Genomic DNA, 56,819 nt, shown 5'->3' on the forward strand with positions numbered 1-56,819 from the left:
GGCGCGCGCCCTACGCGGCGCGGATGCGGTCCAGCGCCCGCTGCAGGTCGTCGGGGTACTCCGCCGAGTACGACACCCACGACCCCGTGCGCGGGTGCTCGAACCCGAGCCGGACGGCGTCGAGCCACTGCCGCGTGAGCCCGAGCTCCTCGGCGAGCACCGGGTCGGCCCCGTACATCGTGTCGCCCACGAGCGGGTGCCGGGTCGCCGCCATGTGCACCCGGATCTGGTGCGTCCGACCGGTCTCGAGGTGCACCTCGAGCAGGGTCGCGGAGCGGAACGCCTCGAGGGTCTCGTAGTGCGTCACGCTCGGCTTGCCGTCGGCCGTGACCGCGAACTTCCAGTCGCTCGAGGGGTGTCGACCGATGGGCGCGTCGATCGTGCCGGAAGTGGGGTCGGGGTGCCCCTGCGCGAGGGCGTGGTAGACCTTCTCGACCGTGCGCTCCTTGAACGCGCGCTTGAGGTGCGTGTACGCCAGCTCGGTCTTCGCCACGACCATCAACCCCGAGGTGCCGACGTCCAGCCGGTGCACGATGCCCGCGCGTTCGGCGGCGCCGGAGGTGGCGATCGTGAAGCCGGCCGCGGCGAGGCCACCGGGGACCGTGGGGCCGTCCCAGCCGGGCGAGGGGTGTGCGGCGACGCCGATCGGCTTGTCCACCACGACGATGTCGTCGTCGTCGTGCACGACCGTCATGCCGGGGACCTCGACCGGGATGATCCGGGGGGCTTCCTTCGGCGTCCACTCGACCTGCAGCCAGGAGTCGGCGTGCAACCGGTCGGACTTGTCCACCGTGACCCCGTCGACGGTCACGCCGCCGGCCGAGACGACCTCGGCAGCGAAGGAACGGCTGAACCCGAGGAGCTTCGCGATGGCGGCGTCGACACGCTCACCGGCGAGCCCGTCCGGCACCGGCAGGGAACGGCTCTCGGTCACGTCGCGTCGTGCCCGAGGGTGTCCCGCCCGTCACGCGGTGCGCGCGGGTCCTCGACCAGGGGCCGGGAGGCGCGGTGCTCGTCCGCCTCGGAGGCGTCCGACTGCGCAGGCGCCGCGTCCACCGCGCGCTGCTGCTTCGCGGAGAGCGCGCGGGTGCCGTCGAGGTTCACCCCGAGGATCACCAGCAGGACGAAGACCACCATGCTGATGCAGATGAACGAGTCGGCGATGTTGTAGATCGCGGGCATCATCCACGGGGTCGAGATGAAGTCCACCACGTGGCCGCGACCGAAGCCGGGCTCACGGAAGAGCCGGTCGAGCAGGTTGCCGAGCGCCCCGCCGAGGAGCATGCCGAGCACGAGCGCCCACCACATCGAGCGGATCCGCCGGGCGAACACGATGATCGCGACCACGACGGCCGTCGAGACGATCGAGAACACCCACGTCATGTTCACTGCGAACGAGAACGCGGCGCCGGGGTTCCGGACGTAGAGCAGCTGCAGGGCGTTCCCGAGGACCGGGACGACGGTGCCGTACGGCAGGTTGGCGACGACGAGCGCCTTCACGCCCTGGTCGAGCGCCACCACGACGACAGCGGCGAAGGCCAGTGCCGCGATCGCGCGGACACTGACCTTCGCTCGTGATGCTGGTCGCGACAACGTCAGTTGCCGAAGCCCTGCGCCGATGCCGGCGCCGGGGTGAGCCCGGACTGCTCGGTGCCCGAGCCGTCCAGCTCGTTGAGCTGACCCTGGATGTAGCTCTTGAGCTGTGCACGGTAGTCGCGCTCGAACGTGCGGAGCTCGTCGATCTTGCCCTCGAGCTGGCGCTGCTCCTGCTCGAGCACCGCGACACGCTGACGGTTCGTGTTCTCGGTGTCGGCGATGATCTGGCGCTGCTTGGCCTCGGCCTCGGAGACGAGGCGGGCGGCCTGCGCGGTGCCCTCGGCGATGAGCGCGTCGCGCTTCTCGACGCCTTCGCGGACGTGCTCCTCGTGGAGACGACGTGCGAGCGTCAGGAGGTTCGTGGTGCCCTCGGTGTCCTCGTCGGCCGGGACCGTGGTGGCCGGCGCGGCGGCGGCGACCGGAGCGGGCTCCGGCGCGGCTGCCACGGGGGCGGGCTCCGGCTCGGGCTCGGGGGTCGGAGCGGACTGCTCGGCCTCGGCCGGCTTCGGCGCGGACTCGGCCGTCTGCAGGCGCTGGCGGAGCTCGTCGTTCTCGGCCGTCAGGCGACGGAGCTCGACGACGACCTCGTCGAGGAAGTCGTCGACCTCGTCCTGGTCGTAGCCCTCGCGGAACTTCGTCGGCTGGAACCGCTTGTTGACTACGTCTTCCGGCGTCAAAGCCATTGCCGTCACCTCAATAGAACTGCTGAACGTGTGGAACCGTCTCGGTGCGACCGAATCTACCAGTCGCGCCGAACGGTGCGGATGCCACGCCGGGGCGAGCATCGGATCCCGACCACCGTACACCGATGGTGGCCGTGAACCGTGACCACGCACTGGGCGTGGCGCGTGTCGTGTCCTCTTAGTTGGCGAACACGGGGATGAGCAGGGCGATCACGAACCGGATGATGATCGCCAGGAGGAGCACGATCGTCCAGCCGAAGTCGAGCGCCACGGGGCCCATGCGCATCGGCGGGAGGACCCGGCGGACCGCCCGGATCGGCGGGTCCGTCACGGTGTAGACCACGTCGGCGACGACAAGGAGTGCTCCGCGCGGCCGCCAGGACCGGTTGAACTGCTGGACGATGTCGAGGACGAACCGCCCCCACAGCACGAGGATGTACAGCAGGAGGAGGTAGTACAGGATCGTGAGGATCGCGGTCACGATGGGGCTCGCTCAGCTCGGGTGCGGACCGTCATGCGACGAGCCGCACGGGGCGGGTGGGCCTGAGGAACTCAGGACTGGGCGAAGAAGGACGCCTCGATGTCGGACTCTACCTCAGGCGCCTCACCGCTCACCGCGACGTGCGCCGGCGACAGCAGGAACACCTTGTTGGTGACGCGCTCGATCTTGCCGTAGAGGCCGAGCGACAGCCCGGAGGCGAAGTCGATCATGCGGCGGGCGTCGGCCTCGGTCATCTGCGAGAGGTTGATGATGACGGGGATGCCGTCGCGGAAGCTCTCGGCGATGGACTGGGCGTCCTTGTACTCGCGGGGGTGGACGGTGAGGATCTCGTTCATTTCCTGGACCGGTGCTGCCTTCTGTGCGGACGTGTGCGAGCGGCGGAGCGGGGTGACCTGGGCGCCGCGCTGGTGGGTGTGCGCCTTGGGCTCGGCGGCGACGGGCGCCACCGGTGCCGCGGCGGGCGCGGGGGTCTCGTCGGCGACCGGAGCGGGCGCGGGGGCAGGGGCCGGAGCGGACTGCTGCCGCGCGGGCTGCTGCTGCGGCTGCTCGTCCTCGTACTCGAGTTCCTCGTCGGCGAGGCCCAGGTAGACCATCGTCTTCTTCAGCGGGTTGGCCATGGTTCCTCCGGAGGTCGGTGCTCGTGGATGCCCTTGCAACGAGGCTAGGGCGCGACCGGCCGATTTCCCGTGATTGCGGTCCCGATCCGCAGGTGTGTCGCGCCCTCGAGCACGGCGTCGGCGTAGTCACCGCTCATCCCGGCCGAGATGTCCGTCGCGGCGGGGGCGAGGGACACCACGCGCTCGGAGACCCCACGGAGCCGGGCGAAGGCCGCGCGCGGCTCCTCGTCGAGCGGTGCGACGGCCATCACCCCGCGGAGCCGGATCGTGCCGGTCGCGAGCACCCGCGACACCATGGCCTCGACGGCGTCGGGTCGGACGCCACCGCGGTCGGGGTCGTCGGTCAGGTTGACCTGCACGAAGCCGTCGATCACCGGCGGTTCGGGTTCGGCTTCGGTCGGCGCGAACGCGTCCACCACGGACTCGCGGTCGAGCGACTGCACGACGTGTGCGTACCGCCGGACCTGTCGGGCCTTCTTCGACTGCAGCTGTCCGACGAAGTGCCAGGTCAGCGGGAGGTCGGCGAGCTCGGCGGCCTTCGCCTGCGCCTCCTGGTGCCGGTTCTCCCCCACGTCGGTGACGCCGAGCGCGGCGAGGTCGCGGACGAGCGACGCCGGGTGGAACTTCGTGACGACGACGAGCGTGAGCTCGTCGGCCGAGCGCCCTGCGGCGCGCGCCGCATCGGAGATGCCGCTCCTGACGGACGCGAGACGCGCCTCCAGTCCGTCGTCTGCTGACGGGGACGGGAGGCGCGGGTCGTCTGACAACGCTCGTTACTTCAGGAAGTCGGGGACGTCGAGCTCGTCGTCATCGTCGTCGAACGCCGGGTCGGCGGCACGCTGCGCGGGCGCCTCGTGCTCCTGCGACGCCCACGACGGAGCCGACGAGGACGAGTCCTCGATCGCGCCGGTCGCACCGGCGGACGCCACGGGGACCGTCGCGCCGGCCTCGGGGTCGACCCAGCTGGAGCGGCGCTCCTTCTGCTGCGAGGTGGGCTCGCCGCCGTCGAAGCCCGCGGCGATGACGGTCACGCGGACCTCGTCGCCGAGCGTGTCGTCGATGACGGCACCGAAGATGATGTTCGCCTCGGGGTGGACTGCCTCTTGCACGAGACGGGCCGCGTCGTTGATCTCGAAGATGCCGAGGTTCGAACCACCCTGGATCGAGAGCAGCACGCCGTGCGCACCGTCGATCGAGGCCTCGAGCAGCGGGCTCGCGACGGCCAGTTCGGCCGCCTTGATCGCCCGGTCGGCACCCCGCGAGGAACCGATGCCCATGAGCGCGGAACCCGCACCCTGCATGACGGACTTCACGTCGGCGAAGTCGAGGTTGATCAGGCCGGGCGTGGTGATGAGGTCGGTGATGCCCTGGACGCCGGCGAGGAGCACCTGGTCGGCCGTGGCGAACGCCTCGACCATCGAGATGCCGCGGTCGCTGATCTCGAGCAGGCGGTCGTTCGGCACGACGATGAGCGTGTCGACCTCGTCCTTGAGGCCGGCGACACCGTTCTCGGCCTGCGACTGACGACGCTTGCCCTCGAAGCTGAACGGCTTGGTGACGACGCCGATGGTGAGCGCGCCGATCGACTTCGCGATGCGGGCGACCACGGGCGCACCACCCGTGCCGGTCCCACCGCCCTCACCGGCGGTGACGAAGACCATGTCGGCACCGGCGAGGGCCTCTTCGATCTCCTCGGCGTGGTCCTCGGCGGCACGACGACCGACCTCGGGGTCCGCTCCGGCGCCGAGGCCGCGGGTGATCTCGCGGCCCACGTCGAGCTTGACGTCGGCGTCGCTCAGGAGCAGCGCCTGCGCGTCGGTGTTGATCGCGATGAACTCCACCCCGCGGAGGCCGAGCTCGATCATCCGGTTGACGGCGTTCACGCCGCCGCCGCCGACGCCGACGACCTTGATGACGGCGAGGTAGTTGTGGTTCGTGGTCACGTCAGTCAGGCCTCCGGTCGAACCCTCAACCTCTACTTGAAGTTCAGGGGCATTGCTGGTAGATGTGGTGCTGGCTTCGACGCTACGGGTGCGCTCCGGGCACTGTCGCCCCGCCACGCCGCGTGTCGCGCGATTCCGCGTCGACTTCCGCTACTTCTTCGCGCGGATGATGCCGTTGTCCGGAGCGCTGACGTCGTACTCGACGACGACGCCGGGGTTCCGCGCCGCGTGGTCCTTCACGAGGGCCGCGAGCAGGGCCGCCTTCGCGTCCGACTGCTCCGGGTTCCCCCAGACGACGCTCGAGCCGTCCTTGAGGGTGAGCGTGACGTCGTCGGCGGTCGAGCCCTTCACGCTCGTCACCTGCTGACGGACGGTCGACGGGAGCGCGAGCACGACCTCGGTCATCGTGCGGAACTCGGACGAGCCGAGCTTCGCGTTGCCGATGTCGGCGACGGGCATGTTCGCGGGCTGCTTCGGTGACGACTGCACGACGATGCCGGCCGGGTCGACCAGGTCGAAGGACTTCCCCGACCGCACCGCGACGACCGGGGTGCGCTCGGTCACGGTGACCACGAGGGTGTGCGGCGGGGCTTCCTCCGTCACGTAGCTCTCGATGAGCGGGAAGCCGGCGATGTCCTTCTTGATGGCGTCGAAGTCGAGCCGGGCCAGCGGGGTGCCGATCTGGTCGGAGAGCGCCTGGCGGAGCTGGGTCTCGTCGACGCGGTTCGTCCCCTTGACCTCGATGGTCTGGAGCGCCATCAACGGCGAGAACACCGCGACGAGGATCGAGATCCCGAAGACGAGGACGATGCTCGCGGCGGTGATCCAGGCGGCGCGGCGGTGCCGGCTGCGACGGGTGAAGCGGCGGACCTCGGCGCGCTCGAGGAGGCGACGACGGCGCTTGGCCACCCGGGCCTCCCGCGCGGTCTCGGCAGCGCGGACGCCGGCGCCGATCGGGCGCTCGTGGCCGTCCTCGCCCGGGCCGTGCAGGTCGGTGAGGTGGGCGAGCCGCTCGGCGTCGCGGCGCTCGGTCTCCTGCCGCTCCCGGGCGAGGCGCTCGGCCTCGGGGTCGTGGTGGTCCTCGTCGGGCGTGTACTCGCGCAGCCGGCCGGCGACGGACGACAGTCCGGCGCCGAGGCGACGGCCGGCGGCGCCGGCGAGGGCACCGGCGCGGTCGCGAGCCGACCCGTTCGACGGGTCGGCGGCGGTGGGGTCGGCCGTCTCGACGATCGGTTCCTCGGTGGCGGGCTCGAGCCGCGCCTCCTGGACCTCCGGCTCGGGCTCGCGGGACGGACGCCGCGGGATCAGCGGGGCACGACGCTGCCGGGGCGCGCCCGCGCCGTCGGCAGGTGCGTCCGGACGGGCCGGCCGCTCGTCGAACCCCTCTGGACGCTTCACCGGGACAGCGCCCCGTCGTCGTGGAGGGCGCTGAGCACCTGCGGGATGATGCGGTACACATCGCCGCAGCTCAGGGTCATGATGATGTCGCCGTCGCGCGCGACCGCGGCCGCACGCGCCGAGGCCTCGTCCCAGTCGGGCAGGAACTCGACGCGGGACTGGTCGGCGAAGCGCTCCTGGACGAGGGCGCCGGTGACGCCGGGCTCCGGGTCCTCGCGGGCGCCGTAGACGTCGAGGACGACGGTGTGGTCGGCGAGCTCCTCGTAGACCTTGGCGAAGTCACCGGCCATCAGGCGCGTCCGCGAGTACAGGTGCGGCTGGTGGATCGCGATGATCCGGCCGTCGCCCACGACGTTCCGTGCGGCCTTGAGCGCCGCCGCCACCTCGGTCGGGTGGTGCGCGTAGTCGTCGTAGACCGAGACGCCGCGCTCGACGCCGTGCAGCTCGAAGCGTCGCTGAGTTCCGCCGAAGGCCTCGATGCCACGGATCGCGTCCTCGGCGGCGACGCCGAGTCCGGTCAGGACGGCGAAGGCGCCGACGGCGTTGATCGCGTTGTGGCGGCCGGGGACCCGGAGCGTCAGGTGGTGCGCCTCGCCCGCGGCGCGGAAGTCGACCTCGACCCCGGCGGACTCGGTGATCCCCTCGATCCGGACGTCGGCGTCGACGGCCTCGCCGAAGGTGACGATCTCGGGCGCGTCCTCGCGGGCGCGGATCCCAGCCGTGACCGCCTTCGCGCCGGCGTCGTCGCTCGAGATCACGACGCGCTCGCTCGCCTTGGCGGCGAACTCGACGAAGGCCTCGGTGAAGGCCTCCTCGCTGCCGTAGTGGTCGAGGTGGTCGGCGTCGACGTTCGTGATGAGGGCGACCGCGACGTCGTAGAGCAGGAACGATCCGTCGGACTCGTCGGCCTCGACGACGAACAGGTCGCTCGAGCCGGGCGCCGAGCTCGTGCCGAGGGACTGGATGACCCCACCGTTGACGAAGCTCGGGTCCAGCCCGAGCTCGACGAGCGCGGTGACGATCATGCCGGTCGAGGTGGTCTTGCCGTGTGCGCCGGCGACCGCGACGAGGCGGTGCTCGGCGATGAGGGCGGCGAGGGCCTGCGACCGGTGCAGGACCGGCAGGCCGCGGCGCTGGGCCTCGAGGAGTTCCGGGTTGTCCGGCCAGAGCGCGCTCGTGACGACGATGGTGTCCGCGTCGCCGACGTTCGCGGCGTCGTGGCCGATGTGCACCTCGGCACCGAGGTCGCGCATGGTGCCCGTGGTGGCGGTCTCGCGGGAGTCGCTGCCGGTCACGCGGTGGCCGGCGGCGAGGAAGAGCCGGGCGATGCCGCTCATGCCGGAGCCGCCGATGCCGACGAAGTGGACCGTGCCGAGGTCGTCGGGGATCGGCTGCGTCAGGTCCGGCTTGATGGTCATCGTTCCTCCGTGGTGCTGTCGTGCGCGTCGCGCTTCGCATCGGTCGCGCGCTTCGCGGCGTCGAGGACGAGGTCCGTCATGCGGTCGGCGCCGTCGCGGTGTCCGACGCTGCCGGCACGCACGGTCATGTCGGCGATGCGGGCACGGTCCTGCAGGGTGTTCAGCAGCTGGAACGTCACCCAGTCCTCGTCGAATTCCGCGTCGGCCACGAGGACCGCTCCCCCGGCGTCGACGACGTCCTTCGCGTTGTGCCGCTGCTCGCCGTTGCCGACAGGGTACGGCACGAGGACGCTCGGCAGCCCGACGGCGGTCAGCTCGCAGACCATGCCGGCGCCGGCGCGCGAGACCACGAAGTCGCTCGCGGCGTACGCCAGGTCCATCCGGTCGCAGTAGGGCAGCACGTGGTAGCCGTCGAGGTCGCTCGGGCCGATGTCGGACTTCCCGCCGACGACGTGCAGGACCTGCCAGCCGGCACCGACGATCGTCGCGGCGCTCCGGTTCACGGTGCGGTTGATGCTCCGCGCGCCGGAGGACCCGCCCGTGACGAGCAGGACCGGTCGGGCGGGGTCGAGGCCGAACTCGGCGAGGCCGTCGGCGCGGCTCGCACGACGGTCGAGCGACTCGATCTCGCGCCGGAGCGGCATGCCGACGACCCGGCCGTGGCGGAGCCGCGTGTTCGAGAAGGTCACGCCCACGTGGTCGGTGAGGAACGCTGCCAGGCGGTTCGCCAGGCCGGGCTTGGCGTTCTGCTCGTGCACGACGATCGGGGTGCCGGTACGGCGTGCGGCGATGTACGCCGGTGCGGCCGCGTAGCCCCCGACACCGAGGACGACGTCGACCTCGCGCTCGCGGATGATCTGCTCGACCCGACGGACGGCGCCGAGGAACCCGCCGGGGAAGCGGAGGGCGGCGGCGTTCGGCTTGCGCGGGAACGGCAGGCGCGGGATCGTCAGCAGCTCGTAGCCGCGCATCGGGACGAGCCGGGACTCGAGGCCCTCCGCGGTGCCGAGGACGAGGACCTCGGCGTCGGGCTCGCGCTCGGTCAGCCGGTCGGCGACCGCGAGCAGCGGGTTCACGTGGCCGGCGGTGCCGCCGCCCGCGAAGAGGTACGTGTTCACCGGAGGGTTCCGTTCGTGGTGGTGCGGCCGACGCTGTTCCTGCCCGTGAGGTCGCTCTTGCCCGGGAGGTCGCGCGCGAAGGACAGGACGACGCCGATGGCGACGAGGGTCATGATCAGCGCGGAGCCACCGGCCGAGATGAGTGGGAGAGGGACGCCGAGGACCGGCAGGAGGCCGAGGACCACGGCGATGTTGACGAGCGCCTGGCCGATGATCCACGCGAGCACGCCACCGGTGACGGTCTTCACGAAGGGGTCGTTCGACTGGCGGATGATCTTGATCATGCCGACCGCGAGGACCACGAACAGGGCGAGCACGACGACGGCGCCGACGAGCCCGAGCTCCTCGCCGATGATCGCGAAGATGTAGTCGTTGTCGGCCTCGGGGAGCCACGACCACTTCGCCTTGGAGTTGCCGAGACCCACCCCGAAGACGCCGCCGGAGGCCAGCGCCCACATGCCGTGGGTCGGCTGCCAGCAGAGGTCCTGGTACTGGCTCGTGTCGGTGCAGCCGGAGAGCCAAGCGCTGATGCGGTGCGACCGGGAGCTCGACGCCATCGTGACGAACGGCAGCAGCACGGCCAGGCCGAGCACCCCGACGAGCAGGTGCTTCGCCCGGGCGCCGCCGACGTAGAGCGCGCCGAACACCAGGATGAGCATGATCATCGCGGTGCCCTGGTCGCCGCCGACGAGGACGAGGCCGATCGACCCGAGCGACGCGATGCCGATCGGGATGAAGACCTCTTTCCAGTCGTCGAGCTTCTCCCGCTTGACGTACATGATCGCGCCGATGCCCAGCACGAGCGCGAGCTTGAGGATCTCGGACGGCTGCGCGGTGAACGACCCGAGGCGGATCCAGTTCCGGTTGCCCTGGATCGAGTAGCCGAGCGGGGTCAGGACGACGAGCGCCTGCACGACGAGGCCGACCCCGACGATCCACATCGCCCACTTCCGCCAGAACCGCGCGGGCAGGCGGGAGGCGATGAGCATGAGCGGGACACCGAGCACGGCGTAGAGGCCCTGGCGGGAGGCCGCGCCGAAGAAGTCGTGCGTCGCGGCGTACTGCTCCACGCTCGACGAGGACAGCACCATGACCACGCCGAAGACGACGAGGAAGAGCGTGACGCCCAGGATCGTGTAGAAGGTGCTCGACTCGGCGACGAAGACGTTCTTGACGGCGACGACCGCCCCGTTGTGGCGGCGTGCGGGTGCGTGCGGTCGGCCGGGGGCCGCTCCGCCGCTACGGCCGCTCGGGAGATCCGTCGTCGCCATCGGCGTTTCCTCCCAGGTGCTCGTGGACCGCCGCCGCGAATCGACGCCCCCGGTCCGCGTAGGAGCCGAACTGGTCGAACGACGCCGCAGCCGGGGCGAGGAGGACCGTGTCGCCCGGCCTCGCGACCGATGCGGCATGCCGGACCGCCTCGGGCATGACCTGATCAGTGTCCGCTGCCTCGACCTGCAGCACCGGCACCCCGGGCGCGTGTCGCGCGAATGCCTCGAGCACGGGACCGCGATCGGTCCCGATCACGACGACGCCGCGGACGTCCGGCCCGAAGCGCTCGACGAGTCCGTCGATGTCGACGCCCTTGAACAGGCCCCCGACGATCCAGACCACCTTGTCGAACGCCGCGAGCGACGCCGTGGCTGCGTGCGGGTTCGTCGCCTTCGAGTCGTCCACCCAGGTGACGCCCTCGGCGGAGGCCACCAGCTCGGTGCGGTGGTGGTCGGCGCGGAAGCCCTGCACGGCGGTGCGGATCGCGCTCGGCTGCACGGAGGCCGCACGGGCGAGTGCGGCCGCGGCGAGGACGTTCATCGTCATGTGCGGGCTGGCGAGCCCGGCGGCCTCGAGGTCGGCGACGGTCGCGAGCTCGAGCGCGCTGTTCCGTCGGTCGTCGGTGAAGGCCCGGTCGCAGAGGACGTCCTCGACCACCCCGACGTCGCCGGGCGCGGGGATCCCCGGGCCGAAGCCCACGGCACGGCACCCCTCGACGACGTCGGCGTCCTCGACCATGTGCCGGGTGACGTCGTCCGTGGTGTTGTACACGCAGGCGAGGACCGTGCGCTCGTAGACCTTGGCCTTCGCGGCCCGGTAGGCCTCGGCGGAGCCGTGCCACTCGAGGTGGTCGTCCGCGATGTTCAGGCAGGCGCTGGCGAGGGGCACCACGGCACCGTCGCCGGTCGTCGGCATGTAGTGCAGCTGGTGGCTGGAGAGTTCGACGACGAGGACGTCGTAGCCGTCAGGATCGCGCACGACGTCGAGGACGGGCACGCCGATGTTGCCGCACGCCACCGCGCGGAGCCCGCCGGCCTCGAACATCGCGGTCGCGAGCTGCGTCGTGGTGGTCTTGCCGTTCGTGCCCGTGATGGTCACCCAGGGCGCAGCGATGGGGCCGCGCACGACCTTGTCACGGACACGCCAGGCGAGCTCGATGTCACCCCACACGACGCTGTTCGCCACGGCCCACTGCACGGTCGCGTTGTGCGGCGGCAGGCCCGGCGACACGACGACGACGTCCGGCGCCTGGGCCTCGAGGGCGGCGGGGACCGAGTCGAGGGGCACCTGCACGAACTGCGCACCGATCACGTCGAGCAGCTCCACGCTGTCCGACGGGGCGTCGGTCGAGTAGACCGTCACCGCGCTGCCGAGCTCGACGAGGGTGTCGGCGACCGAGAACCCGGTGGCGCCGAGGCCGAGCACGGCGACGTTCAGCCCCGTCCAGCCCTCGGCGTACCAGCTGTCCAGGGACTCCAGGCGGGACGAGGACACGGCGTCAACCAACTCGTGCGATCCATTCGAGGTAGAAGAGTCCGACACCCGCGGCGACGCAGAGTCCCGCGATGATCCAGAACCGGACGACGACGGTCACCTCGGCCCACCCCTTCAACTCGAAGTGGTGGTGCAGCGGACTCATCCGGAAGATGCGCTTGCCGTGCGTGATCTTGAAGTACGCCCGCTGCAGGATGACCGAACCGGTGACGATAAAGAACAGGCCACCGATGAGGATGAGCAGGAGCTCCGTGCGGCTGAGGATCGCGAGGCCGGCCAGTGCGCCGCCGAGCCCGAGCGAACCGGTGTCGCCGAGGAAGATCTGCGCCGGCGACGTGTTGTACCAGAGGAAGCCGATCAGGCCGCCGCAGACCGCTGCCGCCACGACCGCGAGGTCCAGCGGGTTGGTCACGGTGTAGCAGGCGTGCTCGGTGCTGGCGTCGAGCCGGGCACCGCCGCAGATCTGGTTCGACTGCCAGAAGCCGATGATCACGTACGAGCCGATGGCCAGGATGCTCGAGCCGGTCGCGAGACCGTCGAGCCCGTCCGCCACGTTCACGCCGTTCGACGTCGAGACCGTCAGCAGGACGATCCACGCCAGGAACAGCACGGTGCCGATCACGGTACCGAGCGCCATGAAGTCGAGCCACGGGATGTCCCGGATGGCCGACACCATCGTCGACGCCGGCGGCTTGCCGTTGCCGGACGGGACGACGAGCGCCACGGTCGCGAAGATGACGCCGACGATGACCTGCCCGAGGACCTTCGCCCAGCCGCCGAGCCCGAGACTGCGCTGACGACGGACCTTGAGGAAGTCGTCGATGAACCCGACGAACCCGAGGCCGACCATGAGGAACAGCACGAGCAGGCCGGACAGCGTGACCGAGTCTCGGCCGACCAGGTGTCCGACGAAGTAGCCGAGCACCGCGCCGATGATGAGGACGATGCCGCCCATCGTCGCCGTGCCGCGCTTGGTGTGGTGCGACTGCGGGCCGTCGTCGCGGATGAACTGTCCCCAGCCGAGGCGGTGGAACAGCTTGATGAACAGCGGCGTGAGCAGCAGTGTGAACACCAGCGACACGGCGCCGGCGATCAGGAGGGCGATCATTCGGTGACACCTCCGAGGCGGTCGCCGAGGAATCGCAGTTCGGCGGACTTCGAGGACTTGACGAGGACGACGTCGCCGGGGCGGAGCATGTCCTGCAGTGAGTGGACGGCGTCGTCGACGTCCTCGATGAACACGGACTCGCCGTCCCACGATCCCTCGAGGGTGGCGGCCTGGTGGATGGGCATCGCGCCGCGGCCGACGACCACGAGCTGTCCGATGCCGAGACGGACGACGAGCCGACCGATGCGGTCGTGCTCCTCCGTCGAGAACTCGCCGAGCTCGGCCATCTCGCCGAGCACGGCGACGGTCCGCTCCCCCGGGCGCACGATCTGCGCCAGGGTCCGCAGCGCCGCTGCGGTCGAGTCGGGCGACGCGTTGTAGGCGTCGTTGATCACGGTGACGCCGTCGGGGCCGCCGGGGAGGAGCTCCATGCGCCAGCGCTCGGCGCGCGTCATCGACGCGAGCGCGGCGGCGCCGGCGGCGAGCGGGACGCCCCACAGGTGGGCGACCGTGAGCGCGGCGGACGCGTTCATGGCGTGGTGCTCACCCAGGATCGCGAGCTGCACGTCGACGCGATCCGTGCCTCCTGGCCGTCCGTCCGCAGACGGGTCGCCTTCCTGGCGGACGGGAGGCGCGGTGAGCGTGAAACGGGTGCCGTTGCGGTCCGTCTCGATGCCGGTGATGCGGTAGTCGGCGTCGTCGGACGTGCCGAAGCCGACGACGTGGGCGGCCGTCAGGGCGCGCATCGACGCGACACGGTCGTCGTCGACGTTGAGGAGCGCAGTCGCGCTCCCGGGCAGGTCGGTGACCATCTCGGACTTGGCGCGCTGGGTCGCCTCGATCCCGCCGAACTCGCCGGCGTGCGCGAGGCCCACCTTGAGGACGACGCCGACGTCCGGCTCGGCGATCGCGACGAGCTTGGCGATGTGGCCGATGCCGCTCGCGCCCATCTCGACGACCAGGTACCGGGTGTCCTCGGTGATGCGGAGCATCGAGATCGGCGCACCGACGTGGTTGTTGAACGACCCCTCGGGCGCGACGGTCTCGCCGTGCTGCTCGAGGATCGTGCGGAGCATGTTCTTCGTGCTCGTCTTGCCGTTCGAGCCGGTGATCCCGACGACCTTGAGCGGCGCCGGGCGTCCGTCGGCGTCGACGCGGTCGGCGGTCGCCATCCGGACGCGCGTGACGACCTCGTGCGCGAGCGCGGCGAGGGCGTCGTAGCCATCCGTCACGACGATCTGCGGTGCCGTGGTCTCGACGCGCTCGGGCGTGATGACGAGCGCGGCGCCGGCCTCGGTCGCCGCGGGGACGAAGCGTCGTCCGTCAGTGACCTCGCCCGGGAGTGCGAAGAACACGCTGCCCGGCGTCACGAGGCGGGAGTCGGTCTCGACGGTGCCGTCGACGACCAGGTCGCCCTGGTCGGCGACGTCGGTCGCCTGGGCACCCGGGATCAGCTCGCCGTCGACCGCTGTCGCGATCTCGGCGAGGGTCATGGCGATCATCGGAGTTCCTCGGTGGGGCCGGAGTTCGGTTCCCAACCGGCCTCGCGGAGGGCCTGGCGGGCTTCGTCGCGTGCCGAGTACGGCGTGCGGACGCCCTGGATGTCGCGGTAGTCCTGGTGGCCGGGGCCGGCCCAGAGGATCGAGTCCCCCTCGCCGACGAGGCCCACCGCGGTGCGGATCGCGGCCTCGGGCGGGCTGACCTCGTGGAGCTCGTGCTCGGGGAACGCCTCGCGCGCGGCGTCGACGAGGGTCTTCCGGATCGATGCGGCGTCCTCGAAGCGCGGGTGGTGGTCGGTGACGACGAGGATGTCGCTCCCCGCAGCAGCCACGCGGGCCATGTCGCCGCGCTTGGTCTTGTCGCGGTCGCCGTCGGCGCCGAAGAGCATGAGGACCTTGCCGGGGGTGAACTGCCGGACGGCCGCGAGGGTGTTCTCGAAGGCGTCGGCGCTGTGGCCGAAGTCGACGTAGACGCTCGGGCCGCGGTCGCCCGAGACGCGCTCGGTCCGGCCGGGCAGGTAGCACTCGATGGCGCTCGTCCGCTCGCCGCGCTGCTCGCGCTCGTCCTCGTCCGGGTAGCGGCGGTGGTTCGTCTCGAGCGCGTGCGCGATGGCGCCGAGCTCGAACCCGCCCTCGACCAGCATCACGATCGCCAGCGCGGCGTTCGCGGCCATGTGCCAGCCGATCAGCGGCACACGGGTGGTGAGCGCACGGCCCTCGGGACCGGTCAGTCGGAACTCGGTGTAGGCGGCGTGCGCCTCGACGATGTCGACGTGCCACTCGGCCTCGACGTCGGGGTGGACCGTGATGGTCGTGACCGGGATCCGGGAGTCCTGCACCACGCGGTGGCCCCAGTCCGTGTCCAGCGAGACGACGCCGCGACGGGCGTGTTCGGGCTGGAACAGCGGGAGCTTCGCCTGGTAGTACTCCTCCATGTCGGCGTAGTCGTCGAGGTGGTCGTGCGACAGGTTCGTGAACGCCGCGACGTCGAAGACGATGCCGTCGACGCGGTGGCGGCTGAGGGCCTGGGCGCTCACCTCGACGGCGACCGCGCGGACCTCGCTCTCGCGCATCCGGGCGAGCAGGGCGTGCATCTCGCTCGCCTCGGGCGTGGTGAGGCGGCTCGTGACGCTGAGCGCGCCGATGTGCCGCTCGGCGGTGGAGCTGAGGCCCGTGACGAGGCCGAGCTGCTTGAGGATCCCCTCGAGGATGTAGGACGTGCTCGTCTTGCCGTTCGTGCCGGTGACGGCGAACAGCTGCGGCAGGTCGGTGGCCTCGTCCGGGTGGGTGCGGTACACCCACGCCGACACGTCGCCGAGGGCCGCACGGGGGTCGTCGACGACGAGCACCGGCAGACCGGCCGCCTGGGCGTGCTCCACGCCGGCGTCGTCGGTCAGGACCGCGACCGCGCCGCGCTCGGCGGCCTCGGCGGAGAACTCCGCGCCGTGCCGGTTCGCACCGTGCACGCCGACGAAGAGGTCACCCGGCTGCACCTCGGCGGCGCTCAGGGTGACGCCGGTCGTCTCGACGGCGTCGACCGAGCCGACGACTCGCAGACCGAACGCGTTCGCGAGTTCGGCCACGGCCCTCGGGGTCGGGTGTTCGGGTCGGAGGACCGGGGGGATCCGTGCGGACAAGTGCTCCTTCTTCCTCACCACGTGGTCGGGTAGGTCTTCGCCGGCGTCGTGGAGGGGGCTACTCGGTACTTCTCGAGCACCTGGGACATGAGAGTTCGGAACGCCGGAGCCGCTCCGCTGGACCACTTGTTGGCCTGCGGCTTCGTGAACGTCACCGTGACAACATACTGGGGGTCCTCGGCGGGTGCCATTCCGGCCACCGAGGTGATGCGCTGGCCGCCGTAGCCCTTCGACCCCTCGGCGACCTCGGCGGTACCGGTCTTCGCGGCGATGTTGTAGCCGGAGATCGGCTTCATCCCCACGAGGGTGCCGCCGGTGACCACGCTCTGCAGCATGTCCGTGACCTGCGTCGCGGCGTTCGCGGACACGACGCGCGTCGGCTGCACGTCGGGCGCGTCGATCGTCTTGCCGTCGGCGGTCTCGCAGCCCTTGACGAGGTGCAGCGGGATCCGGACGCCGTCGTTCGCCAGGGTCTGGAAGATGCTCGCGACCTGGATCGCGGTCGTCGAGATGCCCTGGCCGAACATCGAGTTGATGTTCGTCTGCTGGTCCCAGTTCGGGCTCGTGCCGTAGTCCATCGACGGTTGGCCCGGGTAGTCGATCGCCGACTCGGGCTCGAACAGGCCGAACTTCTGCATGTAGTCGTACCGCTGCTGGGCGGTCAGTCGCTCGCCGAGCTCGGTGATCCCGACGTTCGAGGAGTTCTGGAGGATCCCCGTGAGCGTGAGGTTCTCGGTGTCGTGGAACTCGGAGTCGTGGATCGACCCGCCCCACGGGAACGAGCGCGTGTACGGCACGACGGCCTGGTCGGTCGGACTCGACTTGCCCTGGTCGATGAGGGCGGCGGCGATGGCGGCCTTGATCGTTGACCCGGGCTCGTACGTGGCCGTGAGGGCCCGGGAGCCGAACGCGCCCTTGTCGGTCGTGCCGTCGACGTTGTTCGGGTCGACCGTCGGGTAGTCCGCGACGGCCAGGAGTTCGCCGGTCTTCACGCTCGTGACGGTCGCCGTCGCCGACTCGGCCTGCAGGGACTTCGCAGCGGACGCGATCGTCTGCTCGGCCATGTACTGCAGGTCGCTGTCGATCGTGGTCTCGACGGTCCCGCCGTCCTTGGCTTCCTTCGTGGTCACGGTGCTGCCCGGGAGCTGGACACCGTCGGACCCGCGCTCGTACGTCTCGGAGCCGTTCGACCCGGCCAGGCACTTGTCGTAGGCGTACTCGAGGCCGGCCTGGGCGCCGTCGGTGCCCATGAAGCCGGTGATGTTGCCGGCCGTCGCACCCGTCGGGTACACCCGTGACGCCTGCTGCTCCTTGTAGATCCAGGGGATGTCGAGCGCGGTCACCGCCTCGTAGTGCTTCACGTCGAGGCCCTTGACGAGGTAGGCGAAGTCGGACCGCGGGTTGGCCGCGATGTTCTTCTGCATGGTGGCGACGTCACCGCCCGACGCCTTCGCCAGTGCCGTCAGTGCCTGGTCGACCGAGACGTCCTTCACCCGCGTGCCGCCGAGCTTGCCCTCGAACTTCTTGACCAGCCGTGGCGCGGTCGTGATGTTGTACCGGGTGACGCTGTCGGCGAGCTCGGTCCCGTTGCGGTCCACGATCGACCCGCGGGTGCCGTAGATCGTGACGGGGATGCTCCGCTTCTCCTTCGACAGCTCGTTGAGCGCGGCGGCCTGGACCACCTGGATGTCGACGAGGCGGATCACGAAGACCGCCACGAGGGCGATCACGGCGATCATCACGACGCTGTAGCGGAGTCGTCGGCTGCGGATCGTCTTCGTCACGCGGTGCGGTCCTTCCCGGGGTGGAGCGGTCGTGCGGCAGGGCCCCCGGCCCGCAGGTCACCGCGTGGACGGGGCCTGGAGCTGGTTCGGGTCGGACTCTACGTCGGCCGTCGAGGAAGCCCCGGCCGACGCGCTGGCGCCTGCGGTCTTCCCAGCGTCCGCCGCGGCGGCGTCGCTGCCCGCCGTGGGCCCGCTCTCCTTGCTGGTGGAGGTGTCGCCCTGCTTCGCGGCGAGCGGCACCTCGTCCAGCAGCGAGTTCGGGACCTGGTTCGAGGTCGCCGCCGTGGCCTGGTCCGCGACCGCCGGGGTCGGCGTGCCGTACACCCGGCCGGTCTTCGGGTCGAGGTACACCGGCGTCGAGTTCGCGATCATGCCGAGTGCCTGCGCGTTGCGGGCCAGGTTCTGCGGCGAGTCGAGGACCCGCAGCTCCTCGGACAGCGACTGCTGCGTGCGGGAGAGGTTCGTCTGCTCCGCGCTGAGGGAGTTCAGCGTGTACGCGCCCTGGCTGAGCACCATGCTGATGCCGAGCTGCGCGAGGAGCAGGATGCCGAGGGCGGCCACCGCCACCACGGCGTACGCGATGCGCGGGCGGGCACGGCGCTGGGCCTTCGTCGGGGTGACCTCGACGAGCTCCGGCCGGTTCTGCCGCGTCGGACGCGGGGCGCGGGACGGGACGACGGCGGGGTCGACGAGTGCGAGGTTCGTGCTCATGTCACTTCCGGATCCGCTCGGCCGCGCGCAGGCGCACGGGCGTTGCTCGTGGGTTGGCGGCGCGTTCGGCCTCGTCGGCCTGCTCGGCGCCCTTGACGACCAGTTCGTACGTCGGCCGGTGCTCGGGCAGTTCGACCGGCAGGCCGGCGGGTGCGCTCGACTTCGTCCGTGCGGTCAGCGCCCGCTTGACGATGCGGTCCTCGAGCGACTGGTACGACTCGACGACGATGCGGCCACCGACCGCGATGGCGTCGAGCGCTGCCGGGATCGCCCGTTCGAGGACGCTCAGTTCGGCGTTCACCTCGATGCGCAGCGCCTGGAACACGCGCTTCGCGGGGTGTCCCTGGCGCTGGATGGCCACCGGGGTCGCGTCGTGCAGGACCTGCACGAGGTCGCCGGACATCTCGAACGGGGCGGTCACCCGTCGCTCGACGATCGCCCGGGCGTAGCGACCGGCGAGCTTCTCCTCGCCGTAGCGCTGGAAGATCCGGCGCAGCTCGCCCTCGTCGTAGGTGGCGAGGACGTCGGCGGCGGTCTGCCCCTCGGTCCGGTCCATCCGCATGTCGAGCGGTGCGTCCTGGCTGTACGCGAAGCCACGCTCGGCCCGGTCGAGCTGCAGGGAGCTGACACCGAGGTCGAACAGGACGCCGTCGACCTCGTCGAAGCCCTCGCCCTCGATCGCGTCGACGATGCCGTCGTAGACCGTGTGCACCAGGCGGACGCGGTCACCGAAGCGGGCGAGCCGCTCCCCCGCGATGCCGAGCGCGTCGGTGTCGCGGTCGAGGCCGATGAGCGTCAGCTCCGGGAAGCGCTCGAGCAGCCCCTCGGAGTGGCCGCCCATGCCGAGCGTCGCGTCGACCACGACCTTGCCCGGCCCCTCGAGGGTGGGCGTGAAGAGGTCGACGATGCGCTCGAGCATCACCGGGGTGTGGGGGAAGCGCTGTGCGCCCGTCTCGTTCTCGGCCATGTGCAGCCCCTCGTCCTCCGGGCCGCGGGTCCGGATCCCCATCCATGCGACCTGACACCGGGGAAGGGGTGTCAGGGATGCACGGCTGGGAGTCCCGATCCACGGATCAGAAGATCCCCGGGATCACCTCCTCGTCGTTGTCGGCGAAGCCCTCTTCGACTTCTGCGTAGTAGGCCTCCCACGCGGGGGTCGACCAGATCTCGGCACGGTCACCGGAGCCGATGACCGTCAGGTCCCGCTCGAGCCCCGCGTACTCGCGGAGGTTCTGCGGGATGGTGACGCGGTTCTGCTTGTCGGGCTGTTCCGCGCTCGCTCCGGAGAGGAACAGGCGCATGTAGTCCCGGGTGCGCTTCGAGGTCATCGGTGCGGTGCGGATGCGCTCGTGCAGTTGCTCGAACGTGTCCGCGCTGAAGACGACGACGCAGCGCTCCTGCCCGCGGGTCATCACGAGGCCCCCGGACAGTTCGTCCCGGAACTTGGCGGGGAGGATCACGCGACCCTTCTCGTCGAGCTTCGGGGCATGGGTACCGAGCAGCACGTCGGGCCTCCCCTCCGCTCCACCGGACCGTTGTGTCCCCCACTTTACTCCACTCCCCTCCCCACGGTGCGGAAATCATTCCCGAAATCGCCGTCGTGCCCTGTTTTGGGGTCGATGGAGGCTCAGTTCCGGCGCGCTCGAGCGCGGAGAGGCCCGAATCCACGGGGATCGAGGACCCGGTGGAGGGATGTGGAGCGCGTGGAGGGAAGTGGAGGACTTCCACAGCTCCGGGGCGCACTCCCGCGGCGCGGCGGCGGCTCCCGTGGCCCGTGCCGGTCGTCGAGCGGGCGGAACCGGTTGCTCGGCGGCGCCGAGCGGGCCGTTTCGCGCCCGCTCGGCGACTGGCCGGCGGCGTGTTGCGCCCGTTGAGCCGGCACCTGCGGGACGGGAGGCGCGGTGCGGCGCCGACCCGCGCCTCCCGTCCGATGGCACGCACCGCCTCGCCCCAGCGGTCACGACCCGCCGCGCGCGGACCTCCGAGCGGGCGCGATCGGCCGCCGCGCGGGCTCGAGCGGGACCCATTTCGCCCGGCCGCCGAGCGGTCACGACCCGCCGCGCGCGGACCCCCGAGCGGGCACGATCGGCCGCTGCGCGGCCTCGAGTGGGACGTGTTTCACCCGCTCACCGAGCGGTCGCTACCCGCCGCATGCGGACCGCCGAGCGGGCACGATCGGCCGCTGCGCCGGCTTGAGCGGGACCGATTTCGCCCGGTCGCCGAACGGGTCGCGGCGTGTTCCGCACAGTCGGCGCGGCGCCCGCCGACCCGGCGCACCCCGACCCACCCCGGACGCACGAAACGGGGCCGGCCCCGAAGGACCGACCCCGTGGAGGAGTGTGGAGGGCCGCTAGCCCTGGTTGTCGTTCCGCTTGTCCCAGCGGTCGTTCATCCGGTCCATGAAGGACCCGCCGCCGCCCTGACTCGGCCGCGAGGCTCCGCCCGTCGACGGCTTGCCGGCCCGTGGCGCCTTCGCCTTGGGGGCTCGCATACCGGGACGCAGCGCGAAGAGGACTCCGGCCAGCATCACAACGAAGCCGAGGATCCCGATGAGCGGCTGGCGCATGACCAACCCGACGATGACGATGGCGACGCCTGCGAGTGCTCCGAGCACCCCGAGCGTGATCGACGTGTACGTCGGACGACCCTGGCGACGCGTGACACGCGCGACGAAGTCGGAGTCATTCTGGTAGAGGCTGCGCTCCATCTCTTCGAGGAGGCGCTGCTCTTGCTCCGAGAGTGGCATCTTTGTTCCCTCTGTTCCTGGGATCGACGCGTGGTTGAGGTGGACCGAGTCTACGACTCGACCGCTCCACTAGGGTAGGGAGTGTGGCTGAGAGTACGCGATTAGTGGACCTCGTGTCGGCGCGGATCGATCGGGCGCTGGACGACCAACGGGAACGGCTCGCCGCGATCAGTCCGGACCTGGCTCCGTTCGACCAGTACGCGCGGGATCTGCTCTCCGGGGGCAAGCGGTTCCGGGCCCTGTTCTGCTACTGGGGCTGGCAGTCCGTCGCGGGGCGGTCGGGCTCGTTCGACCCGCTCGGCGAGGGGTCCCGGCAGACCACGGCCGAGGCGATCGTCACGGTCGCGGCCGCGCTCGAGATCTTCCACGCTGCGGCGCTCGTCCACGACGACATCATGGACCGCTCGGACACCCGCCGCGGGCGTCCGGCAGCGCACCGCCGGTTCGAGTCCCTCCACGAGGAGTCGGGCTGGGTCGGCGACCGGGCGCTCTACGGCACGAACTCGGCCCTGCTGCTCGGCGACCTCCTGCTCTCCCTGAGCGACTCGGTCTTCGACGAGGGGCTCGCCCTGCTCGACCCCGCGCGGGGCCGCATCGTCCGCCAGGAGTTCCACACCATGCGCCTCGACGTCACGGCGGGGCAGTACCTCGACGTGCACGAGGAGACCGCCTGGCCGACCATCGACGAGGACGAACACCTCGTCCGGGCCCAGCGCGTCATCGTCTTCAAGTCCGCGAAGTACTCGATCGAGGCCCCGCTCGTGATCGGTGCCCTCGTGGCCGGGGCGTCGGACGCGCAGCTCGAGGGGCTCCGGGCGTTCGGCCTCCCCCTCGGCGTGGCGTACCAGCTCCGCGACGACATGCTCGGCGTCTTCGGCGACCCCGAGGTCACCGGCAAGCCCGCCGGCGACGACCTGCGCGAGGGCAAGCGCACCGTCCTCATCGCCTCGGCCCGCAAGGCGTTGCCGAGTGGTCCCCGGCAGTTGCTCGACGAGCTCCTGGGCGACCCGGACCTCGACGAGGCGCAGGTGCAGATGCTCCGCGCGACGCTCACCGAGTCCGGTGCGGTCGCCGCCGTCGAGCGGTCGATCGAGCGGCACGTGCAGCGCGCGAAGGCCGCGATCGAGGCGGCACCGCTGACCCCGTCGGCGCGCGAGCAGCTCGTCGCGCTGGCCGACACGGTCAGCCGCCGCTCCGCGTAGACGCCCCCACCTGCATGCCAGGAGGGACGGTGCCGGCTGGCACCGCGCCTCCTGGACCCGAGGTGGGAACCGCTAGAGCAGCGACTGGGCGACGCGACGCACCTCGGCCTTGCGGCCGGCGCGCAGCGCGGCGATCGGCGAGGTGCCCATCGCGTCGTCGACGGAGAGCATCCAGCGGACGGCCTCGTCGTCGGTGAAGCCGTTGTCGGACAGGACGATGAGCGTCCCGCGCAGTTCCGGCAGGGGCTCGGTGTCGTCGAGGAACTCGCTCGGCACACGCAGGACACCGTCGATGCGCGCGGCCAGCAGCGTCTTCTGCTCGAAGAGCCGGTGGACGCGTCCGGGGCTCACCCCGAGCAGGTCCACCAGGTCGGGGACGGTCAGCCATCGCTCGGAAAGGGTCGTGTCGTCGATGGGTGCAGCACTCACAGGCCCCATGTTGCCAGAGTGCGACGGGACACCACACCGACTCGTTCGTCACATTCGTCACACACGCAACATCCGACTCTCTGGTTGACTTGGGAATCACGCCATGCCAGCGTGGGAACACCTGTGAGTGCGCACGCACGTGCAACGGCTCACCGCTCGAACAGGAGACACCGTGGACAACGCTGCAGACGAAGACGCCCGGCGCGCACGATCCGCCCGGTTCGCGACCATGCCCATCGTCCTCGCGGGGACGATCGCGGTGACCGCCGGACTCACCGGCCCGGTCGCCCACGCCGAACCGCGCCACGACGACGACAACCGCAACAAGCGGCACGTCGACGAGGACCGCACGGTGACCGATCGACCGGTCTTCGAGACCGCGGTCGCCCGTCCGTCGCAGACCACCGTGACCACGGTCGCCGCCGTCTCGACGAAGGCGCCCACCACGGCTGTGCCCACGAACTACACCGTGCGCCAGGGCGACACCGTGTCGGGCATCGCCGCCCGCTACGGCCTGTCCGCGCAGGAGGTCCTCGTGCGCAACGGCCTCGGCTGGAACACGATCATCCACCCCGGGCAGACGCTGCACCTCTCCTCGACGCCGGCGGTCAGCACGGCGTCGTCGACGACCTCGGCCACGGGCAGCTACCACGTCAAGCAGGGCGACACGGTGTCCGGCATCGCCTCGCGCGTCGGTGTGTCGACCACGGCGCTCCTCAGCGCGAACAGGCTCTCCCAGCGCTCGGTGATCTACCCCGGGCAGACGCTGCGGGTGCCGACCGCGGGTGCGACGGCAGCGCCGGTGGCGGCGGTCACGTCCGCTCCGGCCTCCACCTCCGGCAGTGCGTCGCCGGCCCGGGCCGGCAGCGTGAAGATCGGGACGGGTGACACCATCGCCTCGATCGCGGCCTCGCACGGCGTTACGGTCTCGGCGCTCCTCTCGGCGAACGGCCTCACCTACACGAGCACGATCTACGCCGGCAAGACGCTCGTCCTGCCGTCGTCGGGCCCGTCGCTCTCCGCCGAGCAGCGGGGCAACGCGGCGACGATCGTGGCCGTCGGCCGGTCCCTCGGGGTGTCCGACCACGGGATCGTCATCGCCCTCGCCGCGGCGATGCAGGAGTCGAGCCTGCGCAACCTCTCCCACGGGGACCGCGACTCGGTCGGGCTGTTCCAGCAGCGTCCGAGCCAGGGCTGGGGGTCCGCTGCGGCCCTGCAGGACCCGGCGACGGCGGCGAAGCGGTTCTTCACGGGCAACCCCGGGCACACCCGCGGGCTGCTCGACATCGCCGGGTGGTCGTCGATGAACGTCACGACCGCGGCGCAGGCCGTGCAGGTGTCGGCGTACCCGAAGGCGTACGCGCAGTGGGAGAAGACCGCGCAGAGACTGCTGGCGTCGCTCTGAGCCAGGCCGCCGGGCCGTCGCGCGCGCTCGCACGCCTGGCCGCTCGGCGGAACCGAGTCATCCGCAAGATCGAGATTCGGTCACGACCGGAGCGTCAGTGCGGGTCCGTGCAGTCCCGATTCGTAGAATGCCGCCGATGACCACCAACGCCGCCACGGATCCGATGATCGGTCGCATGATCGATCACCGGTACCGCGTACGCTCCCGCATCGCGCGCGGGGGCATGGCGACCGTGTACCTGGCGACCGACGTGCGGCTCGAGCGGCGCGTCGCGATCAAGATCATGCACGGCCACCTGGCCGACGACCAGGCCTTCCGGGAGCGCTTCATCCAAGAGGCCCGGTCGGCCGCCCGGCTCTCCCACCCGAACCTCGTCGGCGTGTACGACCAGGGCGCCGAGGACGACACGGCGTACATCGTCATGGAGTACATCCCCGGCATCACGCTCCGCGACCTCCTGCAGGAACACCACGCGCTGACGCCCGAGCAGGCGACCGACATCCTCCGGGCCGTCCTCGCCGGGCTCGCCTCGGCCCACCGCGCCGGCATCGTGCACCGCGACCTCAAGCCCGAGAACGTCCTGCTCGCCGACGACGGCCGCATCAAGCTCGGCGACTTCGGTCTCGCCCGTGCGACCACGGCGAACACCGCGACCGGGGCGGCCCTGCTCGGGACGATCGCGTACCTCTCCCCCGAGCTCGTCACGCGCGGTGCCGCCGACTCCCGCAGCGACATCTACGCGCTCGGCATCATGCTCTACGAGATGCTCACCGGCGAGCAGCCCTACAAGGGCGAGCAGCCGATGCAGATCGCCTACCAGCACGCCAACGACTCGGTCCCCGCGCCGAGCGCCGCCGTCGCCGGGGTCCCGCCGGAGCTCGACGACCTCGTCGCCTGGTCCACCGCCCGCAACCCGGACGACCGGCCGCGCGACGCCCGCGAGATGCTCGACCACATGTCGGGCGACCAGCAGCGTGCCACCGGTCAGTACCGCACCGCCGTGCTGCGGCCCGAGAACGCGACCGCGATCATCCCCGCCGGGTCCGCGACGCCGACCTCGGCGGACTCGGGCGACGCCACCACCATCCTCGAACCGGCCCAGCGTTCGTCGGCCCAGCAGCCCGGCGGCCGCGGTGGCCGGAACGCTCCGGGTCCCCGCCGGACCGGGTCGCAGCCAGGAGCCCTCTCCCCTGCCGGACAGCGGCTCGCCGACAAGTCGACCAAGCGTCGCAAGCGCGGGTGGATCATCCTCGTCGTCGTCCTCGTGCTCATGGCGATCGGCGGCTCGATCGGCTGGGCGCTCGGACCCGGACCGTGGGGCAACGTCCGCATCCCCGAGGTCACGGGCAAGTCCGTCTCGCAGGCACGACAGCTCCTCGAGGCGCAGGGCCTCCACACGGCGTCGTCGACCGCGACCCGCTTCGACGCCGTCGTCGCGAAGGGCCAGGTCTCCACGACCAAGCCCGCCGCCGAGCGCGAGGTCCGCAAGGGCACCTCGGTGCAGATCGTCGTGTCGAACGGGCCGAAGATGATCGCCCTGCCGGCCATCGTCGGGCAGCCGCTCTCCACCGTCACCGCGGCGCTCGATGACGACTTCCAGCTGCAGGACGACCAGTACCAGTTCTCCGCCGACGCCCCGAAGGACACCGTCATCGCCGCGACGGGTCTCGGCACCGACGGCGAGACGATCGACCTCTCGACGGTCGAGACCTACGGCGAACGCGGCCCGGTGACGCTCACCGTCTCCCTCGGCGCGGTCCCGGACGTGGTCGGCAAGTCCGTGAGCGACGCCACGGCGACGCTCGACACGGTGGGGCTCACGCTCGGCTCGCAGGACGGCCAGTTCAGCGACGACGTGCCCGAGGGGCAGATCATGTCCGCGAAGGCCCAGGACGATCCCGTCGTGCGGGGCTCCGCGATCGACGTCGTCGTGTCCAAGGGTCCGGCGCCCATCACGCTGCCGGACGTGCACGGGAAGACGATCAACGACGCCACCTCGACGCTCGACGCGCTCGGGCTCAAGGTCTCGGTGCCGGACTGCACGAACATCCTGTGCGGCTTCTACGACTGGAAGGCCTCGCTCCCCGTCGAGTCCACGGACCCGGCGGCGGGCACGACCGTGCACCGCGGCGACACGATCACGCTCGCCTACAAGCAGTAGGCGCACCGCGCGGCGGCGAGTCTCGGCCCCGCGGACAGTTCCGCGCCCTCGCGCGGCCCGAACTGTCCGCCGGGCCGAGTCTCGGCCCCGGCCGCAAGCGCGTGACGGACGGGAGGCACGGTGCGGGCTGGCACCGCGCCTCCCGTCCCACGGTCGCGGCTACCACTGCGCGGAAGCGACGGACGTGCGCATCGCGACGCAGCCCGTGCCGCCGAGGCGACAGGGTCCCGCGGAGACCCCGCAGGACCCTGTCGCTCTCGCACGCCGCGGCCGTCGGCGGCGCTGCGAGACTCGGCCCGCACGACGGGGTCACGAGCGCGTGACGGACGGGAGGCGCGGTGCGGACTGGCACCGCGCCTCCCGTCCCACGGTCGTGGCGACCACGGCGCGAAAGCGACGGACGTGCGCATCGCGACGCAGCCCGTGCCGCCGAGGCGACAGGGTCCCGCGGAGACTCCGCAGGACCCTGTCGCTCTCGCGAACCGCTGGCGCGCTACGCGCTACGCGCGCACGTGCGGGTGGGCGCCGAGCTCCTCGGCGACCAGGAACGCCAGCTCGAGCGACTGCATGTGGTTCAGCCGCGGGTCGCACAGGGACTCGTAGCGGGTCGCGAGGGTCGCCTCGTCGATCTGCTCCGAGCCGCCCAGGCACTCCGTGACGTCGTCACCGGTGAGCTCGACGTGCATGCCGCCCGGGTACGTGCCGACCTCGCGGTGGGCCTCGAAGAAGCCGAGGACCTCGTCCACGACGTCGTCGAACCGGCGAGTCTTGTACCCGGTCGGCGTCGTCAGGCCGTTGCCGTGCATCGGGTCCGTCACCCACAGCGGGTTGGCGTCCATGCCCTTGATCGCCTCGAGCAGCTTCGGCAGCTCGTCGCGGATCTTGCCGGCGCCCATGCGGGTGATGAACGTCAGGCGCCCCGGCTCGCGGTTCGGGTCGAGCTTGTCGACCAGGGCCTTCATGTCGTCGACCGAGGTCGTCGGGCCGAGCTTGACGCCGATCGGGTTCCGCACGCGGGACAGGAAGTCCACATGGGCGCCGTCGAGGTCGCGGGTGCGCTCACCGATCCAGATGAAGTGTCCGGAGGTGTCGTAGGCGAGCCCGGACCGCGAGTCGATCCGGGTCATCGGGCGCTCGTAGTCCATGAGCAGCCCCTCGTGCGAGGCGTAGAACTCGACGTGCTTCAGCTCGTCGAAGTCCGCACCGCAGGCGTCCATGAAGCGGATCGCGCGGTCGATCTCCTTCGCGAGGTGCTCGTACCGGGCGTTCGCCGGGTTCGACGCGAAGCCCTTGTTCCACGAGTGCACCTGGCGCAGGTCGGCGAACCCGCCCTGCGTGAAGGCGCGGACGAGGTTCAGGGTCGACGCAGCGGTGTGGTAGCCCTGCACGAGGCGCCGGGGGTCGGCCTGGCGGCTCTCCGGCGTGAAGTCGTAGCCGTTCACGATGTCGCCGCGGTAGGCGGGCAGCGTGACGTCGCCGCGGGTCTCGAAGTCGCTCGAGCGCGGCTTGGCGAACTGCCCGGCCATGCGGCCCATCTTGATGACGGGCATGGAAGCACCGTAGGTGAGCACGACGGCCATCTGGAGGATGGTCTTCACACGGTCGCGTATCGAGTCCGCCGTGGCACCGGCGAACGTCTCGGCGCAGTCGCCGCCCTGCAGCAGGAACGCCTTGCCCTGGGCCGCCGACGCGAGCCGTTCACGCAGCTTGTCGACCTCGCCCGCGAAGACGAGCGGGGGCAGCGTGGCGATCTCGGCCGAGGCGGCCTCGGCCGCGCTGGCGTCCGGCCACGTGGGCTGCTGCTTGATCGGGAGCGTCCGCCAGTAGTCGAGGCCCTCGATCACGTCCGGATCCTGCAGGGCGACGAAGTCGGTCGACTCGAACAAGGGTGGTACCTCTCGAAGGGATGGCCGTCCGGGCGGATGCCGGAACCATCGAATCCTAACGTGCCGAGGTGCCCCGCCCATTCCGCGTGACCTTGCCGCGGAGGACCTGCTCGCGCGCCGTGCTCGCACGCTCCTTGACACTCGTCGCGTAGACGTCGACGTACTCCTGGCGGCTCAGCCCGGCGAGCTCGTGCATGACCTCGTCGGTGACGCTGCGGAGGATGAAGCGGTCGGTCTCGAAGCCCTCGAAGCGGGAGAAGTCGAGGGGCTTGCCGAAGACGACGCCCACGCGCTTGAACTTCGGGAAGCGCTGCCCGATCTGCTGCACCTCGCGCGTGCCGACCATGGCGACCGGGACGACGGTGACGCGCCCCTCGAGGATCATGCGGGCGATGCCGGTCCGGCCCCGGTAGAGCTTGCCGTCCGGGCTGCGGGTGCCCTCGGGGTAGATGCCGAGCTGCTCACCCCGGGCGAGGACCTGCAGGCCGGTCCGGAGCGACGCCTCGGACGCCTTGCCGCCGGAGCGGTCGATGGGCAGCTGGCCGATGGCGTTGAAGAACGTCTTCGTCGCCCAGCCCTTGAGCCCGCGACCCGTGAAGTAGTCGCTCTTCGCCAGGAACGACAGCCGGCGGTCGAGCACGGCCGGCAGGATCACCGAGTCGATGAACGAGATGTGGTTGGACGCGAAGATCACCGGTCCCTTCGCGGGGACGTGCTCACGACCGACGACCCACGGCCGGAAGAGCGTGAGGATGAGCGGCCCGAGCAGGAAGTTCTTCAGCAGCCAGTAGGTCATCGTCGACTCCGAGACGGTGGGGTGGTGCGACCCTACGCCGTGCGGGCGTGGATCCGAGCGAGGTCGGCCGCGCCGACGACACCGGCGTCGTTGACGAGCTCGGCGATCACGAAGTCCGGCTCCGGGTGGTAGCCCCGGGCCGGCAGGTTGTTGAGGTAGGCCTGCTTGATCGGGTCGAGCAGCCGGTCCCCCGCACTCGCGACGCCGCCGCCGAAGACGAAGAGCTGCGGGTCGAGCACGGCGGACAGCGAGGCGCAGGCCTCGCCGAGGTGCCGACCGAGCCGCCGCAGGGCCGCGAGGGCCCCCGGGTCGTCGGCCAGGATCAGGTCGCCGACGATGTGCCCGTCGAGCTCGCCGCCGTTGGCCGCACGCGCGTCGGCGAGGGCGGAACCGATGCCGCCGGCGTCCGCGACGTCGTTCGCCATGCGCTGCAGGGCACGACCGGAGCCGTACTGCTCGATGCAGCCGCGGGCGCCGCAGCCGCACGGGAGGCCGTTCGGCACGATCCGGAGGTGGCCGATCTCGCCACCGGTGCCGAAGCCCCCGCGGAAGAGGCGGTCCTCGGTGACGATCGCACCGCCGACGCCGGTCCCGATCGTCAGCATGGTCATGTCGGACACGAGCCGACCGGCACCGAAGCGGAACTCCGCCCAGCCCGCCGCGTTGGCGTCGTTGTCCACGGTGATGTGCAGGTCACCGATGCGCTGCTGCAGCTTCTGGCGCAGCGGCTCGTTCCGCCACCGGATGTTCGGCGTGTAGTAGACGATCGACTGCGAGGCGTCGATGAAGCCCGGCGCGGCGACGCCCACCGCGCTGACCTCGTTCGCGGCGCGCAGTCGCGAGACCATCGCGACCACGTCGTCGAGCATGGCGTCCGGGTCCGCAGCGTTGGTGGCCACCCGGTCCTCGGCGACGATCTCGCCCAGTTCCGTGACGACCGCTCCCGCGATCTTGGTGCCCCCGATGTCGATTCCGATGGCGTGCACGAGGAACGAGCCTACCGGTTCCCTGCGTCCACACGGAACGCTCGACACCGCGCCCTATGCTGGCGGTGTCGCCTCGACGATGAGGCGCACTCGAATCGAACCGGCCGACAAGGGAGTCACCGTGAACGATCAGCGGCACCCAACACCGATCACCGCACCCGACCACGGCTCGGCTGCCCGACTGCTCTCCGAGCGGGTGCGGGCGACACCGGACCGTCCGATCCTCGCCGAGCGCCGCGGCGACACCTGGACCCCGATCAGCGCGGCCGACGTCGAACGTCGGGTCCGCGGGATCGCGAAGGGCTTCGTCGCCGCAGGCCTCGAGCCCGGCGCGCACGTGGCGATCCTGTCGCGCACCCGCCTCGAGTGGACGCTCGTCGACTTCGCCGTGTGGACCGCCGGCCTCGTGTCGATCCCGGTCTACGAGACCAGCTCCCCCGACCAGGTGCGCTGGATCCTCTCCGACTCCGAGGCCGTCGCGATCGTCGTCGAGCAGGAGGAGCACGCCCGCCGTGTCGCGTCGATCGCACCGGACCTGCCGCACCTCGGCCAGCACTGGACGATCGACGGCGGCGGGCTCGACGACCTCGTCCGCCTCGGCGAGGACGTCACCGACGACGAGCTCGACGCGCGCACCGTCGACGTGCACGGCCACGACGACGCCACGATCATCTACACCTCGGGGACGACGGGCCGACCGAAGGGCTGCGTGCTCCGGCACGACAACTTCACCGCCACCGTGGAGGGCGCGTCGGAGGCGATGCCCGAGGTCGTCGCCGACGACGCCTCGACGCTGCTGTTCATCCCGATGGCCCACGTCTTCGCCCGGTTCATCGCGGTGATGTCCGTCTCCGCGGGCGTCCTCGTCGGCCACGAGCCGGACACGAAGGACCTCATGCACGCGGTGTCGACGTTCAAGCCGTCGTTCCTGCTCGCCGTCCCGCGCGTGTTCGAGAAGATCTACAACTCCGCCGAGCAGAAGGCCGACCTCGGGGGCAAGGGTCGGATCTTCCGTGCCGCCGCGAAGACCGCGGTCGCGCACTCCGAGGCCCTCGCGAGCGGGAAGGTCCCGCTCGGACTCGCCCTCCGCTTCAAGCTCTTCGACCGGCTCGTCTACGCCAAGCTCCGCGACGCGATGGGCGGCCGCGTCCGCTACGCCGTGAGCGGCTCGGCACCGCTCTCCCCGCGGCTGTCGCACTTCTTCCGGTCGATCGGGGTGCTCATCCTCGAGGGGTACGGCCTCACCGAGACGACCGCTCCCGCGACCGTGAACCGAGCCGGGGAGCTCCGGATCGGCAGTGTCGGCCGCGCGCTCCCGGGCGTCGAGATCCGGATCGCCGAGGACGACGAGATCCTCATCCGCGGCGTCGACGTCTTCGACCGCTACTGGCGGAACGACGAGGCCACCGCGAAGGCCCTCGTCGACGGCTGGTTCCGGACCGGCGACCTCGGCCGGCTCGACACCGACGGCGTCCTCACCGTGACCGGCCGCGCCAAGGAGCTCATCGTCACCGCCAGCGGCAAGAACGTCGCACCGGCACCGCTCGAGGACGGCATCCGCGAGCACCCGCTCATCGGACAGGTCGTCGTCGTCGGCGAGGGCAAGCCCTTCGTCGCCGCCCTCGTCACGCTCGACCGGGACATGCTCGCCGGCTGGTGCGAGACGCGCGGGATCACCCCGGCGCTCACCGCGCACGAGGCCGCCTACGACGAGCGGGTCCACCAGGCCGTGCAGGAGGCGATCGACGCCGCCAACCAGCGCGTGTCACGTGCCGAGTCGGTCCGGTCGTTCACGGTGCTCGACACCGACCTCACCGAGGCATCGGGGCACCTCACGCCGAAGCTGACGATCAAGCGCGCGGTCGTCCTGAAGGACTTCGCCGCCGACGTCGAGCACATCTACTCGGGGTCGAAGGTGCAGACCACCGCGACGCCCGTCGTCGAGGGTCGCCGCCGCCGGGGCTAGGTCCGCGACGCGTGCCAGGAGGCGCGGTGCCGGTCCCGTGGACCGGCACCGCGCCTCCTGTGCGTCACCCTGCGCGCGGGGCGCGACCCGTGGTCGCGTCCGCCCGCGCGCTCAGCGCTCCTGCGGTTGCTGCGTCTCCGGGGCGTCGAGGACGGCCGTCGAGGAGGTCGTGACCTGGACCTCGGTGGGGCGACGGTTGGTGCGGGTGCGGTGCGAGCTGAGCTCGTCGTTCTGTGCGGTCATGGGGATGTCCTGGGGGTGTGGGAAACGGTGTCGGTGGGAAGCCGACGGCGATACGGTACCTCTTCGTCAGGACAAAGCGACAATCCCACGTTGGGGTGTCACCACGGCGTTCACGGAACGCGGACGGTCCGGCATCCGAGGTCGGTCTCGGGCATGCCCGAGCCGGTGCCGACGGCGGTCGTGCAGAGGGTGTGCGACCCGCTCGCCAGCGGGACCGCGAAGCGGTAGCCGGAGCCGATCGGCGCGTCCGGGTGCACCTTCCGGACGTCGTTCCGGGTGAGGCCGGTCGTGCCGGTCGCGAGGACCCGCCCGGCCTCGGCGACGCGGATCGCCAGCGGCCGGGTCGTGTCCGGGTCGTAGGCCCAGCCCGCGACCGTGACCCCCGTCGCGGTGGCCGCCGGTGCCTGGTCGTGCCCGCGCGGGTCGTGGGCGCCCACCGGGGCCGCCGACATCCGGACGGGCGCCGCGGAGGTGCTCGTCGCGGTCGAGCCGTCCGGGTGCCGGAGCGTGACGGTCGCGTGGTAGCTGCCCGCCGGCAGTGTGCCGAGGACGAACGGCACGCTGTTCGCACCCTTCGTCACGGCCACGCCGTCCACCAGCACGCGCTTCGTCGTCGTGCCGTCGCGGGTCACGGTGACCTTCGCGGTCGTCCCGGCGGTCCAGGCGGCGTCGTGGAAGCCGATGCGCGTCCACCCGTTGGCTGCCGGGTCCGCGCGGAGGTGGAACGACTTGAGGTGCCAGACGGCGGCGCCGCGGTCCTCGTTCGGGTCCCAGCGGAGGCTCGTGACGACCTGCTTCCACCCGGGACTGCCCTTCGGCATCGTCTCGTCGAGGGGGTTCGTCGCCGCCAGGTCGATGCGGTTCTCGCCCGACTCGTTCGGGCCGACCGGGGTGGCGTTGGCGCCGGAGAAGGTCAGGACGTCGTTGCTGACCTGCAGGCCCTTCGCGCCGCGCACCGACCACACCAGGCGCGCCATCTTCCCGCCGCCGGGGGCGTTGCGGAGGTCGTAGGCGCCGTCGTACGACATCGACCAGGACAGCCAGTGGTACTGCTTGCCGTCGAAGGCCGACACCGGGAAGACGACCTCGGGGTCGCGCACGATCGGGCCGGCGTTCTGCGCGGTGAGGCCGACGGAGCTCCAGCTGCGGAACCGGGCGTTCTTCAGCGTGACGCCGCGCCCGGCGACGCCGTTCGTCAGGACCCAGGAGCGCCCGCGCTGGACGGCCGCGAGGTCCTTGCCCTGGTCGGGGTTCGGGCTGTCCACGACCGCGATCGGTCGGGCGACGACCCGGAAGGTGCCGTAGTCGCCCGCCGGCAGGGCGTCCTGCGGAGCGGAGCCGCCGTGGAGCCGGGTCCAGTCGATGCTGACCTTCCCGCTCGGGCTCTCGCCGGTGTGGACGACGATCGGCTGCACGCGGAGCAGCGTCGGCTTCGAACCGGTCCAGGGGACGTGCCCGCCCATGACGGACTTGCCGGTGAGGTCGACGTCGACGACGTGGTTCCCCTTCTCGACCTTCGCCGTCACGCCGCCCATGCAGCTGAGCGATCGTGCCGCGCAGGTGAACCAGCTGATCGCGATCTGCCGGCCGGCGTACGGCTGGTCCATCGAGACGGAGAGGTGCGTGTAGCGCTTCGTGTCGATCGGGTGGAGGGCGCCGTCGCGGCCGTAGGGCAGCGTGCCGGGCATGGTCTCGACCGGGGAGAAGTAGGTGGAGCGCTCGAGGGTGCCGATCAGGTGGCCCTTGCTGATCGAGTAGCGGCCGTAGCCGACGCGGTCGGTGTTCTGGTCGGCGGTGTTGCTGTAGTCCCAGGGGTCGCCGAAGGTCTCGGTGGCGTAGTCGGGCGACTCGGTGTAGGTCGGCACGGTCGCGGCCGTGGCGGCGGCCGCGCTGCTCGCGGTGGTGGCCGGGCCGACGGCGGTGGCCGCGGCGACGGCGAGGACGCCGAGGACGGCGACGACGGCGCGGCGGGCTGGTCCCTGTGTCATGGTGCTCCCCTGGTCGACGCGGTCACCGTACCCAGGAGTGCGCACGCACCTCACCCCCGAGTCAGGGTGCCGCCCGACCGAGGGTGGGCACTTCGGAGGACTAGTGGAACCAGTCCTGCGCGCGGATGTCGCGGAGCGCCTGGCGGCGGATCTCCGGGTCGAGCGTCATCACGTAGACGGTGCCGTCGAGGTGGTCCACCTCGTGCTGGAGCGCCTCGGCCATGAGCCCGGTGCCCTCGAGCACGACCTCGGCCCCGTCGACGTCGACGCCGCGGACCTTCGCGTACGGGTACCGGCGCGTGGGGTACGACAGGCCAGGGACGGAGAGACAGCCCTCGTCCATGAGCTCCGGCTCCCCCGACACCTCGACGATCTCGGGGTTGAGCACGTAGCCGACCTCGCCGTCGACGTTGTACGAGAAGGCGCGCAGACCGACACCGATCTGGGGAGCGGCGACGCCGGCGCGGCCGGGCTCCTTGACGGTGTCGACCAGGTCCTGCACGAGGTCGCGGATGCCCGCGCTGCCGAGCGCGTCTGGACGGATCGGGTCGGCCGGGGACCGGAGGACGGGGTCGCCGAACAGGCGGATGGGACGGACGGTCAATTTACTGCAGCACCACCAGGAGGTCGCCGGCGTCCACCTGCTGGGTCACCGGGATCGCGAGTCGGCCGACGGTCCCCGCGACGGGTGCCGTGATGGCCGCTTCCATCTTCATCGCCTCGATGCTCGCCACGGCCTGTCCGGCTTCGACGACGTCACCGACGGCGACCTTGAGCGTCACGACACCGGAGAACGGTGCCGCGACGTGCTTCGGGTCGGTCTTGTCCGCCTGCTCGGCGGCCTTGGTCTCGACCTCGATCGAGCGGTCGCGGACGTACACCGGGCGGAGCTGCCCGTTCATCGTCGCCATGACCGTGCGGACGCCGCGCGCGTCGGCCTCGCCGATCGCCTCGAGCCCGACGAACAGGTCCACGCCCTTGCCGAGCGGCACGACGTGCTCCTGCTCGGGGCGCAGGCCGTACAGGTAGTCGACGGTCGGCACGACGGACAGGTCGCCGTACTGCTCGCGGACGCGCTCGAACTGCTGCGTCGGCTGCGGGAAGAGCAGGCGGTTGAGGGCCTGTCGCCGTTCGGGACCGGGGGTCTCCAGGTGTGCGCCCTCGGCGTCCGGCACCGGCGTGATCTCGAGCCGGACGTCGCGGCCCGCGAGGACCTTCGACCGGAAGGGCTCGGGCCAGCCACCGGGCAGGTCGCCGAGTTCGCCGGCCATGAAGCCGACGACGGAGTCCGGGATGTCGTACTTCTGCGGGTTCTGCTCGAAGTCGACCGGGTCGGCGTCCACCGCGGCCAGCTGCAGCGCGAGGTCGCCGACGACCTTCGACGACGGCGTGACCTTCGTGGGGCGGCCGAGGATCCGGTTTGCCTCGGCGTACCAGTCCTCGACCTGCTCGAAGCGGTCGCCGAGCCCGAGCGCGATGGCCTGCTGGCGGAGGTTCGACAGCTGACCGCCGGGGATCTCGTGCTTGTACACGCGGCCCGTCGGACCCGGCAGGCCGGACTCGAACGGGGCGTACGCACGCCGCACCGCTTCCCAGTACGGCTCGAGGTCGCCGACGGCGTCGAGGGAGAGCCGCGTGTCGCGCTCGGTGTGCGCCAGGGCGGCGACGAGCGCGGACATGCTCGGCTGGCTGGTCGTGCCGGCCATCGGCGCGGCGGCGACGTCCACCGCGTCGGCACCGGCACGGGCCGCGGCGAGGAGCGTCGCGAGCTGTCCGCCCGCGGTGTCGTGCGTGTGCACGTGCACCGGCTGGTCGAAGCGCTCCCGCAGGGCGGTGACGAGCCGCTCGGCCGCGCCGGCGCGGAGCAGGCCGGCCATGTCCTTGATACCGATGACGTGCGCACCGGCCTCGACCATCTGCTCCGCGAGGCGGAGGTAGTAGTCGAGCGTGTAGAGGTCCTCGGACGGGTCGAGGAGGTCGGCGGTGTAGCAGAGCGCCGCTTCGGCGACGGCCGTGTCGGTGGCGAGCACCGCCTCCAGGGCCGGACGCAACTGGCTGACGTCGTTGAGCGCGTCGAACACGCGGAACACGTCGACACCCGTCGCGGCCGCCTCGGCCACGAACGCGTCCGTCACCTCGGTCGGGTACGGCGTGTAGCCGACGGTGTTGCGTCCGCGGAGCAGCATCTGGATCGGGATGTTCGGCATCGCCTCGCGCAGCGAGGCGAGCCGCTCCCACGGGTCCTCGCCGAGGAAGCGGAGCGCCACGTCGTAGGTGGCACCGCCCCAGGCCTCGACGCTGAGCAGCTGCGGCGTGAGTCGGGCGACGTACGGGGCGACCGCGACGAGGTCCTTCGTGCGCACACGGGTCGCGAGGAGCGACTGGTGGGCGTCGCGCATCGTCGTCTCGGTGACGGCGAGCTCGGTCTGACCGCGGAGCGCCTTCGCCCACTCGGCCGGACCCAGCAGGCGGAGGCGGTCGCGCTGCCCCTCGGGGACCGGGGCGCCGAGGTCGATCGTCGGCAGCTTCTCGCTCGGCTCGACGGTCTGCGGGCGACGCTCGCCGTTCGGCTTGTTCACCGTCACGTCGGCGAGCCAGTTCAGCACCTTCGTGCCGCGGTCCTTCGAGACGTGGCCGCCGAACAGCTGCGGGCGCTCCTCGATGAACTTCGTCGAGATGTCGCCGCGGTCGAAGTCGGGGTCCTCGAGCACGGCCTGCAGGAACGGGATGTTCGTGGAGACGCCCCGGATGCGGAACTCCGCGAGGGCGCGCTTCGCCCGGGCCACCGCCGCCGGGAAGTCCCGCCCGCGGCAGGTCATCTTCGCGAGCATCGAGTCGAAGTGCGGGCTGATCTGCGCGCCGGTGGCGACCGTGCCGCCGTCGAGGCGGACGCCCGCGCCACCCGGGCTGCGGTAGGTCGTGATGCGACCCGTGTCCGGGCGGAAGCCCTGCGTCGGGTCCTCGGTGGTGATGCGTGTCTGCAGGGCTGCGCCGTGCACGCGGACGCTGTCCTGCGACAGGCCGAGGTCGCCGAGGGTCTGCCCGGCGGCGATGCGCATCTGCGACTGGACGAGGTCGACGTCCGTGACCTCTTCGGTGACGGTGTGCTCGACCTGGATGCGCGGGTTCATCTCGATGAAGACGTGCTGGCCCGCACGCTCGCCCTCGGTGTCGAGCAGGAACTCCACCGTGCCGGCGTTCACGTACCCGATCGACCGGGCGAAGGCGACGGCGTCGCGGTGCAGCGCCTGCGCGATCGCCGGGTCGAGGTTCGGCGCCGGCGCGATCTCGACGACCTTCTGGTTCCGGCGCTGGACCGAGCAGTCGCGCTCGAACAGGTGGATCGTGCCGGCGTCGGTGCCGGTGGCGTCGGCGAGGATCTGCACCTCGATGTGGCGCGGACGGATGACGGCCTGCTCGAGGAACATCGTCGGGTCGCCGAAGGCGCTGTCGGCCTCGCGCATCGCCTCTTCGAGGGCCGCACGCAGCTCGGGCTTCGTCTCCACCCGGCGCATGCCACGGCCACCGCCACCGGCGACGGCCTTCGCGAACACCGGGAACCCGATGGCGTCCGCGCCGGCGAGGAGTTCCTCGATGTCGCGGCTCGCCGGGGTGCTCGCGAGGACCGGGACACCGGCCGCGACCGCGTGCTCCTTCGCGGTGACCTTGTTGCCCGCCATCTCGAGCACGTGCTCACCCGGGCCGATGAACGTGATGCCCGCGGCAGCGGCTGCGGCGGCGAGCTCCGGGTTCTCGGACAGGAAGCCGTAGCCGGGGTAGATCGCGTCGGCACCCGACTCGCGTGCGACACGCACGATCTCGGAGACGTCCAGGTAGGCGCGGACGGGATGTCCGCGCTCGCCGATCAGGTAGGCCTCGTCCGCCTTGAGGCGGTGCAGGGAGTTGCGGTCCTCGTACGGGTAGACGGCGACGGTCTTCGCCCCCAGCTCGTACGCGGCCCGGAAGGCACGGATGGCGATCTCGCCACGATTGGCGACCAGGATCTTGCTGAACACGAGGTCCCTTTCAGCCCGGGTTGAGGTGAGACAACCCTACTGGCGGTAACGTTGCTCACCGTGCATGTACTCAGCGTGAGCTCCCTCAAGGGTGGTGTCGGCAAGACGACGGTGACGCTCGGCCTGACTTCGGCCGCGTTCGCCAAGGGACTGCGCACGCTGGTGGTGGATCTCGACCCGCAGTCGGACGTCTCGACCGGCCTCGACATCAACATCTCCGGCCACCTCAACGTGGCGGACGTCCTCGAGAACCCGAAGGAGAAGATCGTCCGTCAGGCGATCGCCCCCTCGGGGTGGACGAAGGGCTCCCAGGGCAAGATCGACGTCATGGTCGGATCGCCCTCGGCCATCAACTTCGACGGGCCGCACCCGTCCATCCGCGACATCTGGAAGCTCGAAGAGGCCCTCGCGAACGTCGAGCAGGACTACGACCTCGTCCTCATCGACTGCGCGCCGTCGCTGAACGCCCTCACCCGCACCGCCTGGGCTGCGTCCGACCGTGTGACCGTCGTCACCGAGCCCGGACTCTTCTCGGTGGCCGCTGCCGACCGGGCCCTCCGCGCGATCGAGGAGATCCGCCGCGGGCTCTCCCCCCGCTTGCAGCCGCTCGGCATCATCGTGAACCGTGCCCGCGTGCAGTCGCTCGAGCACCAGTTCCGCATCAAGGAGCTCCGCGACATGTTCGGCCCGCTCGTGCTCTCGCCGCAGCTGCCCGAGCGGACCTCGCTGCAGCAGGCGCAGGGTGCGGCGAAGCCCCTGCACGTGTGGCCGGGTGAGTCGGCGCAGGAGATGGCGAAGAACTTCGACCAGCTGCTCGAGCGCATCATGCGCACGGGCAAGATCGGCCCGTACGCCGAGGGCGGCGCGGCCTAGGGCGCGTCGCGCCCGCTGGCGCTCGGCCGTGGGCCCGTTCGGCTTCGCCGAGGTCGCGCAACACGCCGCTCGCGTTCGCCGAGGTCGCGCAAAGTGCCGCCGGGAGCTGGCCCGAACGGCAGAACGTGCGACCTCGCCTCCGGCACGGCGCACGACATCGACCGGGAGGCGCGCCTCGCCTCCGTCGCACCACCGCCGGACAACACGCTCGGGTTCACCCCGCGAGGTCGCTCGACATGCGGCTCACGTCCGACCAGGTCGCACGAACTGCCGCGGGGAACGGGCTCGCGCGGCAGATCGTGCGACCTCGTGGTCGGGGCGGTGTGGCGCCCGCGGAGGCTCGCTCGAGGTCGCACGACGCCCGGCGCGCGCCGAGGTCGCACGACACGCCACGGCTTGCGTGCCGAGGTCGCACAACATGTCGCACGGAATGGGCGCGCGCGGCAGAACGTGCGACCTTGCGACTCGAGCGGACGCGGGCCCGGGCTCGGGCCCGGGCAGGCCCGCCAGCGCGGGATTAGGACGCGCGGGAAGCCCGGCGGGCGGCGAGCTCGTCGTCGGGGTCGGCCGCCGGCGTCGCGTCGAGCTCGACCAGCGAGGACTCGACCTCGCGCAGGACCTTGCCCACCGCGATGCCGAACACGCCCTGACCCCGCGAGACCAGGTCGATGACCTCGTCGTCGGAGGTGCAGAGGTACACCGAGGCACCGTCCGACATGAGCGTCGTCTGCGCCAGGTCCGAGACGCCGGACTCGCGCAGCTGGTTCACGGCGGTGCGGATCTGCTGGAGGGAGATGCCCGTGTCGAGCAGGCGCTTCACGAGCTTGAGCACGAGGATGTCGCGGAAGCCGTACAGCCGCTGCGACCCGGAGCCCGCGGCCCCGCGGATCGTCGGCTCGACGAGCTCGGTGCGGGCCCAGTAGTCGAGCTGGCGGTAGGAGATGCCGGCAGCACGGGCAGCGACGGTACCGCGGTACCCGTTCTGCTCGTCGTGCTCGGGCAGGCCGTCGGTGAAGAGCAGCCCGAGGTCGTACCGGGTCATCTCCGACTCGGTGCCGGGGGTGTCGTTCCCACTCATCAGGCTGCCTTCCACGACGATCGAGCTCCCAACTGAACGTTCAATGACGGGTTGAGAGTTGTTCCGAGGTCCACGGTAGCGACTCGGACCGCTCCGGCGCGGGACATCCGACTCGGCGCGTCCGGCGTGTCGAGGATACGCCCCACCCACCGACGCGCACCAGCGGTCGAGGAGGGACGAGCCACGACGCGCGTCATGCGTCGAGACGCCCGATCGCCGTGCGGATGAGGTTCGACCGGATCACCTCGAGGTGGCCGGCGATCTCGCGCGCGAGCTCGGTCGCCTTCGCCCGGGACGTGGCGTCACCGCGGCGGGACACCGGCATGAGCGCGGACTCGATGAGCCCGACCTCGCGCTCGGCGACGCTGCGCATCGTGCGGAGGTGTCGCGGTTCGATCCCGGTGCGCTGGAGTTCGACGAGGGCCTTGAGCACCGAGACCCCGTCGTCGCCGTACGTGTCGGCAGCGGGCAGCAGCGACGCCGAGACCGCGTCGGCGAGGAGCATCGGCGAGGCACCGGCAGCACGGACCGTCTCGTCGCGGGTGTAACGCCGCTCACGCCCGAGGATGGACGGCTTCGGCGCGTCGCCGCCCCCGGGGAGCACCGGTTCACGCCCGGCGTCGAGGTCGGCCAGGTAGTCCTTGATGACCTTGAGCGGGAGGTAGTGGTCGCGCTGCAGCCCGAGGACGATCCGGAGCCGCTCGACGTCGGCCGCCGAGAACTTCCGGTAGCCGCTCGCGGTGCGGATCGGGGTGACCAGCTCGCGCTCTTCGAGGAACCGGAGCTTCGAGCTCGACAGGTCCGGGAACTCCGGCTTGAGGCGAGCGAGGACCTGCCCGATCGTGAGCAGGTCCGAGACCGCGGACCCCGCCCGGGCCGCGGCGGACCGTGCGGCCACTACGCGGTCGCCAGGCGCGCCAGGTCGACCCGGGAGGCGTAGAAGGTCAGGCGGAACTTGCCGACCTGCACTTCGGACCCGTCGGTGAGGAGTGCTTCGTCGATGCGGACGCCGTCGAAGTACGTGCCGTTGAGCGACCCGTTGTCCTTCACGCTGAAGCTCGTGCCGTGGCGGAGGAACTGGGCGTGCTTGCGCGACACCGTGACGTCGTCGAGGAAGATGTCGGCGTCGGGGTGGCGCCCCGCCGTGGTGACGTCCGAGTCGAGGAGGAACCGAGCACCGACGTTCGGCCCGCGACGGACCACGAGCAGCGCCGACCCGGAGGGCAGCGCGTTGATCGCTTCACGTTCTTCGGCGGACACACCGGACTCGGCAGTGAGCGCCGCCCCCATGTCCATGCTGAAGGTCAGTGTGGTGTCGACCAGCCGCTGCTCAGGGGTCTTCTGACCGTCCGGCTGCGGGACCACTGGTTCTGGCATCGTGGACCTCCTCCTCTTGGCGCACCAGCGTATCGGAAACGAGCGGCCGAACGGGAGCCCCGAACGGGGCTGGGGACAACTCGGCAGAACGCGTACAGCGAACGTACCGGGAACACGGATGCGTCAGCGCCCGCGCGCGAGCAGCCACAGCAGGTAGGGCGCCCCGATGACCCCCGTCACCACACCGACCGGCAGCGCGTTCCCCGGGATCGCGAACTGGGCGATGAGGTCGCTCGCCAGTGTGATCGCGGCACCGACGGCGGCGGTCGACCCGAGGGCGACCCGTCCGCCCCCGACGAGCCTCCGGGCGATGGGGGCCGCCATCAGCGCGACGAAGGACACCGGTCCCGCGGTGGCCACGGCGGCGGCGGTCAGGCACACGGCGGTCAGCAGGAGCAGCACCTTCGCGCGGTTCGGCCGGAGCCCGAGCGCCGAGGCCACCTCGTCGCCGAGGGTCAGCACGGTGAGCCGCGAGGACTGCAGGAGGGCGAGTGTCGTGAACACCACGAAGACGACGGCGAGGACCCCGACGAGGTTCCGGTCGACGGCGTTCAGGCTGCCGGAGAGCCAGAGCAGCGCGGTGCCGGCCTGGGTGACCGTGCCGCTCGTGAGCATCCACCCGGTGATGCTCAGGCAGATCGCCGCGACGCCGATGCCCACGAGGACGACCCGGTTGCCGGTGATCCCCCGACGCCACGCGAGTCCGGCGATGACGAGGGAGACGAGGACGGCACCGACGAGCACCACCGAGAACAGGGTCCCGCCGCTCGCGCCGAACAGGACGATGGCGGTCAGGCCCGAAGCGCTCGCGCCCGAGGTGATGCCGATGACGTCCGGACTCGCGATGGGGTTCCGGACGACGCTCTGCACGATGCCACCGGCCACGCCGAGCGACGCCCCCACGAGGATCGCCCCGGCGACCCGGGGGCCACGGAGCTGCCCGATCACGAAGTCCGAGACGGTGTCGCCGTGCCCGACGAGCGCGCTCGCGACCTGCACGGGCGAGAGCGGGATCTCGCCGACGCCGAGCCCGACGAGCACGAGGGCGACGAGCAGGACGAGGACGGCACCGAGCACGAGCCACTCGCGGCGCACGGCGGTCACAGGCCCTTCACCGCCCGCGACCGTACGAGCCAGATGAACACCGGCGCGCCGATGAGCGCCGTGACGATGCCGACCTGCAGCTCCCCCGGGTACGCCACGACGCGGCCGATCACGTCGGCGACGAGCAGCAGCGCCGGCGCGACGATGGCCGACAGCAGGATCGTCCAGCGGTGGTCCGGCCCGCTCAACCGACGGACGGCGTGCGGCACGGCGAGCCCGATGAACGCGATCGGCCCTGCTGCCGCGACGGCCGACCCGGCGAGCAGCACGGTGACGACTCCCCCGACGGCGCGCACGAGCACGACACGCTGCCCGAGCGACGCGGCGAGCTCGTCGCCGAGCGCGAGCGTGTTGAGCGACCGGCCGAGGGCGAAGGCGATGACGAGCCCGACGAGCACCGGGACCGTGATCACCCCGGCGGTGCCGAGGTCCTTGCCGGCCAGCGCTCCGACCTGCCAGAAGCGCAGCTGGTCGAGGAGGCTCTGGCTCGTCACGAGCACCGCCGTGGTGATCGAGGACAGTGCAGCGGCGACGACGGCCCCGGACAGGGCGAGTCCGACGGGCGACAGCCCCCGGCGGGCCACGGCGGCGATGCCGTACACGAGGAGCGCGGCGAGGGCGGCCCCGAGGAAGGCGAACGGCAGGTACGCGGCGGTGCCGCTGACGCCGAACAGCGCGATCCCGGCGACGACCGCGAGCGCGGCCCCCGAGTTGATGCCGAGGACGCTCGGATCGGCGAGCGGGTTCCGGGTGACGCCCTGCATGACGGCGCCGGCGACCCCGAGCGCGGACCCGGCGAGGAGTCCGACGACGGTGCGGGGCACGCGGTTGCCGAGCACGATCAGGCCGATCTCGTCGTTCCGTCCGGGGTGCAGGACGGTGTCGAGCACGGTGCCGAGCGGGATCGGGCGGGAGCCGAAGGCCACCGAGAGCGCCACCGCCACGACGAGGACGACCACCGCCAGCACGGTGGCGCCGACGAGGCGGGACACGGAGCTGGGCGCAGGAGGGGTGGGCGACGGCGAACGCATGGGAAGTAAGGCAACCCTAACGGACGACGTCGTACGGCGACCCCCGAGCAAGCCGTGAGCAGCCGCAGGGTCCGTTCATAGGTTCGTCATGGGAACCGGGCCTGTACTCGTACCCATCGACGCCCGACCGGGCAGCCGAGGGACGACCGGAGAGCACTGATGAACGAGACCCCGAACCCCGCCGCCGACGAGAACGGCACCGCCCGCACCGACGCCGCGCAGCCGCAGGCCGGGGCGACGTGGGAGGCACCGCACGCCGACCCGTCGACCCTCCGCTCGGCCTACGCGTTCGACGGCAGCGGGCCGTTCCTCTACGGGCCCGACGGCTCCGGCCCCTACGGCTACACCCCGGACGGCCGCGGCCCGTTCCTGATCGGCAGCCCGTCGCTCCCCGGGTTCCAGCACGGCTGGGTGCACGGCGCCGCCGCAGCGAACCACGGAACGAAGCGGCCCCGGCGGCTGGGCCTGATGATCGGCTCCGGGATCGCGGCCCTGGCGATCGTCGGTGCGGCGGGCGGGACCGCGCTCGGACTGTCCTCGCAGCACACGACCACGACCTCGAGCCAGTCGCAGGGCACGACGCTGCCGGATACCGGATCGGGTTCCGGCACCGGCTCCGACGGCAGCGGCACGAACGGCTTCACGGTGCCGGGCGACGGCACCGGCAGCGGGTCGAGCGACGGCGGCAGCGGCACGAGCACCGAGTCCGCGGCGACCGCGGCGACGAGCGCCCAGAAGAAGGGCGTCGTGACGATCAACACGGTCCTCAACTACGACGAGTCGTCGCAGGCGGCCGGCACGGGCATGATCCTCACCTCGAACGGCACGATCCTCACGAACAACCACGTCATCCAGGGCGCGACGAGCATCACGGTCACCGACGAGACGACCGGCAAGGAGTACAAGGCGGACGTCGTCGGGACGGACGCCACCCACGACGTCGCGGTCCTCAAGCTCGAGGGCGCGTCGGGCCTGTCCACGGTGACGCTCGACGACGACGGCGAGCCGAGCACCGGCGACACCGTGACCGACGTCGGCAACGCCGAGGGCACCGGCAACCTCGTCGCCGCCGAGGGCACCGTGACCGCGACCGACCAGGACATCCAGGTGCAGAGCGAGTCGGGCACGGGCACCGAGTCGCTGCAGGGACTCATCGAGGTCGCGGCGGACATCGTCTCGGGCGACTCGGGCGGTCCGGTGCTCGACAGCGAGGGCGAGGTCGTCGGCATGGCCACCGCGGCGTCATCGGGCACGGCGGACGTCACCGGGTACGCGATCCCGATCACCACGGCGAAGTCGATCGCGGACAAGATCCTCGCGGGCGAGTCGTCGTCGACGATCACCATCGGACTGCCGGCGTTCCTCGGGGTCGAGGTCAGCGGGACGGCATCGACGGGCGGCGTCGCGGTCGCGGGCACGGTCGAGGGCTCCGGCGCCGCGTCGGCCGGTCTCGCCGCCGGCGACACCATCACGAGCATCGACGGCACCGCCGTGGCGAGCTCGGACGCGCTGACCTCGGCGATCCAGTCGCACTCGGTCGGGGACAAGGTGACGGTCGGGTACACCGACAGCACCGGTGCCGCGAAGACCGTCACGGTCACCCTGACCGCCGGCCCCGCGGCCTAGCAGAGAACGGCTCAGCCGAGCAGCGCCCGCACCACCGACCGGTACACGTTCGCCGGGGAGTCCGTCGCGAAGACGGTCTCCCCGGCTTCCGTGCGTCCGACGCGCGCGAAGCCCTGCCCCGCCGCGTGCACGACGACGATCGGGTTCGGCTTCCCCGGACGACGCAGCGACGACACCGTCCACGGAGCCGCCCAGAAGCGCGCGAGCCGCGGGTCCGCCTCGGCGATCGCCGTCGGCAGGTCCGGGGCGGCGTCCGCCCCGGAGGTCCGACGCCCGAGCAGGTCCGCCCGGAGCGACCCCGTGCGGAACGGGAAGGTCCACGCCGGACCGATGCCGAGCCTCCCGGCCACGAGCGCGACCACGCGCTCGACCGGCAGCTGCGCGATCACCGCGCCCGTCTCGTCCGTCCCGTCCACGACGGTCTCCGACCAGGCCTGGAGGCGCGTGGTGCGCCCGTCGGGCAGCCGCTGTTCCAGGGTCACGGGCTGGGCATCGCCCTCCCACGGTGCGAGGAGCGCCTGCGTCGACTCGGGCAGGGTGCCGAGCCGGCCGACCAGGCCGGACTCGATGAGCTCGCGTCCGGCGGGCGTGCGGAGGAGCGTGGGGTTCCAGCGACGGCCGGCGAGCGAGCGCAGGGTGGCGAGGGCCTCGGAGCCGAGGTGGGTGCCCTCGAGGTCGGCGGCCGGTGCGGGCTCGGGCAGTGCCTCGAGGTCGCGCTGCACCCGCGACGGCGCGGGTTCGGTGGCGCGGACGCTGTCGAGGACGGCGGACACGAGGTCGTCGGTGGCGAGCATCCGGGCGAGGGGCCGCTCGATGGTGAGGTCGACGCGGTGCCGCCCGGTGACGAAGAGCAGGTGCGCTCCCGCGACGTCGCCGCCCTCGTCGGGTCGGACGTACTCAACGAGGCGCGCCGGCGCTCCCGCGGTCGTCCACGGGTCGGAGCCGATGAGTCGGAGCCCCTCGACCGAACCGGGGAGGCGTTCGAGCAGACTCGTGTGCTCCTCCGCGACGGTCCGGTCGCTCGGACGGGATCGGACGGTGAGCACGACGTCGTCGCCGGTGACGCGCAGATCCGCCTGTGCCGAGTCCTCACGGCGCCACGCGTCGGGGCGGCGGAGGGTCAAGCGGGCGGTGCGGTCCTCGGTGCCGAGTGGGACGGGGACGGCCATGGCACGAGGCTACGTCGGGGCCGGTGCGGGGGCGGTGGCGGCTCGCCGGGCGCGCGCGCTTCCGGTGCGCGCGAGGTCGGACCGGCGGACTCAGGGGCGGCGCGGGCGTGGTGCGGGCGGCGGCGGGACCGGCTTCGCGGCGACGACGTCGGCGAGCGCCACCTCGACCGGACCCCGGCGGGTGTCGATCGTCACGGACGACGCGGTCCGGGCGACGATGACCCCGAGCGCGTCCTGCGCTCCCCCGCCGTGGTGCGCCCGCACGACCAGGCGGTCCCCGACCGCGGCGTCCCGGAGGACCCCGAGCGCGAGTGCCCGGGCGATCGCGTCCTGTCCGGTGCCCTCCACGCCCCCAGCGTAGGGCGCGCCTAGAGTGTGGGGATGGCCAAGGCGCGCGTGGACAGCTGGATCTGGGCGGTGCGGATCACGAAGACCCGCTCCGCCGCGACCGCCGCGTGCAAGGCCGGCCACGTCCGGGTGAACGGGGAGCGTGCGAAGCCCGCGCAGCCGATCGGCCCCGGGGACGAGGTCCGGGTCCGGCAGAACGGGTTCGACCGGATCGTCGTCGTCACGGGGATCATCCTCAAGCGGACGAGCGCCCCCGAGGCCGCGAAGCACTTCGAGGACAAGACCCCGCCGCGGCTCCCCAAGGAGGAGGCCGGCTTCGTCCCGATGCGCGACCGCGGCGCCGGACGCCCGAGCAAGCGGGAGCGCCGCGACCTCGAGAAGCTCCGCGGCTACTGACCCCGCCTTCCCGTCAGACGAAGCGGACGGTCTGCTGCAGGCGGTCGCGGACCTCGAACACGTCGACGCTCCCCTCGGGCGAGAACACGCCGTTCAGCACCTGGCCGAGCGCACTGCGGCGGACGACGAGCGCCGTGGGCTTCCGGGGCGAGCCGACGACCTGCACGTCCTCGCCCACCGCGGAGTCCGGCACCACGAGCAGCCGGCCGGTGAACCGCACCCGGGTCTGCTTCTGCACGGCGCGGGCGGCACGGACGAGCTCCTTCACGGGGCGCTCCCCTGATGCCAGGGTCTCCCCCGTGATCTCGCCGTGCTCGACGCGGACCGGGGCGCCCCAGTCGATCGACTCGACGGCCCACAGCCCGCTCGGGGTGAGGACCGCGTGGTCGAGCTTGCCCTCGGCCCCCGCGTCGAGGTCGTGCCAGACCGTCACGCCGATGCCCATCTCGGAGACGATCGACGCGGTCGCCTCCTCGGCGAGCGCCTCGGCCAGCAGCCGTCGGATGTGCCGGGGAGCGGAGCGGATGAGCGTGGGGTCGTAGGGGTCCTCGATGGGGTCCCCGAGGCCGACCCACTCGCGCTCGGCCTGCAGGAAGACCTCGCGCGATCGCCCGCCGGGGTGTCCGTGGGACCGGGCCCGCGGACGTGCATCGCGACGCGCTGCCGGGGGTGCGTAGGCGTCGCGGCCGGTGTCGCTCCTCCAGGCGGAGGAACCGGACGGGCCGGACGCGCTCTGCTGGCTGCCGCGCTGGGATCCCGCGTCGTAGGCGCGGCGTGCGGCGGGGGTGCCGATGCGTTCCCAGGCGATCTGGACCTGGCGGAAGCGGCGGGCGTCGCCGCCGAGGTCGGGGTGGGACTCGCGAGCGGCGCGGCGGTAGGCGCGGCGGAGTTCGTCGTCGTCGGCGGTCGCTCGGACGCCGAGGACTTCGTACGGGGTGGCGTCGGCCGGGCTGTCGGTCATGGCCCTGCGACATTACCCGAGGGAGCGTCGGAGTCCGCCGCGTGGCTGCTGGGTGCTGCCTGGAGGAACGGGTCGGGTCCGGTACGCCGGCACCGGGTCTGCGACGAGGCACCTGTCGATCGACCGGTGCGGTGTCGCGGACGGCGTGGGGGACTCAGGTGGTCAGGCGACGGCGAAGGAGACGGGGGCGGCGAGGAACGATCCGTACCGGTCGGCAGCGGCCTCGAGGGCGCGGACCGCACCGGCGTCGAGCGGCTCGAAGGGCGTGACGGTGACCCGGACGTCGCGGGTGCGCTCGGTGCGGCTCCAGGTCCCGACGACCCGACCCCGCACGACGGCCATCGGCAGGAACATGCCGTTGGCGCCGGGGACGACCCGGTCGGCGTGCACGGGGTCGAGCTGGACGGAGCGGTCGGCGTACCCGAGGAGGTACTCGTCGAACCCGGGCAGGAGGTGCCCGGTCGGCACACCCCCCGGGTCGGGTCGGTCGGCGAGGGCGAGGAGTCCGTCGCCGAGGTCCTCCACGGCGTCACCGGCCACCGCTCGGGCACGTCGGACGTCGCCGAGCGGCAGCTTCGTCCACGAGGCGGTGTCGGCCTCGGTCACCGGGCCCCTCCCGCGCAGGTGACCGATCAGCACCCGCCGCAGGGCCTCGTCGCGGTCGGGCAGGTCGGCCGTCGCCGGCGCCCACTCGTCGAGGAGCACGAGCCCCTGGCCGACGCGGGCGGTGGGCCCCCAGGCGACCAGCCCCTCGAGCGCGAGGCGGAGCAGCACGTGGTACCCCAGCCCTCGCGTCGGGTCGATGCCGGCGCCTCGGTAGACGTCGAACAGGTCGTCGCGCACGAGTGACCGACCGCCGGACAGTGCGTCGGCCGTGGCGTCCCGGGCGGTGCGGAGGACGTCGTCGTCGATGCCGAGCTCGATCGCACGCCGGGCGATGGAGCGGATCGTCCGATCGGCGGTGAGGGAGAGCAGCAGTCGGAGGTCGTCGGGGCGCATCGCGTGCAGGGTGCCGCGCATCGGCCACGAACGGACGACCTCGCCGCGGTCGAACGCGGCGCGGACGTCGTCGCGCGTGGACCCGGGCGCGCGGACGCCGATGGCCCAGGTGACCTGCCCGAGGTCCTGCCCCTGGACGGCGAGCATGCGTTCCACCACCTGGGTCGGCCCGAGCCCGGGCACGGCGATGCCCTGGGCGGCGAGGCGCATCGCACGCAGCTGGGCCGGTGTGGTCGTCATGGCACCAGCATCGCCGTCGCGGTCAGGCGACGGCTGCGGTGATCTCGTCGGCGTGCTGCTCGATGTACGCCACGTCGGCCCGGTAGAGGTCGGCGTGCCCGTGCTGCAGGTCGCTGACGAACTTCGGGTTCCCGGCCGCCGCCTCGGTCTCCATGGTCGTGACCAACGCGACGAGGGAGCCGAGGATCGTCTCGGCGAGGACCTCGCGCGACCGGGCGTCCAGCTCGTAGGCGCGGCAGAACTCGGCGGCACGGTCGAGCCGTTCGTCGAGCGACGGCGCGGTCGACCCCTCGACGACGCCGGTGGTGAACGGTGCGAACCGGTACACGGCACTGGCCACGTCCCAGACCCGCGGCCCGGGGTGCGCGGTGTCGAAGTCGATGAGCCCGACCGCGGCGATGCCGTCGTAGACGCAGTTGTACGGTGCGAAGTCGCCGTGCACGATCGTCTCGGCGGGGTACCGCTCCGCCTGGGACCAGACGTCGCGGTCGTCGTCGCGCGTGAAGGTGGCGGCGGCGTCGTGGTAGTGCCGCAGCAGCCGGGCGGTCGTGACGAGGGCGGCCTCGCTCGCGACGTCGGCCGTCCACGGGTACTCCCCCGCTTCGCCGGGGACGAACGAGACGGTCTCGAGCGTGTGCCCGAGCTCGATCGGTTCCGGTGCTGCGACGAACCCCTGTTCGTGCAGGTGGGCGAGCAGCCGGTGCACGGTCGGTGTCCACGGCCCTGCCGGGCGGTGCACGCGATCGTCGGCCCTGGTGATCCGCTCCATCGGAACCTCCTGTTGTACGTCTCCGTTGACGTGGTGGCCCAGCGTATCCGCCCGTGTGCCCCGGTGTCGCGGTCCACGTGTGAACAGCGCGTGACACGACCGCATGCACCGTTGCATGCAAGGGGTAGGATCGTCGACCGTGAGCACCCCGAGCACGAACACCACCGCCCAGGCAGCGTCCGACCGGGCCTACGACCACGTGAAGCGCGCGATCATCCGCGGCGACCTGCCCGGCGGCACGGCGATCAGCGAGAACGCGCTCTGCCAGGAGATCGGCGTGTCGCGGACGCCCGTGCACGAGGCGTTCCTGCGTCTCGCCGCCGAGGACCTACTCACCCTCGAGTCCCGGAAGGGCGCCGTCGTCCGGCCGATGTCCCCGAGCGAGGCGGCCGACGTGCTCGAGATGCGGGAGGCGATCGAGTCGACCGCGGCGACCCGCGTCGTCACCGACGGGCGCGTGGCGGACGTCACCCCGTTCCTCCAGGCGATGCTCGCGGAACAGGAGCAGGCGGTCGCGACCGGCGACGTCGACCGGTTCATCGAGGTCGACGCGGAGTTCCACGGTGCTGTCATCGGGGCGTCGCGGAACGCCATCGCCGTCATGTTCGCCCGGACCCTGCGCGACCGGCAGCAGCGGCTGCGGCACCACCTGATGCGGCTCCAGCCGTCCCAGTTGCAGGCGTCCCTCGAGGACCACCGCGCACTGGCCGCCGCGCTCGAGGCCGGCGACGCCCTCCGCTACGCCGAGGTCCTCCGCGCCCACGTCGCGTCGCACCGGGGCGCCCTGTGAGCGCCACCACCGGCAGCGTCCCGACCACCGGCTCGCTCGCGGTCCCGAACGCACGCGTCCTGCCGTGGGTCGCCGTCTGGGGCGCGGTGTTCGTGTGCTCGTGGGGCGGGAACCAGTTCTCACCCCTGCTGCTCATGTACGAGGAGCGCGCGCACTACTCGTCGCTGCTCGTGAACGTCTTCCTCGGCGTGTACGTGCTCGGGCTCGCGCCGGCGCTCCTCGTCGCCGGGTCCCTGTCCGACCGGCACGGCCGCCGCCCGCTCATGCTCGCCGGGATCGTCTCGGCCGTCGTCGGCAGCGGACTGCTGGCGTTCGGCCCGCTCGGCGCGGGGTTCCTCATGGCCGGACGCCTGTTCTCCGGGGTCACCGTCGGGATCGCGATGGCGGTCGGCAACAGCTGGGTGAAGGAGCTCTCGCAGGGACGCTTCGACCCGTCGGCCGACGCCGGGTCCGGTGCACGCCGGGCGTCACTGGCGTTCACCCTCGGGTCGGCGTCGGGTGCCCTCGTCGCCGGGCTCATCGCGCAGTGGGGGCCGATCCCCGAGGTCCTGCCCTTCCTCGTGCACATCTGCGTCGCCGTCCCCTTCGCCGTGATCGTCTGGCGCACGCCGGAGACGAGCCGCTCCGGTGGTCTGCCCGGTCCCTGGTGGAAGCAGCTCGCCGTGCCGAGCGCCGGGCACCGCCGGTTCACCCGGGTCGTGCTCGTCGCCGCGCCGTGGATCTTCGGGTCCGCAGCGATCGGGTACGGGTACCTGCCGACGAAGCTCGCCGGGGCGACCGGCACGTGGGGGCTCGTGTTCGCCACCGCCGCCACCGTCGTCGCTCTCGGGGTGTCGAGTGCCGTGCAGCCCCTCGCCGGGCGGGTCACCTCGCTCCTGTCGGCACGCGGGCTGCTGACCGCCGTGGCACTCATGACCGCGGGCATCGCCGTGGTCGTCGTGGCGGTCCAGCTGCAGTCCGTGGCGATCGGGCTCGTGGCGAACGTCGTGATCGGCCTCGGCATCGGGCTGGCGCTCGTGTCGAGCCTGCTCGAGGTCCAGCGGATCGCGGGGACACGCGACCTGGCCGGGCTCACCGGGGTGTTCTACGCGGCGGCGTACGCCGGGTTCCTGGCGCCCGCGGTCATCGCCGCGGTGGCGAACGTCGTGGCGGTGCCGACGATCCTGTGGGTGGTCGTCGGGCTCGGGGTGCTGTCGTGGGTGGCGATCCTGGTGTCGTCGCGGAAGCACATCCCCGCGTAGCTGGGACCGCGCGGTCAGAACTGGTCGCGCAGCCAGGCCGGCCCGTGCACCGCGGCGCCGAGCTCCTCGACGCGGGCCCGGAGCTCGCGGTCGGCGGTCACCACGACGACCGGCGTGTGGCCGGCGTCCACCGCGGCCCGGGCAGCCTCGACGATCGCGTCGTCACCCGACCCCGGCGCGCGCACGACGGACACCGGGTCGTCGGCGCCCACGGCGTCCCGCGCGGCACCCTCGAGCACCACGGTCCACCGCGGCCACCACCGGTCGAACGGCAGCGCGAGCACCTCGGCCGACACACCCGCCGCGGCGAGCGCCCCCACCGACCCGAGCAGCCGCGACGCAGCCCCCGCCCGGTCCTTCCACCACCCGTCCGGCACACTGCCGACGACGTTCGCCGCGTCCACCACGACGTGCGGTGTCGTCTCGATCCGTGCCCGCAGCGCCGGCCACGACGCCCCGAACCCGGGGTGCAGGGGCAGGTCCTCGACGTCGCCGACGGGCACCCAGGCCAGTTCGAGGCTCTCGCGGTCCGCGATCACCGGTTCGAAGGCCCTGGAGGCGCGCCCCACCACCGTCGTGTACGTCCAGAACCCGAGGTCCAGCACGGCGGTGTGCCGGAGGTCCACGCCGTCCTCGGGCACGCCGGCTTCCTCCGCCGACTCGCGGAGCGCCCCGGTCACGGCGTCCTCGCCGAGGTGGCGGGCTCCGCCCGGGATCCCCCAGGTGCCGCCGTGGTGGCTCCACTCGACGCGGTGCTGCAGGAGCACGCGCCCGGAGCCGTCGTCGACGAGGAGTCCGGCCGCGCCGAAGCGCCCCCAGGCCTTGGTGCCGTCGGGGCCGACCGCCCAGGCGTCGCCGGGGTCGCGGGGGCCGGGAGGCGGCCCGGGAGGCGTGGTGTCTGGCACCCGTCAACCCTGTCACACGGGACCCGTCATGTGACCGGAGACGTCGGAGCCGCTCGTGTACGGTGTCGGTCGAGACACGGGGTGCCGCAACCAGCGGCTGAGATCACACCCGTCGAACCTGCTCGAGCTCGTACTCGCGAAGGGATCGTCCATGCACACTGCTGCGCCCGCCCCCGACTGGGCCCGTCGGACCGCCGAACTCCTCGAGGCCGTCCGCGCCCGGAGTCCCCTGGTGCACTGCATCACGAACACCGTGGTGCAGAACGTCACCGCGAACGTGCTGCTCGCGCTCGGCGCCTCGGCCGCGATGGTCGACGTCGTCACCGAGGCCGGGCCGTTCGCCCGGGTCGCCGACGCCCTGCTGGTGAACACCGGCACGCCGCACGCCGAACCCCGGGCCGCGTCGCTCGAAGCCGCCTCGGCAGCGGTCGACGCCGGCACGCCCTGGGTGCTCGACCCGGTCGCCGTCGGCTCCCTGCCGGTGCGGACGGCCCTCGCCCGGGACCTGCTGGCGCTCGGTCCGACGGTGCTGCGGGGCAACGCCTCCGAGGTGCTCGCGGTGCTCGGCGCCTCGGCCGGTGGTCGTGGCGTCGACAGCACGGTCGGCACCGACGACGCGCGAGCGGCCGCGGTCGACGCGGTGGCCGCCAGGCGCGTGGCCGCGGTGGCCGTGTCGGGTCCGATCGACCTGCTGGTCGCGCCCGGCACAGGCGTGGTGCGGGTCGCGAACGGCACGGAGCTGCTCACGCGGATCACCGGCGGCGGGTGCGCACTCGGTGCCGTCGTCGCCGCGTTCACCGCCGTCTCCTCCGAGGACCCGGGCGCGGCCGCCGTCGCCGCGACCGCGGTGCACACGATCGCGGCCGAGCTCGCGGCGCGCGAGGCCGGCGGACCGGGCACGTTCCAGCCGCTGTTCCTCGACCGCCTGGCGTCGCTCTCGCCGGACGACGTCGTGCGCACGGCGCGCATCACCGTGGAGTCCCCGGCGGTGGCCGCGTGAGCGCCGGTGGGTTCGGCGTGTACCTCGTGACCGACCCGGCGCTGTCGGACCGGCACGGCATCGGCGTGCTCGGGGTCGTCCGTGCCGCGGTGCACGGCGGGGTGCGGATCGTGCAGGTGCGCGACAAGGACGCCTCGGCCCGTGACCTGCTGGCACTGACCGCCGCGGTGGCCGACGCCGTGGGCGACCGCGCGACCGTGGTGGTCGACGACCGGTTGGACGTCGCCCTGGCCGCTCGGCACGCGGGACACCGGGTCGCGGGCGTGCACCTCGGCCAGTCCGACGTCCCCGTCACCGCCGCTCGCGCCCTGCTCGGAGCGGACGCACACGTCGGGCTGACCGCGAACACCCCGGAGCACCTCGCCGCCGTCGCCGCACTCCCCCGCGGCACGGTCGACCTGCTCGGGGTCGGCGTGGTGCACCCGACCGCGACGAAGGCGGACCACCCGCCGGCCCTCGGACACGACGGCTTCGGCCGGCTCGCACGCGCGACGGACGTGCCGTGCGTGGCGATCGGCGGGGTGACGCTCGACGACGTCGTGCCGCTCCGGGCAGCCGGTGCCGCGGGCGTGGCGGTCGTGTCGGGCATCTGTGCCGCGGCCGACCCCGGGTCCGCCGCGGCGGCGTTCGTGTCCGCGTGGGGCCCTGGACCCGACCACGGGGCGGAGGCGGGGCCGTCGGGCGGTGGCGATCCGTTCCTCCTGGCCGACGCGACGCACCACGGGGCGGACGCATGAGCGTCCCGCGCGTCCTGAGCATCGCCGGGACCGACCCGACGGGTGGGGCGGGGATGCAGGCGGACCTCAAGGCCATCGCGGCGCACGACGGCTACGGCATGGGCGTCGTGACCGCGCTCGTCGCGCAGAACACGCACGGGGTGCGCTCGGTGCACGTGCCGGACGTCGCGTTCCTGCGCGAACAGCTCGACGCGGTGTCGGACGACGTCGTGGTCGACGCCGTGAAGGTCGGGATGCTCGGCACCGCCGAGGTCGTGCGGGTCGTGACCGAGTGGCTCCGCGAGCACCGCCCGCCCGTCGTGGTGGTCGACCCCGTGATGGTCGCGACGAGCGGGGACCGGTTGCTCGACGAGGACGCCTCGCGGGCGATGACGACGCTGCTCGGGCTCGCCGACCTCGTGACGCCGAACCGGGCGGAACTCGCGGTGCTCGCCGAGCTGGCCACCCTGGACGGACGGGCCCCGGACAGCGCGGAGGACCGGGCGCTCACGATCGCCCGCACCTGGGACGTGCTCGTGCTCGCGAAGGGCGGCCACGACGACGGCGACACCTCGGACGACGTGCTCGTCGGGCCCGACGGGGTGCTCCGGACGTTCAGCGCGCCACGCGTCCGGACGACGAACACGCACGGCACCGGGTGCTCGCTGTCGAGTGCGATCGCGACGCTCGCGGCCCGCGACGGCGACTGGGAACTGGCCGTCGGCACGGCGAAGCGCTGGCTGACCGCGGCCCTCCGCGGCGCCGACGCCCTGCACGTCGGCACCGGGAACGGTCCGGTCGACCACGGCGCGCTCGTGCGTGCGGAGCGGCCGGAGCCGAGGTGGACCGACCGCTGGTGGGACGACGTCGCCGAGGTCCTGCACGAGACGATCGCGTGCGACTTCCTCGCCGGGATGCGCGCGGGGACGCTCGACCCCGAGGTGTTCGCCGCGTACCTGGCGCAGGACGTCCACTACCTCCGCGCGTACGAGCGGCACCTGGCGCTGCTCGGCTCGTGGACGACCGGGGCCGAGGCCGCGTTCTGGCAGGCATCGGCCCAGGGCTGCGCCGACGAGGCCCGCGACCTGCACCATCGACGCCTCGCCGGCACGCACGCCGAGGACCCCGTCCACCCGGTCTGCGCCGGCTACCTCGCCCACCTGCAGGCCGCTGCGGACTCCGGGTCCGTCGGGGTCCTCGCCGCGGCGGTGCTGCCGTGCTTCCGCGTGTACGCGTGGGTCGGGACGCAGATCGGCACGGTCGGGTCGGACCACCCGTTCGCGGACTGGATCGGCGCGTACGGCGACCCGGGGTTCGCCGAGGCCTCCGCGGATGCGACGGCCCGGGTCGAGCGGCTCGCCGCGGCGGCGACGCCGGCCGAGCGCGGCGCCATGACGCGCGCCTTCCGCGCGTCGACCGCGTGGGAGCTCGCGTTCTTCCGGATGCCGACCGCGGTCTCCGACGTCGTCACGGGCCCGGGGGCGACCCCGGAGCGTGCCGCCGAAGCGACACGCTCTCGCTGAGCGCCGCGGTCCCTGGCGCGGAAGCGACAGGGTGCCGTCACGATTCGACGGCACCCTGTCGCTTTCGCG

Annotated in this window: 51 protein-coding genes and 1 riboswitch; of the genes, 12 read left to right on the plus strand and 39 right to left on the minus strand. The window is 72.1% G+C overall.

The features are described 5' to 3' along the window. Window positions 1-10: 10 nt before the first annotated feature. From BIV03_RS05435 to BIV03_RS05530, 20 genes are all read right to left on the minus strand, one after another. A complete protein-coding gene (locus BIV03_RS05435) occupies window positions 11-934 on the minus strand; it encodes an RluA family pseudouridine synthase (RefSeq protein WP_070418659.1) in 924 nt (307 codons plus the stop codon). Next, on the minus strand, window positions 931-1,593 hold the full coding sequence (gene lspA, locus BIV03_RS05440) for a signal peptidase II (protein ID WP_254790746.1): 663 nt from the start codon (window positions 1,591-1,593) through the stop codon (window positions 931-933). The genes BIV03_RS05435 and lspA overlap by 4 nt, the downstream gene beginning before the upstream one ends. A gap of 2 nt (window positions 1,594-1,595) precedes the next feature. After that, window positions 1,596-2,279 (minus strand): DivIVA domain-containing protein, encoded by a 684-nt coding sequence (locus BIV03_RS05445; protein ID WP_070418658.1) that lies wholly within the window; start codon window positions 2,277-2,279, stop codon window positions 1,596-1,598. A 178-nt stretch (window positions 2,280-2,457) separates the two neighbouring features. Then, complete coding sequence (locus tag BIV03_RS05450) at window positions 2,458-2,760, minus strand: YggT family protein (RefSeq protein WP_083295315.1); 303 nt, start codon at window positions 2,758-2,760, stop codon at window positions 2,458-2,460. A gap of 71 nt (window positions 2,761-2,831) precedes the next feature. Next, entirely contained in the window at window positions 2,832-3,398 is a 567-nt protein-coding gene (locus tag BIV03_RS05455; RefSeq protein WP_070418656.1) for a cell division protein SepF, read from the minus strand. 44 nt (window positions 3,399-3,442) lie between these two features. Then, window positions 3,443-4,165, minus strand: a complete 723-nt coding sequence (locus tag BIV03_RS05460; protein WP_083403219.1) for a YggS family pyridoxal phosphate-dependent enzyme — start codon at window positions 4,163-4,165, stop codon at window positions 3,443-3,445. Between the two features lie 6 nt (window positions 4,166-4,171). Further along, window positions 4,172-5,341, minus strand: a complete 1,170-nt coding sequence (ftsZ, locus tag BIV03_RS05465) for a cell division protein FtsZ (protein ID WP_070418655.1) — start codon at window positions 5,339-5,341, stop codon at window positions 4,172-4,174. 150 nt (window positions 5,342-5,491) lie between these two features. Continuing rightward, complete coding sequence (locus BIV03_RS18650; RefSeq protein ID WP_083403220.1) at window positions 5,492-6,739, minus strand: FtsQ-type POTRA domain-containing protein; 1,248 nt, start codon at window positions 6,737-6,739, stop codon at window positions 5,492-5,494. Further along, window positions 6,736-8,157, minus strand: a complete 1,422-nt coding sequence (murC, locus tag BIV03_RS05475; protein ID WP_071294943.1) for a UDP-N-acetylmuramate--L-alanine ligase — start codon at window positions 8,155-8,157, stop codon at window positions 6,736-6,738. The genes BIV03_RS18650 and murC overlap by 4 nt, the downstream gene beginning before the upstream one ends. Beyond that, window positions 8,154-9,275 (minus strand): undecaprenyldiphospho-muramoylpentapeptide beta-N-acetylglucosaminyltransferase, encoded by a 1,122-nt coding sequence (gene murG / locus BIV03_RS05480; RefSeq protein WP_071294944.1) that lies wholly within the window; start codon window positions 9,273-9,275, stop codon window positions 8,154-8,156. Before murG ends, murC begins: the two co-directional genes overlap by 4 nt. Continuing rightward, window positions 9,272-10,546 carry a putative lipid II flippase FtsW gene (gene ftsW, locus BIV03_RS05485; RefSeq protein ID WP_071294945.1) on the minus strand — a complete coding sequence of 425 codons (1,275 nt, stop codon included), beginning with the start codon at window positions 10,544-10,546 and terminating at the stop codon, window positions 9,272-9,274. The genes murG and ftsW overlap by 4 nt, the downstream gene beginning before the upstream one ends. Beyond that, the gene (murD, locus tag BIV03_RS05490) at window positions 10,515-12,041 is read right to left on the minus strand and encodes a UDP-N-acetylmuramoyl-L-alanine--D-glutamate ligase (RefSeq protein ID WP_175475727.1); all 1,527 of its coding nucleotides are present in this window, start codon (window positions 12,039-12,041) and stop codon (window positions 10,515-10,517) included. The genes ftsW and murD overlap by 32 nt, the downstream gene beginning before the upstream one ends. 4 nt (window positions 12,042-12,045) lie before the next feature. Continuing rightward, window positions 12,046-13,149 carry a phospho-N-acetylmuramoyl-pentapeptide-transferase gene (gene mraY, locus BIV03_RS05495; protein ID WP_071294947.1) on the minus strand — a complete coding sequence of 368 codons (1,104 nt, stop codon included), beginning with the start codon at window positions 13,147-13,149 and terminating at the stop codon, window positions 12,046-12,048. Then, window positions 13,146-14,651, minus strand: coding sequence for a UDP-N-acetylmuramoyl-tripeptide--D-alanyl-D-alanine ligase (gene murF / locus BIV03_RS05500; RefSeq protein WP_071294948.1), 1,506 nt, complete (start codon window positions 14,649-14,651; stop codon window positions 13,146-13,148). The genes mraY and murF overlap by 4 nt, the downstream gene beginning before the upstream one ends. After that, the gene (locus BIV03_RS05505; RefSeq protein WP_071294968.1) at window positions 14,648-16,285 is read right to left on the minus strand and encodes a Mur ligase family protein; all 1,638 of its coding nucleotides are present in this window, start codon (window positions 16,283-16,285) and stop codon (window positions 14,648-14,650) included. Before BIV03_RS05505 ends, murF begins: the two co-directional genes overlap by 4 nt. Before the next feature lie 14 nt (window positions 16,286-16,299). Continuing rightward, window positions 16,300-18,069 carry a penicillin-binding protein 2 gene (locus BIV03_RS05510; protein WP_083295312.1) on the minus strand — a complete coding sequence of 590 codons (1,770 nt, stop codon included), beginning with the start codon at window positions 18,067-18,069 and terminating at the stop codon, window positions 16,300-16,302. Window positions 18,070-18,126: 57 nt separating this feature from the next. Beyond that, window positions 18,127-18,780 (minus strand): hypothetical protein, encoded by a 654-nt coding sequence (locus BIV03_RS05515; protein WP_070418648.1) that lies wholly within the window; start codon window positions 18,778-18,780, stop codon window positions 18,127-18,129. Window position 18,781: 1 nt separating this feature from the next. Beyond that, entirely contained in the window at window positions 18,782-19,747 is a 966-nt protein-coding gene (rsmH, locus tag BIV03_RS05520; protein WP_175475733.1) for a 16S rRNA (cytosine(1402)-N(4))-methyltransferase RsmH, read from the minus strand. Window positions 19,748-19,853: 106 nt separating this feature from the next. Then, a complete protein-coding gene (gene mraZ, locus BIV03_RS05525; protein WP_022906684.1) occupies window positions 19,854-20,285 on the minus strand; it encodes a division/cell wall cluster transcriptional repressor MraZ in 432 nt (143 codons plus the stop codon). A gap of 845 nt (window positions 20,286-21,130) precedes the next feature. Continuing rightward, entirely contained in the window at window positions 21,131-21,526 is a 396-nt protein-coding gene (locus tag BIV03_RS05530) for a DUF3040 domain-containing protein (protein ID WP_070418646.1), read from the minus strand. A gap of 83 nt (window positions 21,527-21,609) precedes the next feature. Between BIV03_RS05530 and BIV03_RS05535 the strand changes: the two genes are divergently transcribed. After that, window positions 21,610-22,728, plus strand: a complete 1,119-nt coding sequence (locus BIV03_RS05535; protein ID WP_070418645.1) for a polyprenyl synthetase family protein — start codon at window positions 21,610-21,612, stop codon at window positions 22,726-22,728. A gap of 72 nt (window positions 22,729-22,800) precedes the next feature. Here the strand turns inward: BIV03_RS05535 and BIV03_RS05540 are convergent, their stop codons facing one another. After that, window positions 22,801-23,157 carry an Rv2175c family DNA-binding protein gene (locus tag BIV03_RS05540; RefSeq protein ID WP_254789630.1) on the minus strand — a complete coding sequence of 119 codons (357 nt, stop codon included), beginning with the start codon at window positions 23,155-23,157 and terminating at the stop codon, window positions 22,801-22,803. A 172-nt stretch (window positions 23,158-23,329) separates the two neighbouring features. On the opposite strand from BIV03_RS05540, the gene BIV03_RS05545 reads away from it, so the two are divergent. Beyond that, window positions 23,330-24,562, plus strand: coding sequence for a LysM peptidoglycan-binding domain-containing protein (locus BIV03_RS05545; protein WP_254790748.1), 1,233 nt, complete (start codon window positions 23,330-23,332; stop codon window positions 24,560-24,562). Between the two features lie 136 nt (window positions 24,563-24,698). Further along, on the plus strand, window positions 24,699-26,723 hold the full coding sequence (gene pknB, locus BIV03_RS05550) for a Stk1 family PASTA domain-containing Ser/Thr kinase (protein ID WP_071294951.1): 2,025 nt from the start codon (window positions 24,699-24,701) through the stop codon (window positions 26,721-26,723). A gap of 500 nt (window positions 26,724-27,223) precedes the next feature. Here the strand turns inward: pknB and BIV03_RS05555 are convergent, their stop codons facing one another. The 3 genes from BIV03_RS05555 to BIV03_RS05565 form a co-directional block, all read right to left on the minus strand. After that, window positions 27,224-28,567, minus strand: coding sequence for a class II 3-deoxy-7-phosphoheptulonate synthase (locus BIV03_RS05555; RefSeq protein WP_092387865.1), 1,344 nt, complete (start codon window positions 28,565-28,567; stop codon window positions 27,224-27,226). Between the two features lie 97 nt (window positions 28,568-28,664). Further along, the gene (locus BIV03_RS05560; RefSeq protein WP_070418642.1) at window positions 28,665-29,405 is read right to left on the minus strand and encodes a 1-acyl-sn-glycerol-3-phosphate acyltransferase; all 741 of its coding nucleotides are present in this window, start codon (window positions 29,403-29,405) and stop codon (window positions 28,665-28,667) included. A gap of 32 nt (window positions 29,406-29,437) precedes the next feature. Beyond that, complete coding sequence (locus BIV03_RS05565) at window positions 29,438-30,391, minus strand: ROK family glucokinase (protein ID WP_070418641.1); 954 nt, start codon at window positions 30,389-30,391, stop codon at window positions 29,438-29,440. Window positions 30,392-30,512: 121 nt separating this feature from the next. On the opposite strand from BIV03_RS05565, the gene BIV03_RS05570 reads away from it, so the two are divergent. Next, window positions 30,513-32,357, plus strand: coding sequence for a long-chain fatty acid--CoA ligase (locus BIV03_RS05570; protein ID WP_071294952.1), 1,845 nt, complete (start codon window positions 30,513-30,515; stop codon window positions 32,355-32,357). Window positions 32,358-32,468: 111 nt separating this feature from the next. On the opposite strand, the gene BIV03_RS20225 is transcribed toward BIV03_RS05570, so the two are convergent. The 4 genes from BIV03_RS20225 to BIV03_RS05585 all read right to left on the minus strand — a co-directional run bounded on the left by BIV03_RS20225 (window position 32,469) and on the right by BIV03_RS05585 (window position 38,604). Further along, complete coding sequence (locus BIV03_RS20225) at window positions 32,469-32,600, minus strand: hypothetical protein (RefSeq protein ID WP_258027649.1); 132 nt, start codon at window positions 32,598-32,600, stop codon at window positions 32,469-32,471. Between the two features lie 110 nt (window positions 32,601-32,710). Further along, on the minus strand, window positions 32,711-34,588 hold the full coding sequence (locus tag BIV03_RS19475) for a hypothetical protein (RefSeq protein ID WP_071294953.1): 1,878 nt from the start codon (window positions 34,586-34,588) through the stop codon (window positions 32,711-32,713). A gap of 100 nt (window positions 34,589-34,688) precedes the next feature. Next, complete coding sequence (locus BIV03_RS05580; RefSeq protein WP_070418638.1) at window positions 34,689-35,192, minus strand: peptide deformylase; 504 nt, start codon at window positions 35,190-35,192, stop codon at window positions 34,689-34,691. Window position 35,193: 1 nt separating this feature from the next. Next, on the minus strand, window positions 35,194-38,604 hold the full coding sequence (locus BIV03_RS05585; protein WP_071294954.1) for a pyruvate carboxylase: 3,411 nt from the start codon (window positions 38,602-38,604) through the stop codon (window positions 35,194-35,196). Window positions 38,605-38,664: 60 nt separating this feature from the next. Here BIV03_RS05585 and BIV03_RS05590 point away from each other — a divergent pair, with 60 nt between their 5' ends. Further along, window positions 38,665-39,477 carry a ParA family protein gene (locus BIV03_RS05590; protein WP_070418636.1) on the plus strand — a complete coding sequence of 271 codons (813 nt, stop codon included), beginning with the start codon at window positions 38,665-38,667 and terminating at the stop codon, window positions 39,475-39,477. 517 nt (window positions 39,478-39,994) lie between these two features. Here BIV03_RS05590 and BIV03_RS05595 read toward each other — a convergent pair. The 5 genes from BIV03_RS05595 to BIV03_RS05615 form a co-directional block, all read right to left on the minus strand. Next, window positions 39,995-40,555: a MerR family transcriptional regulator gene (locus BIV03_RS05595; RefSeq protein ID WP_070418635.1), complete on the minus strand. Its 561-nt coding sequence runs from the start codon at window positions 40,553-40,555 to the stop codon at window positions 39,995-39,997. Between the two features lie 193 nt (window positions 40,556-40,748). Then, the gene (locus BIV03_RS05600; protein ID WP_071294955.1) at window positions 40,749-41,453 is read right to left on the minus strand and encodes a MerR family transcriptional regulator; all 705 of its coding nucleotides are present in this window, start codon (window positions 41,451-41,453) and stop codon (window positions 40,749-40,751) included. Beyond that, window positions 41,453-41,932 (minus strand): FHA domain-containing protein, encoded by a 480-nt coding sequence (locus tag BIV03_RS05605; protein ID WP_071294956.1) that lies wholly within the window; start codon window positions 41,930-41,932, stop codon window positions 41,453-41,455. Before BIV03_RS05605 ends, BIV03_RS05600 begins: the two co-directional genes overlap by 1 nt. A gap of 123 nt (window positions 41,933-42,055) precedes the next feature. Next, window positions 42,056-43,036: an iron chelate uptake ABC transporter family permease subunit gene (locus BIV03_RS05610; protein WP_071294957.1), complete on the minus strand. Its 981-nt coding sequence runs from the start codon at window positions 43,034-43,036 to the stop codon at window positions 42,056-42,058. Continuing rightward, a complete protein-coding gene (locus BIV03_RS05615; protein WP_254790750.1) occupies window positions 43,033-44,028 on the minus strand; it encodes an iron ABC transporter permease in 996 nt (331 codons plus the stop codon). Before BIV03_RS05615 ends, BIV03_RS05610 begins: the two co-directional genes overlap by 4 nt. A gap of 198 nt (window positions 44,029-44,226) precedes the next feature. On the opposite strand from BIV03_RS05615, the gene BIV03_RS05620 reads away from it, so the two are divergent. Continuing rightward, window positions 44,227-45,693, plus strand: coding sequence for a S1C family serine protease (locus tag BIV03_RS05620; protein WP_254790752.1), 1,467 nt, complete (start codon window positions 44,227-44,229; stop codon window positions 45,691-45,693). Window positions 45,694-45,704: 11 nt separating this feature from the next. Here the strand turns inward: BIV03_RS05620 and BIV03_RS05625 are convergent, their stop codons facing one another. Together BIV03_RS05625 and BIV03_RS05630 are read right to left on the minus strand one after the other, a co-directional pair. Further along, window positions 45,705-46,862: a hypothetical protein gene (locus tag BIV03_RS05625; RefSeq protein ID WP_071294958.1), complete on the minus strand. Its 1,158-nt coding sequence runs from the start codon at window positions 46,860-46,862 to the stop codon at window positions 45,705-45,707. Window positions 46,863-46,952: 90 nt separating this feature from the next. Continuing rightward, entirely contained in the window at window positions 46,953-47,210 is a 258-nt protein-coding gene (locus BIV03_RS05630; RefSeq protein ID WP_217637346.1) for a hypothetical protein, read from the minus strand. A 33-nt stretch (window positions 47,211-47,243) separates the two neighbouring features. On the opposite strand from BIV03_RS05630, the gene BIV03_RS05635 reads away from it, so the two are divergent. Continuing rightward, window positions 47,244-47,606, plus strand: a complete 363-nt coding sequence (locus BIV03_RS05635; protein ID WP_070418630.1) for an RNA-binding S4 domain-containing protein — start codon at window positions 47,244-47,246, stop codon at window positions 47,604-47,606. A gap of 13 nt (window positions 47,607-47,619) precedes the next feature. On the opposite strand, the gene BIV03_RS05640 is transcribed toward BIV03_RS05635, so the two are convergent. The 3 genes from BIV03_RS05640 to BIV03_RS05650 all read right to left on the minus strand — a co-directional run bounded on the left by BIV03_RS05640 (window position 47,620) and on the right by BIV03_RS05650 (window position 50,575). Then, a complete protein-coding gene (locus BIV03_RS05640) occupies window positions 47,620-48,567 on the minus strand; it encodes a DnaJ domain-containing protein (protein WP_071294959.1) in 948 nt (315 codons plus the stop codon). Between the two features lie 162 nt (window positions 48,568-48,729). Then, window positions 48,730-49,806, minus strand: a complete 1,077-nt coding sequence (locus tag BIV03_RS05645; protein WP_071294960.1) for a winged helix DNA-binding domain-containing protein — start codon at window positions 49,804-49,806, stop codon at window positions 48,730-48,732. 22 nt (window positions 49,807-49,828) lie between these two features. Continuing rightward, the gene (locus BIV03_RS05650) at window positions 49,829-50,575 is read right to left on the minus strand and encodes a phosphotransferase enzyme family protein (RefSeq protein WP_070418627.1); all 747 of its coding nucleotides are present in this window, start codon (window positions 50,573-50,575) and stop codon (window positions 49,829-49,831) included. Between the two features lie 139 nt (window positions 50,576-50,714). Here BIV03_RS05650 and BIV03_RS05655 point away from each other — a divergent pair, with 139 nt between their 5' ends. Together BIV03_RS05655 and BIV03_RS05660 are read left to right on the plus strand one after the other, a co-directional pair. Then, window positions 50,715-51,365: a GntR family transcriptional regulator gene (locus tag BIV03_RS05655; RefSeq protein WP_217637344.1), complete on the plus strand. Its 651-nt coding sequence runs from the start codon at window positions 50,715-50,717 to the stop codon at window positions 51,363-51,365. After that, window positions 51,362-52,606 carry an MFS transporter gene (locus BIV03_RS05660; protein WP_071294961.1) on the plus strand — a complete coding sequence of 415 codons (1,245 nt, stop codon included), beginning with the start codon at window positions 51,362-51,364 and terminating at the stop codon, window positions 52,604-52,606. The genes BIV03_RS05655 and BIV03_RS05660 overlap by 4 nt, the downstream gene beginning before the upstream one ends. A gap of 14 nt (window positions 52,607-52,620) precedes the next feature. Here the strand turns inward: BIV03_RS05660 and BIV03_RS05665 are convergent, their stop codons facing one another. Further along, complete coding sequence (locus BIV03_RS05665) at window positions 52,621-53,511, minus strand: NUDIX domain-containing protein (protein WP_071294962.1); 891 nt, start codon at window positions 53,509-53,511, stop codon at window positions 52,621-52,623. A gap of 67 nt (window positions 53,512-53,578) precedes the next feature. Beyond that, window positions 53,579-53,674: riboswitch (TPP riboswitch) on the plus strand. Between BIV03_RS05665 and thiM the strand changes: the two genes are divergently transcribed. The 3 genes from thiM to thiD all read left to right on the plus strand — a co-directional run bounded on the left by thiM (window position 53,663) and on the right by thiD (window position 56,750). Further along, a complete protein-coding gene (thiM, locus tag BIV03_RS05670) occupies window positions 53,663-54,511 on the plus strand; it encodes a hydroxyethylthiazole kinase (RefSeq protein ID WP_071294972.1) in 849 nt (282 codons plus the stop codon). Its footprint overlaps the riboswitch before it by 12 nt. Then, window positions 54,508-55,248 (plus strand): thiamine phosphate synthase, encoded by a 741-nt coding sequence (gene thiE, locus BIV03_RS05675; protein WP_071294963.1) that lies wholly within the window; start codon window positions 54,508-54,510, stop codon window positions 55,246-55,248. The genes thiM and thiE overlap by 4 nt, the downstream gene beginning before the upstream one ends. Next, window positions 55,245-56,750: a bifunctional hydroxymethylpyrimidine kinase/phosphomethylpyrimidine kinase gene (thiD, locus tag BIV03_RS05680; protein WP_071294964.1), complete on the plus strand. Its 1,506-nt coding sequence runs from the start codon at window positions 55,245-55,247 to the stop codon at window positions 56,748-56,750. Before thiE ends, thiD begins: the two co-directional genes overlap by 4 nt. Window positions 56,751-56,819 lie beyond the last annotated feature (69 nt).

Origin of the sequence: Curtobacterium sp. MCBA15_016 (assembly GCF_001865105.1) — a bacterium.
Taxonomy (GTDB): Bacteria; Actinomycetota; Actinomycetes; order Actinomycetales; family Microbacteriaceae; genus Curtobacterium.

Bases quoted from the DNA above. Each gene is read 5' to 3' on its own strand.
- BIV03_RS05455 (WP_070418656.1), bottom strand. From the start codon at position 3,398: ATGGCCAACCCGCTGAAGAAGACGATGGTCTACCTGGGCCTCGCCGAC.
- BIV03_RS05595 (WP_070418635.1), bottom strand. From the start codon at position 40,555: ATGAGTGGGAACGACACCCCCGGCACCGAGTCGGAGATGACCCGGTAC.
- murC (WP_071294943.1), bottom strand. From the start codon at position 8,157: ATGACCATCAAGCCGGACCTGACGCAGCCGATCCCCGACGACCTCGGC.
- BIV03_RS05605 (WP_071294956.1), bottom strand. From the start codon at position 41,932: ATGCCAGAACCAGTGGTCCCGCAGCCGGACGGTCAGAAGACCCCTGAG.
- rsmH (WP_175475733.1), bottom strand. From the start codon at position 19,747: ATGGCCGAGAACGAGACGGGCGCACAGCGCTTCCCCCACACCCCGGTG.
- murF (WP_071294948.1), bottom strand. From the start codon at position 14,651: ATGATCGCCATGACCCTCGCCGAGATCGCGACAGCGGTCGACGGCGAG.
- BIV03_RS05620 (WP_254790752.1), top strand. From the start codon at position 44,227: ATGAACGAGACCCCGAACCCCGCCGCCGACGAGAACGGCACCGCCCGC.
- pknB (WP_071294951.1), top strand. From the start codon at position 24,699: ATGACCACCAACGCCGCCACGGATCCGATGATCGGTCGCATGATCGAT.
- thiM (WP_071294972.1), top strand. From the start codon at position 53,663: ATGCACACTGCTGCGCCCGCCCCCGACTGGGCCCGTCGGACCGCCGAA.
- BIV03_RS05635 (WP_070418630.1), top strand. From the start codon at position 47,244: ATGGCCAAGGCGCGCGTGGACAGCTGGATCTGGGCGGTGCGGATCACG.
- BIV03_RS20225 (WP_258027649.1), bottom strand. From the start codon at position 32,600: ATGACCGCACAGAACGACGAGCTCAGCTCGCACCGCACCCGCACCAAC.
- thiD (WP_071294964.1), top strand. From the start codon at position 55,245: ATGAGCGTCCCGCGCGTCCTGAGCATCGCCGGGACCGACCCGACGGGT.
- BIV03_RS05560 (WP_070418642.1), bottom strand. From the start codon at position 29,405: ATGACCTACTGGCTGCTGAAGAACTTCCTGCTCGGGCCGCTCATCCTC.
- BIV03_RS19475 (WP_071294953.1), bottom strand. From the start codon at position 34,588: ATGACACAGGGACCAGCCCGCCGCGCCGTCGTCGCCGTCCTCGGCGTC.
- BIV03_RS05640 (WP_071294959.1), bottom strand. From the start codon at position 48,567: ATGACCGACAGCCCGGCCGACGCCACCCCGTACGAAGTCCTCGGCGTC.
- BIV03_RS05515 (WP_070418648.1), bottom strand. From the start codon at position 18,780: ATGAGCACGAACCTCGCACTCGTCGACCCCGCCGTCGTCCCGTCCCGC.
- BIV03_RS05625 (WP_071294958.1), bottom strand. From the start codon at position 46,862: ATGGCCGTCCCCGTCCCACTCGGCACCGAGGACCGCACCGCCCGCTTG.
- BIV03_RS05650 (WP_070418627.1), bottom strand. From the start codon at position 50,575: ATGGAGCGGATCACCAGGGCCGACGATCGCGTGCACCGCCCGGCAGGG.
- BIV03_RS05530 (WP_070418646.1), bottom strand. From the start codon at position 21,526: ATGCCACTCTCGGAGCAAGAGCAGCGCCTCCTCGAAGAGATGGAGCGC.
- BIV03_RS05445 (WP_070418658.1), bottom strand. From the start codon at position 2,279: ATGGCTTTGACGCCGGAAGACGTAGTCAACAAGCGGTTCCAGCCGACG.
- ftsW (WP_071294945.1), bottom strand. From the start codon at position 10,546: ATGGCGACGACGGATCTCCCGAGCGGCCGTAGCGGCGGAGCGGCCCCC.
- mraY (WP_071294947.1), bottom strand. From the start codon at position 13,149: ATGATCGCCCTCCTGATCGCCGGCGCCGTGTCGCTGGTGTTCACACTG.
- BIV03_RS05645 (WP_071294960.1), bottom strand. From the start codon at position 49,806: ATGACGACCACACCGGCCCAGCTGCGTGCGATGCGCCTCGCCGCCCAG.